The organism is Cryptocyanus atlanticus LEGE 06306, from assembly GCF_056633155.1.
In genome coordinates this window covers 1-55,901 of the sequence record NZ_JBSJOZ010000009.1, presented here as the reverse complement: position 1 = coordinate 55,901, position 55,901 = coordinate 1, and the positions used below count along the sequence as shown (strand labels likewise).

The window sequence follows — 55,901 nt, the reverse complement described above, 5'->3', positions numbered from 1 at the left end:
GAGGAGCTGACCGGCAGCATCAGCTTTTTGCGCGATCACGCTTGAGCCGAGGCCAGCTGCGCTCAGGTGAGCGTTCGGAATCCCGTCGGTCCCTGCCGCCGAGCCGGCAGTATCAACCCCTCGATCAGGGCCTGAAATCAGAGGGCCTGGTCAGAGATATCGGGTCTTGATGGCGTCGGCCCTGATCTGGCGTCGTCGTGACGGCTTCTCTGAGTAGACATCACCATCAATGGTGTCGCTGGTGATTGTGCAGCCCATTCCGATGATCGTGTTAGAGGCAATCTGAACGTTCTGCTGAATCGATGCATTCATGCCAATAAAAGTGTTGTTCCCAACGCTGACTCCCCCGGCCAGGTGGCAACCACTCAGCAGCACATTGCTCCCGATTCTACAATGATGACCAACCTTGGCATCCAATAGAATTGTGTTGTCTCCGATTGTGCAAAAAGGATGCAGCCCAGAGGCGATATCCACAAAGACATTCTCGCCATATGTTAGGTCTGGGTAGGAGATCGAGCCAGGAGAGATATAGCTAAATAGTGAATATCCCCTTAATTTTGCATTATTGAAGATTCTCTCTCGGGCCCAGTTATTCCCAACTGAAACGAACAGGCTGTAATCATTCGGCGGGAAGAATTGCTCCAGTCTTTCAAATTCTATGATGTCTATATTCTGACATGAGTTGATGGCTACTTCCCTGAACTCTTTTTCAATGCAGAATCCAACGACTTCGTGTGCAGCGTCCTGCGAGAAGACATACGAGACGAACTCGGCGAATTTTCCTGTTCCGTAGATGACGATCTTCATCTGTTACTTGGTCGCACGATTCAGACTCTACAACTGTGCGCTTGAGTTGATTCCATTGCCATTGTTGCGCAATGGTGTGGTACGGCTGACTCTCCAGCCTGGTCAAGGTCGCTCTTCAAGCCTGGCAGAAACCAGCCATCGACGCCCCCACGATCCGCGGCCTTGAAGGGGCCATTGGTGCGGCGATCGGTCTGTGCGTGATGGCTGTGGAACCCCGGGCTGCTCGCGCCCCACTGGGCGACACCAAGGGTCCCCAGTGCTGTCCGAAGATCGGTGCGGTTCGGGAGCCGATCAGGATCCCAAGAGGCCTGAGAGAGGGCTGAACCAGTCCAGCTCTCCAGAATGAAGTGGCCCAGTTGAGGGGACCTGCCTTGGCTTGCCATGCCAAACTTTCACGATCGTCCTGACCGCAGAACCATTCGAGACTGCCTGTCCCGATCAGGGAGACTGGCGACAACGGGTTGATGACTCCCTGGGAATCCATCCCTGTGCGTGTCGTTGGGTAGCGTGCCAATCCTTGGTGACGCGGACTTACTTGTTCAGCCATTGCACTCTGATTCGATCTGCCTGCCTGCCGCGCACATCAGAACCCCCATGTTTATCCTCTTTCTCCCAGGCAGCTTTCGCCATAGCAGTGAGTATCCCTGGTTAAGTGGTTGTCTGTCATCGATCGGAGACTATTATACAATTGATTATCCAATCTCATCGTCGGTCGCCAAGCTCAACTCGGAACACTACGCTCAGGACGCTCTGCTGAAGGTGCGCCGTGAGTTGATCTATGGGAGTCAGTCCGTTCCTGATTCCAAGCTCACCATCAGTTATGACGATTCCATCTGTGGCTCCTTCCTGGCGCAGGTCAGGCAGCGGCACGGAGGATCTGACTCCAATGAACAGATCCTCAGTGAGACCTTGTTGGTGGGCCATAGCCAGGGAGCCGGCCATGCGGCTGTGCTGGCGATGGATACCAGTGTGCGTGGGGCCTTGATGATCGCTGGGCCGGCGGATGCCTATCAGCAAATGCCGTCTGCCTGGACAAGTGTTACGCCGGTCACCCCAAGGAGCCGGTTCAAGATGTTCATTCATGCCGAAGATCGGCATGCTAGGATGTGTTTGTATCATTCTGCAATGCTTGGTTTGAAGGCGATTTCAATCCTGGCTGATACAACCACGCTGGAGGATGTTCTGCCCAGCCAGGTTGTCATTGACACCAGGCTGTGGCCACCCTTAAAATCACACGATTGCCTTACGATTGATTCTGCTCAATTGGATTCGTTCAACAAGGCCTACCTTGAAAAAACTGTTCATCAGTTTCAAGCCGGCATGGATTACCATGAACAGGAGCTCAGCCTGATTACCCCCTCCATGCGTTGACCCGACTGATTCCTGGCATGAAACTGCACTCAATGGTCCGATTTCTGACTCCCCACTCCACTGTCAGCAGTCCGGGTGAGGAGAGTGAATCTGATGTGGTGAAGGTGAATCCCACTGAGGATCAGCTCGTTGATGATCAACTTGAATCCCTGCTGGAGCGGGCCAACCTCACCAGTGTTGTATCTGGGCGTGAGAATAGCCCTGAACTCACCGCCTTGACAGCCATTGTCCCCGTGTCACGGACGGACAAGGAGGCACTCGATCGTGAAATGAGTGACGACGAGGATGATCCGGAACTCACACCGGAGCCAGAACCGCCATCCACTGAGCTCGTTCAGGAACCTTTTGCCGAAATGGAGTCCGAAAACGGACACTTGGCCCTCTTTAAATTCCTGTTTAACCCCATTGAAGAAGCCTCTTCTATGGAAGGGCAGGGAGGTCCTGATCAGGCCAACCTATCCCTCTCGGATGAGTTGGTTGCTGATCTGCAAAATCTGAAAGATCGGATGCAGCATCGTTATAATGTGATCAAGAGAAACTTGTTTAACGTTAACCACTATGAATGAGCCCATCTTTCTCCTGAGTCCACCCAGGTCCTTTTCTTCTGTCGTCTCATCCATTATCGGCCAACATCCTCAATTGTACTGCTTTCCTGAACTTCATCTTCTATGGAGAGATGATGTTGAGCAAGTTCTTTCTAGTAAATCAAATCTGAAGCAATCAAGATTTGCGCCCAGTGGTCTTTTGCGCGCGATTGCCCAGATTCACGAACAAGTTCAAAACAGTGCATCGTGTAGTCGCGCCTGGATGTGGCTTGCTAATCACCAGTCACTAACCAGTAAACAGCTATTTAACTATTTGTGTGAAGCCCACGCCCCCAAGACGTGTATTGAAAAATCCCCAGGAAATACCAGGTCAGTGGACCGCATGCTTCGCCTCTATAAGTATTATCCAAATGCAAAGTTTATCCATCTCACGAGAAGTGTTGTTGGGTCTTCAAAATCTTTGAAAGAGTTCTTTGAGCATCGAGATACGAATCAAGGGGAAAGGAAAAGTCTCCGCCATCCGATTGTCAAAGAAAATTATGCTTTAATGTGGTATGCGATGCATAGAAGTATACTAAAATTTAGGTCTATTGTGCCACCAGCTAACTTTCTAACCGTCAAGGGTGAATCCATTCTCTCGGAGCCGAAGGTGGTTCTTCCGCAGATCTGTCAGTGGCTTGGAGTCTCGGATGACTCAGCCAGTGTCGAGGAAATGCTGAAGCCAGAGCAGTCACCCTATGCTTTCTTCGGTCCCCGCATGGCTCCATGTGGTAATGATCCCAAATTCATTACGAATCCAGAGTTCAGACAGATGCGCAAAAAATCCTACTCGGTAGCTGATGTCAGAGCCTATCTACATGAAGGCGGACGTTCTGAATTTACTCGTTTCTATATTGATCAGCATGATGATGAGCAGACAGTCGCTGATCTCAAGTCTTGGAATCAATCGGTATTCGAACTTGTGATGGATACTGAGGCTCAGCTTGGTTACGCCTGATCCTATGGAACTACTCCCCATTCAGCTGCCAGCTCGCAGCCATGAGATCCAGCAGATCTTGGCTGCTCGTCAAGCTGGGCAGGCGTCAGGTGTATGGACCTTATTGACACGAGATTCGCTGAGGACATTGATTTATAGCTCTCCAGCTGCCACTGATCATATCTTCGTGTTGCCGCATGACTTTGTTTATCTTGGCTCACGGTCGTGCGGCGATCTCTTGTTTCTAGTTGATGATTCATCGGGACAGCCTGGCCCTATCTATGAATTGACCTATGACTCCGAAAGTGGAATTACAGCCAGTAAAACTGATTCCGTGGTTGATCAGCAAGCTTTCAAAGAATTAGTGCCCATCTGCAGACCATCAGCTCACCAAGAGACAGTGACAACGCTTCACGATTCACTATTGCTTAATGACAATGTGCTGGCAGAAACGAACCTGTCAGCAATCAATGTCCCTTACCATAGCCTTTGGGATGTTATTCAAATCAGAGCTCAATTGTCGGCAGGTGCGACCACGTTACTTGGCTGTACTGAGCGCAGTGGTTCTCTCCATCACTTCAAAGAGACTTATCCTTTCTTGTCAATTGTTGATTCAAGGCTACTGCAAGATGGTTCCGTTGCAATTATAGCCAATGATTCGTCCGTGCGGACGTTGTGTTGTGATGTGGAGTCAAGGCTGTTCGTAACTAACGCGAATAATCCTCCTAGACTTGCGCTAGGCCGCTCACTCTTCTCAGCCGACAGTACTCTGTCAGTGGCTCCTGCATCATCCCAGTTGGCCTATCCCTCTCTTGGACTGGTCCTCTCAAGTTCAGATTCAAGTGAGCCCATGAATGCCGGATCTGAATTGGCAGATATCTCGGTCTATTCTGTTGATTATCTCACGACAACGAATCTTATTTCATCAGATGCAGGATTATCATTTATTCTTGCCGATAGTTGTCGCCATAATGACCACGATCTTGTACCGATGCTGATGCATCATCTCGATTATTCTCAATCACTCGTGCTTTCTTCGAAATTGGATCGCTCAGTAATTTATCTCTTTGCCCAGTCCTCCGTTAACTGAGAGTCCATACGCTTGTCATCTTAACGCCAGACACATCAGAGGAGACACGGAGCATACCATAGGAAGCGAGTCAGTGCCGGAGAGTATTAATCCTATAGGCTTGGATCTGCCTCGGATTGATCCCGTTCGTTTCCGAATAGATGGAAATCTGACTTGGCTGATCTGATTCAATCGTTGACACAAGAATCCATGGGTTGGAATCCTCTTCTGCCCTGCTAGGCTGATCAACATTAAGGTTTGGGAGTAAGCTGCAACTCCATGCATAGTCCGTCGCTTCCGCTTGTCTCGGTCTGTATGGCCAGCTTCAACCATGCCCCCTTTGTGGCTGAAGCTGTCAACTCAGTTCTTGATCAGACATTCACTGACTTTGAACTGATCATCATCGATGATGGCTCTAGTGATGGTTCTGATCAGATCCTACTTGGTTTCCAAGATCCTCGAATCCGGCTCAGCCTTTCCTCCAGAAACCTGACGGCTTGTGTCGCGGCCAATCAGGCTGTTGAGATGGCGCGTGGCCGTTATATTGCAGCGATCAGTTCAGATGACGTCTGGGAGCCCGAAAAACTTCAACAGCAAGTTGGTCTCCTGGAAGCCAACCCAAACGTGCTGGCAACATTCTCGTGTGCGAGCATCATCGATCAAGCATCCAGGCTGATTGATGCTTCTGAGAATCCGATGGATCCAGTCGCACAGTTCTATTCAAATGTTTTCAATGTGCAGAATCGTTCTTCCCGTGAATGGTTGGAGCATTTCTTCTTGAATGGCAACTGTCTTTGCCATTCTTCCATCCTAATTCGGAGTGCATCTCTTCGTGAGATTGGGCCTTACAATACGGCCCTTTGTCAGTTGCCTGACTTTGATCTTTGGATTCGTCTCGTTCAGTCTGGCGATATCTTTATTAACTCCGAGCGTCTCGTCCGATTCAGAGTGCTTGCTGGCAACAAGAATGCCTCCGGGTTGGGAAGAAAGAAATCACGCACGATGGCTGAAAATGTCTTTGTCTATTCGCAGTTCTTTGAGATTACTGATCCAATGAACTTGGAACGCTTGATTCAAGCGATGGTCAAGTTTGATCAAGCTGGACAATCCAAAGAGTTCGGCCAAGCGGCTACTGGGGTGACCTTGGCCAAATGGTCATCTGTATGGCATCCCGTTAAGGCAGTTCGTATTGCGGCATTGAACTTCTTACGTCAAACCTGTACGCGTGAGACGGAGCCATCTTCCATTCTGGTTCTTCATTCATCAGAGCTGAATAATGATTCCTATAATATTGAGGAGTTGGATCGCGCCTCTGTCGGCGGCCAGCCCTTATGGAAGGAGGTTCAAACTCTGACTGAGGAGACGAGGCGACTTCAGCAGATTCAACACCATCTTGAGACTGAACTTGCCAAGCATCGACATGTGGCCCAACATTACCAACAACTGGCCACAGAATTGATGAATTCACGAGTGTGGCGTTTATCCGCTCCATTACGCCATGTGATTGACACGATCAAGCGTCCACGTTTTCATCGATGTGGTGCGCCCCTGCCTCAGATTCGTCATCAGATTGGTTCAGCCAAGGATCAAGAAGATTCAGAATCTTCTCGACATTCGACTTCCCCGTTCCACAGTCCATTGATGCGACAGCAGGTGGTTGGGCTGGCACGCCGTATGGCCCGTAAGGTTAGAAGTCTTTCCATGCGGTATGTTTATCCAACTTATCCAGCCCTGCACAGCCTTCTATTTTTCCAGTTTCGACGCAGACTGATTGCATTTCTTAGTCTTCCACACTCCAAGAGACTACGCTCGTTCCCAAATATCTTCTTTCGTGATCTAGAGTATTCTGCAAAGGCAGAGTATCGGCCATTGGTGAGTATCGTCGTCCCATGCTTTAATCACGAGAAATTTATTCAGCAACGACTGGATTCAATTCTTGCTCAGACCTAAACTCACTATGAATTGATCCTTTTGGATGATGCCTCCAGTGACCGAAGTGCTGAGTTTCTTCGTTCTTTCTTAGAGTCCCATCCGGACCGGACTCAGCTGATTCTTAACACGACTAATTCTGGTTCTCCCTTCTGTCAGTGGAAGCGTGGACTTACCGCAGCTCGAGGCGAACTGATCTGGATCGCGGAGACTGACGACTTTTGTGAACCGTCCTTTCTCGAGACCCTTGTTCCATCATTCTTCAACCAAGGCGTCATGTTGGCTTTTTGCCAAACGGCCTTTGTCGCATCTGATGGCGTTGATGAGGTTTGGTCCATGGCCCAGTACATTCCTGAGTTGTCGGCGCGAACCTGGACAAAATCCTTCACTTCTTCGGTAGCTTCGCTGGTATCGACTATCTGGAGTCGACGTAACTTGATTCCGAATGTGAGTGCTGCCCTGTTTCGTAAGCCCCATCAGCTTGCACTGCTTGATGATCCACAGTGGCAGTCCATGCGTGTTTGTGGAGATTGGTGGTTTTATCTTGAGATCTCGCGTGGAGGCCTTGTTGCCTATTCAGCTGCAACCGTCAATTATTATCGTCAGCACGGCAATAACAGTTCGGTTGCACTCCACCGGCAGCACTCCTATCTGCTAGAGCATCTGGTCCTAGCCGAGCAGTCGCTCAGATTGTTTCCTCTCAATGGGCAGGTCTGCACGGCCTTGCGAGCTGAACTGCGAGCTCGCTGGTGCGACCGTCAGAGTGATCCGATTCCTGTCAGCATCGAGGAGCGTATTGCCTCTCTTCAGCCCGCAGATGGGTCTGGTCGCTCCCTCAACCTCATGGTTGTGACCTACGCATTGATCCCAGGTGGTGGAGAAATCATGCCACTACGGCTTGCGAATAGTCTCAAGAAGCGTGGCCATTCTGTCAGCGTTCTGAATTGTCGCCAGCAGCCAACGGTCCCTGTTATTCGCGAAATGTTGAGATCGGATATTCCCTTGTTTGAGCTTTCTTCGCTGGAAGCGCTTTCCAGATTGATTGATGACCTCTCCATTGATGTAATCCACTCGCATCATCCTTGGGTTGACACAACGATTGCCGAGCTCCTCCAAGGTAATCCCTGTGTTGCTCATGTTATTACTTCCCATGGGATGTATGACGAGTTGGATATTCATCGTCTGAATTGTGCTGCGCGATTGTTTTCTGGCAGGATCAATCAGGCTACGTATGTGGCTGATCGAAATCGTGATGCCTTGATTGCCCTTGGTTTGAATCCTGCACAGATTCATAAGATACCAAATGCAATTGATCAGCACATAATCCAGCCACTTCCACGGCCCAAGCTCGGAATCCCCGACCATGCTTTCCTCGTCTGTATTGCCAGCCGGGCAATTCGTGAGAAGGGCTGGCAAGAAGCCTGTGAGGCTGTTCTGCTTGCTCGTCAACAAACTGAGCGCGATATTCATCTGTTGGTGATTGGTGCTGGGCGAGAGCAAGAGCGCCTAAAAACCGTCTATTCGTGTGAGCAGATCCATTTTCTGGGCTTTCGGGGTAATATACGTGATTTCTATGGTTGTGCTGATCTAGGTATCCTTCCCACTTTTTATCCTGGAGAAAGTCAACCCTTGTCTTTGATTGAATGCTTGTCGGCTGGCCGTCCATTTCTGGCTTCGGATATAGGTGAAATCAAAGAAATGCTCACTGCATCTGATGGACTTGCAGGTTTCGCCATCCCTTTGATGAACTCCACTATCCCAGTGAAAGACTTTGCTAAAGCCATCACTCTTCTTGCAGATGACCCTGATCTTCATGCCAAACTGTGTTCCCTTGCGAGAGAAGCGGCCTTGAAATTTGACGCTTCTATCATGGCTGAGTCCTTTGAATCTGTTTATGTGCAGGCCCGATATCCTCAGCTCAACGTCATGAATTCAATCGGACCTAGCTCTGAAGGACTTCGGGCTGTCCTAACCTAACCAGCTCATGACCACGGTAGATTGCTTTAATCAGGCTTGAATATCCGTCAAAGTGATGTGCGAATCAGGTTGCATGTCTTTTTAATAACCTCTGGCCTCAGATGGGGGTAAATTGGCAAGCAGAGCACACTACGTGCGGCACTCCAGGCATTCGGATACAGCATCTTTGCTGCTTCGCACCCCATAAAATGCCGATAGGGTGGTTGCTCAGGTATTAGTGGAAAGAAATAGCGCCTAGCCATGATCTTCTGTTTGCGTAAAGTCGATAAGGCAATTTCTCTGGCCTTTTCCCCATCGCGAAAGTTGATCGGAAAGTATCCGAAGCTGCTTCGATCCATTTCGCTTCCTAATGGCAACGTGATGGCATCGATATCTTTCAGTTCGGTAAGATATTGCATCGCCACTCTTCGCCTATCGGCGATGATTTCATTGATATGGTTGATTGAACAGAGGCCGACGGCTGCATGAAGCTCGCTCATCTTTGCGTTGAGTCCATCGTCACAGACGTAATCTTCTGCGGAAAATCCAAAGTTTCTGATTTGCTTGCAGCGCTGGGCGATGGCTTGGTCGTTTGTGAGGATGACTCCTCCTTCAAACGTGTTGAACAACTTAGTGGCATGAAGGCTAACTACGGAGAGATCGCCATGCCCCAGCAGCGACCCACAATGACAATCTGATTTGAAGCAATGTGCTGCATCGTAGATCAATGACAGCTGATGTTCTGTTGCTAGTTGACCAAGTGCATCCACGTCACAGGGAATCCCGTAGACGTGAGTCGGCAGGATGGCCGCCGTTCTACTTGTGATTGCTTTGCGGACTGAATCCGTTGCAATACCATAGCTATCTGGATTAATATCAACAAAAACAGGTGTGAGGCCAGCCATTAGAATGGCTTGGGATGTTGCTACAAAACTGAATGGACTTGTTATCACTTCCCCTGAGATTCCCTGCGTCTTCAGCGCAACAGTGAGGCCCAAGGTGGCATTGGCGACCAGTAGGGCATGGTTCACGCCGAGTTCTTGGGCGAGCCGCTTCTCCAGCTGCTGGCAGAGGGGCCCATTGTTGGTCAGAATCTTGGTGCTCCAGATCCTGTCCAGATAGGGATCCAGTTCTTCTCGATTGGGTAGGAATGGTTGCGTAATATGAACTGCATCGTTCAAATAGGGCAGAGTTTCCCCGTCCTGTCCATTTCCCGAGGTGGGGCGTTGATTGGCCCTCCAGATTGGCTTTTCTGCTGGCACTGGCTGTTGCGGCTCGGATGTGTTGTGCTGCATCAGGCGTGCTAGGGGTTAATCGGCCACCGCTGGAGCCGACTCGGTTGACCGCCGAGTGACGTTGCCTTTGCGTCAGCTTTGGAACTGATGATTGGATTGTTGCTGGGTGAGGTCACTGTACTACCCTGGAACAGCTGCGTTCGCTTTCGAGCTTCCTGGGGTTTAGCGAACTCTGGCTTCGGCATTAAGCCTCGTGAGACCGAAGATTGGTGATGTTGTTGGTGTGATTGTGAGAATCCGGGCGTTGGGTACCCAATCGATGGCCCTGACCTGGCAGGCTGTTGGATCAATCACCTCGGACAGCATCACCGCAAGGACATAGTCTCCTGGCTGCAGGGCCGGCCGGCAGGACCAGGTCACTGTAGCTGTGGTTCCATGAGCCTCACTCCAGTTCAGTTCTTCCAGGAATGAATCCGTATAGGCGATATCCAGGCTTTCCTTTGTTCGAATGTGAATGGCCATCCCGGTGATTGAACTGATGGCTTTCCGGTCGACCGATATCAGGATGCTCATGGCCTCGCCATGCCCGATCGTTGAACTTGTATTGTTGTCCTGGTCACGGATCGTGATTCCGAGAATTGCTCCGATCTGAGATCCTGAACGCCCCAACTGGGAGTGAACGCCCAGAATGACTTCCTCTGTTGCCGCCTCCCCAGCAGCTGACCTGCCCTGAGTGTCGGCCTTGACCTGATTCGCCTCAATAGTCATGAAGTCTCTGAAGTAAGCATTGCAGGCTTGATCGATTGAGCCGAGATAGGCGCTGCTACCCTTATTTAAATAAAGGCCAGTGGAGCAAAACATCTTCACGGCGCTCAAGTCGTGACTGACAAACAGAAGCATTGTGCCGTTGTCAATCAAGCTGCTGATCTTCCTGCTGCATTGCTGTTGAAAGATGATGTCACCCACAGACAATGCTTCGTCCACCACCAGCACGCTAGGTTCAACGTGGGCCATTACCGAAAATGCCAGCCTGACAACCATCCCGCTTGAATACGACTTAACTGGTTGATCAATGAATTCACCGATATCAGCAAACGCAAGGATATTGTCGAGCCGTTCGTCGGTCTCTCGTTGGCTGAGGCCCAACAGCGACGCATTGAGATAGACATTTTCCAGGCCGCTGAACTCCGGGTTGAAACCACTTCCCAGTTCGAGTAAAGCAGCGACTCTTCCCTGTACCGCGATCTCCCCCTCGGTTGGCCTGAGCGTGCCGCAGATCATCTGCAGAAGTGTGCTTTTCCCACTGCCGTTCCGACCAATGATCCCCAGGGTCTCCCCACGTCTGACTTCAAAGCTGATGTGTCGGAGGGCCCAGAACTCCCGATAGAACTGTTTCTTTCTTCCCAGCAGCATTTGCTTCAGCCGATCCTTCGGATCTCCGTAAACGTGATAGCATTTCCCTAGATTGTCCACCTTGATCACAACATCGTCTGCTGATGACTGCTCCCTATTCATGATTCTGCGTCCATCTATATCAGGGCCGCTCCATGGAACACTGCTGGTCCTTCCATGACCTTCTTCTGAACTCATCGCGGCTGAGTACTCCGTCACATCACGTCCGGGAAGGCTCGCTTGGACCGCTCGAAGAGCCGATGTCCAGCTTCACAGACCACCAGACCCAGGGCAGTTCCCAGGCTGAGATACAGCACGGAAGGGCTTCCCCCTTCGACAAGCACGATGCGCGTCTGCCCGATGATGGATGCCAAAGGGTTGAGGTTCAGAAAGGGGCGCCACATCACCGGAAGCGCTGTGATCGGAAAAAAGATTGGACTCAGGTACATTAACATGCTCAGAAGTACCCCCACCAATTGACCGATATCCCGCAGGAACACGCCCAGGCTTGCCAGAACCCAGCTCACTCCCAGGCAACCCAGAATCAGCGGGATCCAGACGATCGGGAGCCACAGCACTGATGCAGGAATCATTCTGAAGGCCAGTAGTTCAAACAGTCCGAGAATGATCAGGCTGGCACTGGCGTGGACCAATGCATTGCCCAGTGTGACGGGAACGAGCAGATCGAGCGGGAAGACCACTTTGGTGACATAGCTGGGATTGCTGATCACCAGCGATGGGGCTCGACTCACGCATTCAGCCACCAGATTGAAGACGATCAGACCGGTGAAAATATTGATGGCGAAGGCGATCGGTCCCAGTTCTTCCTGCCCGGACCAGCGCGCTTTGAAGACCTGGGAAAACACAAATGTGTAGACGCCAAGCATCAGTAGAGGTTGCAGAAATGTCCAACCAACACCCAGCAAGGATCCTCGATAGCGCCCCAGAACCTCCCGCTCGGTGAGTCGCCACCAGAGCTGACGATTGCGCCACAGTGATCTGTGGAATCGTACGAGCATCAGCCTCGATCGTGTGCTGACAATGTACGGGAGTGGTCAGGAGCCTTCCCCTTTTCCCCATGAACATCGACGGCACGGCCTGGCGCACGATCTGGCTCGAACCGGGTGGCCGATCGGTCGGCGTGATTGATCAGACCCGCCTCCCCCATCTCTTCGAGACCCGCACGATCACCACCGTGGCGGAGTCCGCCGAGGCCATTGCCACCATGGTCGTCCGGGGGGCGCCCCTGATCGGGGTGACCGGCGCCTACGGGCTGATGCTGGGCCTCCAGGATGATCCCTCCGACCAGGCCCTTGAGAAGGCCGTGGCCCAGCTGGCGGCCACCCGTCCCACGGCCATCAATCTCCGCTGGGCCCTCCACCGTGTCCGGCAGCGGGTTTTACCCCTGCCTCCAGCCGAGCGGGCGGCCGCCGCCCGCCTGGAAGCGGCCGCCATCGCCGACGAGGATGTCGCCATGTGCGCTGCCATCGGCAGCCATGGTCTGTCCCTGTTCCAGGCGATCGCCTCCCGCCGGCCTGCGTCCCGGCAGACCGAGCCCCTGCAGGTGCTCACCCACTGCAACGCCGGCTGGCTGGCCACGGTGGACTGGGGTACGGCCCTGGCCCCGATCTACCGGGCCCACCGTGCCGGTCTGCCGATTCACGTCTGGGTGGACGAGACCCGGCCCCGCAACCAGGGGGCCAGCCTGACCGCCTTTGAACTCGGCCGCGAGGGGGTGCCGCACACCGTCATCGTCGACAACGCCGGTGGTCATCTGATGCAGACCGGCCGGGTGGATGCCGTGATCGTGGGCACCGACCGCACCACCCGCAGCGGGGATGTCTGCAACAAGATCGGCACCTATCTCAAGGCCCTTGCCGCCCACGACAACGGCGTGCCGTTCTATGTCGCCCTGCCTGCCTCCACGATCGACTGGACGGTCGCCGATGGGGTCCGTGGGATTCCGATCGAGGCTCGATCGGCTGATGAGGTGACCGCCATCACCGGCCGAACTCCGGCTGGTGGGCTCACCAGCGTGCAGCTGACTCCGGAGGGCAGTCCCGGCTTCAACCCGGCCTTCGATGTCACCCCCGCCCGGCTGGTCACGGCCCTGATCACGGACCGTGGCATCGCCCCCGCCAGCGAAGCGGGCCTGCGCAGCCTCTACGGCGGCCCGCCCCCGACCTGATCGGCTCCCCGTAACCTCCCCCCAGCCCCATCCATCCCCGTCTGCGCTGCCGCCATGCCCGTGCTCAACCGCTGGTCGGACGCCGAGGCCGCCACCGCCGTCGCTCGCTATGCGGCCCGGGGGGTCCCCGAAGACCTGGCCCTGCGCACCTACTCGGCCCGGCTGCTCGGGGCGGATCCGGAGCTTGTTCTCCATGGCGGCGGCAACACATCGGTGAAGAGCACGGTCACGGGTCTGCTGGGGGAGTCGATCCCGGTGCTCTGCGTCAAGGGCTCCGGCTGGGACCTGGCCACGATCGAGCCGCCCGGACACCCGGCGGTGCGTCTGGAGCCCCTTCAGGCCCTGCGGGCTCTGACGGCCCTCAGCGACGCGGACATGGTGGCCGCCCAGCGCCGCAATCTGATCGATCCAGCCGCCCCCAACCCCTCGGTGGAAACACTGCTGCACGCCTTCCTTCCGCATCGCTTCGTCGACCACACCCATGCCACCGCCCTGCTCGCCCTGGCGGATCAGGGCGAGGCCGCCGCGATCTGCCGGCAGGTCTACGGCGAGCGTGTCGCCCTGGTGCCCTACGTGATGCCGGGCTTCGCGCTGGCACGGGCGGCGGCGCAGGCCTACGAGGAGGCCGAGGCGCTGGCCCGCTCCCGCGGCATGGAACTGGAGGGCATGGTGCTGCTGCAGCACGGGCTCTTCTCGTTCGGCGCCACGGCGCAACAGAGCTACAACCGCATGATCGAGCTGGTGGAGGAGGCCGAGCGGCACCTCACCCGGGGGCAGGGCGCCAGGCCTTCCCGCCCGACCCCGGCCGTGCCGGAGCCCGCCGGTGGGGCGGCGGCGCTGCTGCCGCTCCTGCGCGGAGCCGTCGCCGGGGCGGCCGGGGCCCAGGGGGCACCCCGCCGCTGGTTGCTGGACCTGCGGGCCACCCCGGTGGCCCTTGAGCTGGTGAATGATCCCCGTCTGCCCGAGCTGGCCGGTCGCGGCGTGGCCACCCCCGACCACGTGATCCGCACCAAAGCCGCTCCGCTGGTGCTGCCTGTCGACCCCGACCGCGCCGCGATCGATCAGGCCCTTGCGGCTTACATCACGGCGTATCAGGGCACCTTCGCGCGCCAGAACGCCCGCGTCGGCGGTGGCAGGATTCCCCTTGATCCTCTGCCCAGGCTGGTCGCCGTCCCCGGGCTGGGGCTGATCGGCCTGGGCCGCAGCGCCGCCGATGCGGCCGTGACCGCCGACATCGGCGAGGCCTGGGCACGAACGCTGCTGGCCGCCGAGAGCCTGGGCCGGTTCAGCCCGGTCGGCGAGGACGACTGCTTCGACATGGAGTACTGGAGCCTGGAGCAGGCCAAGCTCGGCCGGGCGGCTGAGAAGCCCCTGGCCCGCCAGGTGGCCCTGATCACCGGCGGCGGCGGTGCCATCGGCGCAGCCACCGCCCGGGCCTTCGCCGCCGAGGGGGCCGAGGTGGTGGTGCTGGATCGCGACGGCGTCGCCGCCGCGGCCGTCGCGGCAGCCTGCGGCCCCCGGGCTCTCGCCCTGGCCGTCGACGTCACCGATCGCCAGGCGCTGCGGGCGGCCTTCGGGCGGGTGGCGGCCCGATTCGGCGGTCTCGACCTCGTGGTCTCGAATGCCGGCGCCGCGTGGAGCGGGCGGATGGCCGACCTGAGCGATGCCGATCTGCGGGCCAGCTTCGAGCTCAACCTGTTCGCCCACCAGGCCGTCGCCCAGGCGGCGCTGGGGATCTTCCGCGCCCAGGACGGTGCCCCCGGCGGCCGTGGACGGCTGGGGGGGCAGCTCCTGTTCAACGTCTCGAAGCAGGCGCTGAATCCGGGACCCGGCTTCGGCGCCTACGGCATCGCCAAGGCCGCCCTGCTGGCCCTGATGCGCCAGTACGCCCTTGAGGGGGGCGGCGAGGGCATCCGCGCCAATGCCGTCAACGCCGATCGCATCCGCTCCGGCCTGCTCGATCCGGACCGGATCCGGGAGCGCGCCGCCGCCCGGGGCGTCTCGGAGGAGGCCTACCTGGCGGGCAACCTGCTGGGCCAGGAGGTGCGGGCCACCGACGTGGCCCAGGCCTTCGTCTCCCTGGCCCGCCTGGAGCGCACCACCGGAGCGGTGCTCACGGTGGATGGGGGCAACGTGGCGGCGATGGTGCGCTGAGGGCCCACCGCCGGCCAGGGCTGGGCCTTGGCTGTCCTGGGATGGCGTCAGCGGCGGCGGGGGTCAGTTCGCGGACCTGCTGCTGCGGGCCAGCCCCAGCCCCAGGCCGGCCCAGAGGAGCACCAGGGTCAGGCAGAGGGCCGTCCAGACCGGCAATCCCCAGCGACTCACGGCCAGGGGGGCCACCACCGTGATCACTCCACCGGCGAGAAAGGGCTGGAGCAGCAGCTGTTTGATCGAGAACGGCTGCAGGGCCGGGCTGCGGTCCTCGGGGTCGGCCATGCGCAGCAGGAGCAGGCCGCTGGCTGCCACCCCGGTGGCCTGGCCGAACTCGATGATCGCCCGCTCGAACCAGTCGGGGGGCAGGATCCGCGGCGCCAGGACCAGGACCACTCCCAGGTTCCAGGCCAGACCCACTCCCGCGAGAACCGACAGCGGCAGCCAGTCGTGGGCGAGGAGGGTCAGATCCAGGCAGGCGGTGGCCGCCGTAATCAGCAGATCGGCGGACACGGTGCCGAGGCAGCTCTGCACGGGGGTGGAGGCCCAGTGGGCCCGGCCGCTGCTCTCGAGGGCCAGCCGCACCAGCAGGGAGCCCACCAGGGCCAGGGGGAAGACCGGGAACGCCGCGATCACTTCGGCGACCGTGCCGCCCAGCGGAAGCATCAGCCAGCGCAGTCCATCGAGCAGGACGACGCCAAGGATCACCGCCAGTCCGGCCAGGGCCAGATTCACCAGCCAGACCGCCAGGCCCGGCTTCGGTCGCGAATCCAGCCCGCCCTCCGGCACCAGTGGCGCCACCGGCGTCAGCGGCAGCGCCGTTCCCAGGGGCATCACGGTGGCCAGCATCCCCCCCGGCGGGACGCGGACCTCCCCGGTTCCCTCCCGCGCGTCCAGCAGCCAGCCCCGCCTGCGCCCCACCACCACCACCAGCCCCCCCACCACGGTGGAGGCCAGCAGCCCCACCGTGGCCATTGCCAGCCCCAGGGCTTCCCCCCCCGCGAAGCCAAGGCTGGCGTAGCTGGGTCCCATCGCCGCCGCCGAGCCATGGCCTCCCTCGTAGGCCACCTCGATCAGACAGGCCATCAGGGGGTGCACCCCCAGCAGCGGCTGCAGCACCAGCAGCACCGCCAGCCCACCCACGAGGTACTGGCCGAAGGCCAGGGTGAGGGCCAGCAGCACTTGGGCCGAGAGCGGCTCCCACAGCCCTGCCAGCTTCGGGAGTGGCTTGGCGAGCAGCAGGGTGGCGAACACCAGGGTGAGCAGAGCCAGGGGCAGCTGGTCCCAGATGTCGATCACCGCAGCGCTCAGCAGCGGCAGCGGACCGGCGGGCGCCACCAGCAGGCCGAGGGCACCGGCCAGCAGGGCCTCCGGTATGCCCCAGTGCTTCAGTCCCAGGACTCCCCCGATGGTTCGGCCCAGCCACAGCACCAGGCTGAGGGCGATCAGGGCCGCCGTCAGTGTGCGGGCAACGGCGAGCAGCTCCGGGGTCCACAGACCCGCCAGAAGCGTGCTCATCGGATCGCCAGATGGCGGCGGAAGAACGCCTCGGTGGTTTCGAGCACCTCGACCTGAACGGCACTGCTGCGGAAGCCATGACCCTCCCCGGCGAATCGGTGCAGCTCCACCGGCACCCCGTTCTCCGCGAGGGCCAGGGCCATGCGCTCCGCCTGCTCCGGCGACACCACCGAATCCAGCTGCCCGTGGAAGAAGATCACCGGAGCGCGGATCCGACCGGCCTGCTGCAGCGGGGATCGCTCCGCGTAGAGCGCCGCAGCCTCCGGCCATGGCCCCACCAGCCGCTCGAGGTACCCCGCCTCGAAGCGGTGGGTGTCGGCGGCCATGGCGGCCAGATCCGCCACCCCGTAGCGGCAGGCACCGGCGTGGAACACCTCGGTGAAGCAGAGCGCCGCCAGGGCCGTGAAGCCGGCGGCGCTGCCCCCCTCGATCGCGACGCGCTCCCCATCGGCCCGGCCCGAGGCCACCACCGCCCGGGTGGCGGCGGCGCAGTCGGCCACATCCACGACGCCCCAACCGCCGTCGAGCCGCTCCCGGTAGGCCCGTCCGAACCCGGTCGAGCCGCCGTAATTCACATCCAGGACGCCCCAGCCCCGGCTGGTCCAGAATTGAATCGTCAGGTTGAGGCCCGTTCGTGCCATGCCGGTGGGGCCGCTGTGCCCCCGCACCAGCAGGGGTGCCCCGCCATGGCCGCCGCCCGGGGGTGGGTAGTACCACGCCTGGGTGGGCCGTCCCCCGTGGCCGGCGAACCAGAGCGGCTCCGCGCGGCTGATCGTCTCCGGCCTGAGGGCGGGAGCGAGCGGGGCCGGCGTCCCCCCGGTCGGTTCCCGGTGCCAGCGTCCACTGGCCAGCTCCAGCCGCACCAGAGCCCGGCCAGTGGTGGCGGAGGCGGCGACCGCCACCAGATCTCCGTCCTCCGCCCAGAGCCCCGCCAGCTCGTCGAAGGGGCAGTCGATCGGTTGCCAGGCCCCACGGCTGCCGGCGCCTGACCTGTCCGGCTCCTGATCGGCGGGCAGGGTGATCCGGCCCAGCCGCCAGCGCCCCTGCCGGCAGGCCGCCGCCACCAGACTCTGGCCGTCCCAGGCCGTGGTGCGAAGGCCTCCGACCCACTGGGGCACGGCGAACTCCGCCTCCATCGGCGCCAGGGGCTGCCAGATCGGGGGCTCCCCGGCGCCGGTCGCCTCGCGAGCTTCGGCCGGCAGCCGCTCCAGATTCCACCAGCCGCTGCGGTCGTTGGCCACGACCAGATCGCCATGGGGAAGCCAGAGGGGCTGGAAGACCGAGCAGGAGGGCCCTTCCCCGTCCGGGGGAGAACCGGCGAGCCAGCGGCAGCCGGTCAGGCTTCCGTCGGCCAGCAGCTGGCCCAGCCAGAGCTGGCTGCGGTCCCAGGGCATGAACGGGTGCTGCCATTCCACCCAGGCCAGCCAGCGGCCGCCGGGAGCCAGCACCGGGGATCCGCAGAAATCGGCGGGCCGATGCAGTGTCTGCGGTTCCCCTCCCCCCAGGGGCACAGCCACCAGCCGGTCGCGGCCGCCGGATTCCATCACCCCGATCCAGCGATCCCGCTGGGACTCGATCAGGCCGTCGCCGAAGGTCCGCTCGGCCGGATCGGTGAGCCGCCGAGGCGCATCCCCCCTCAGGGCCGGATCGAGCCGCCACAGGCAGCGATCACCGTCTGCGCAGGCCACCACCGCCAGGGGCTGGGATCCGGAAGCGCCCGCTCCAGCCGGACCGATCGCCAGCACCGCTCCGCCATAGCCATGCAGCCGGCTGCGCAGATTCCATTCCCCGGGGGTCAGCTCGAAGGCCTCGCCCCCGCCCCCCGGCCTGACCATCAAGGTGGTGCGCCCGCTCTGCCAGGACCGCTGCTCAAGCCAGAACCAGTGGCCCCCATGCAGCTGGGGCTCCCTGAGGTCGGGGATGCTCCCCACCGTGGCTGCGGCAGGGAGAGGGCCGACCGGCGCGCTGTCCGCCACAGGGGTCAAGACCGTTCTCCCGCCGAAGGCTCCTACAATCGTTCCTATCGTTTCAGGTGATGCCTTGGCCAGCAGCTTCGCCAAGATGGCCCGCCAGGCGGAGCAGCTCAACCGGGGTGTCCAGGTCCCCAAGCAGGCCCTCGATTCCCCTCCCCTGGCGATCCACACCCTGGGTGATCCCACGCTTCGGCAGTCCACCCGGCGGATCAGCAAGGTGGATGAATCGGTCCGTGACCTGGCCAGGAACATGCTGCGCAGCATGTATTCCGCCCGCGGCATCGGTCTGGCGGCCCCCCAGGTGGGGGTCCACAAGCAGCTGCTGGTGATTGATCTGGACCCGGAGAATCCGGCCACTCCGCCGCTGGTGCTGATCAACCCGGAGCTCAGCTCCCCCAGTGCAGCTGTCGAGACCTACGAGGAAGGGTGTCTCAGCATTCCCGGGGTCTACCTCTCGGTGGTGCGTCCGAGTGCGGTGGATGTGAGCTACCGCGACGAACAGGGCCGGCCCCGCCGCATCCGCGCCGACGGGCTTCTGGGTCGCTGCATCCAGCATGAGATGGATCACCTCCAGGGCGTGCTGTTCGTCGATCGGGTCGGAGATGAGCTGAGTCTCAACGAGGAGCTGCAGGAGCACGGGTTCCGCCGCGCCGACGTTCACCCCCTGCGCTGAGCCCCCATGCCGATGAAACCGCTCGCCGGGATGTTCCTGGCCCTGGCTTGCCTGCTCGGGATTGCCGCCACCGGCTCCGTCTTCGAACTCTCCTACGGGGAGCCGGATCTGGGTGTGCTGGCCACCCGGCTGATCCTGGCGGTCTGCCTGCCGGGCACGGCGATCAGCCTCCTGGTCGCGATTCGTCTCAACAAACCGGCCTGAGCCCCGGGCCCCGGGCCCGGATCCATCGACCCCCACGCGATCCCACTTCTACGATCGGGCGCATCCTGCGTTCTTCGCTGTGAACCGCACTCCCCTGCTGTTCCCTCCCCTGGCCGCTCTGGCTGGCCTGGTGCCCGCCCTGGCCTGGCTTACCCCCACGCCAGCCGCCGCCCAGGCCGCCCTGTTCGGGGCCAGGGAGGTGGATGAAACGCGCTTCCTGCTGGTGGCCGCACCGATCGGAGACGGTACCCGCGCCCAGCTGAACATCTACGAACAGATCAGCGATCGCCGCCCCTGCTTCGCCACCTCCGGATCGACGCCGGCACGGGTGGACCCCCTGCTGGGGGGCTTCGATTTCACGGGCATCTGCACCCGCTACCTCGATGGCAACGGCTATTCCCTGCGGGTTGGGAACACGGACCTGGGCACCGTCTACCGGCTGAGTGTGGTGCGCCAGGGCAGCGACAACATTCTGCTGGCGGCCCCATCCCGGAACCGGCCGGGTCCCGAGATGATCGTGGCCCGCACCAACGGCCACGCCGCCGGTTTTCTGCAGTTGATTCCCGAACCCGGCTGGATGCTGAAGCGGCGCCACTTCGGAGACCGGGCCCTCGGCCATGTCTATCTCTACCGACAGGAGTGGCCGGCGGGGGCCATCCCCGAGGCCAGCCCCGCCGAGCTGGCCGTGCCGCCGTCCATACCGACCGATCCCGCAGGGGCTCCAGCGGCTGGGGAGCCGGCGGTGACCGAGTCGACGCCGACCAGCGCTCTCCCTGTGCCGCTCGCTCCAGCTGGCGTAGGCGAGGCCACGCCCTGAAGGGCTGGGGGCTCCGATTGCTACATTGACGAGCTACCCAGCCCCTCTGCGTGGTTCATGACCCAGGTCACCGTCGGCGAAAACGAAGGGATTGAATCGGCCCTGCGCCGCTTCAAGCGTCAGGTGTCCAAGGCGGGCATCTTCGCGGATCTCAAGCGCCTGCGTCACCACGAAACCCCCACCGAGAAGTACAAGCGCAAGGCCCAGCAACGCCGCCGCCGCCGCTGAATCCCAGGGGGATGTGCCCCTCCGCTCAGGGCGGCAGCTCGCACTCCTGCAGGCTGTCAAAGGAGCGAAAGGTGAAGGCCTCGGCCAGATGCACGGGCTCAAGCCGTTCCGCCCCTTCGAGATCGGCAATGGTGCGGGCCACCCGCAGCAAGCGCTGGGCGGAGCGGGCGCTCAGCCTGCGCCGGCGGATGGCCTGACTCCAGAGGTCCAGTCCTGCGTCCGAAATCCGGCCCTGCTGGGGCAGGTCGCGGCCCCCCAGCCGGCCATTGGGTTGCTGATCCGGGTTCCGTGCCCGCATCCGTTCACGGGCTGCCCTCACCCGGGCCGCCACCTCGACACTGCTTTCCTCGGGGGCCTGCCGCTCTCCGACCCCGGGCACCAGAGCCTCTGCCGGCAGACGCCTTACCACCACCTGGAGATCAATCCGGTCGAGCAGGGGACCGGACAGGCGCGACCAGTAGCGCTGCCGCAGGGCCTCCGGGCAGCGGCAGGTTCGCTCCGGATCGCCGAACCAGCCACAGGGACAGGGGTTGGTGGCCGCCACCAGGGCCACCTGGCAGGGGTAGCGGCACCGATGCCGGGACCGGCTCAGCCAGATCTCCCCCTCTTCCAGCGGCTGCCGGAGCTGATCGAGCACGTCCCGGCGGAACTCGCTGAGCTCATCGAGAAAGAGCACGCCGTGGTGAGCCAGGCTCAGCTCCCCCGGCCGCGGCATGGCACCACCGCCGATCAGGGCGGCGCCGGTGCAGCTGTGGTGGGGCGCCCGGAACGGTCGGCGCTCCAGCAGGGTGCCCTGGGGGGGCAGCAGGCCCGCCACGGAGTGGACCTGGGTCAGTTCCAGGGCCTCGGGGCGGGGGAGCGGAGGCAGCAGGTCCGGCAGACGGCGGGCGAGCATGGTCTTGCCACTGCCCGGAGGGCCCACCAGAAGCAGGTGATGCTCCCCCGCTGCGGCGATCTCCAGGGCTCGTTTGCCGTGGGGCTGCCCCCTGACGTCAGCCAGATCCAGGCGCGGGGACCTGCCCTCTTCCCCGGCCATGGCCACCGGTTCGGCCGGGGGGCGGCACGGGTTCCGCACCAGCTCGATCACCTGCCGCAGCTCCCTGGCCGGCCAAATCCTCAGCCCCTCCACCAACCGGGCTTCGGCCGCGTTGGCCGCCGGAACCACCAGACCCCGGGCGCCTGCCCGCCGGGCCGCCAGCGCCAGGGCCAGCACGCCCCGCACCGGGCGCAGGCTGCCGTCGAGCCCCAGCTCCCCCGTGCTCCAGACCCCCTCCAACTGGGCGGGCGGCAGCTGGCTGGAGGCGAGCAGCAGCCCCAGGGCGATCGGCAGATCGAAGGCTGGCCCCTCCTTGCGCAGATCGGCCGGGGCCAGGCTGACGATCACCCGGGTCAGGGGCACCCGGAAGCCGCTGTTGCGCAGGGCTGCCCGCACCCGCTCCCGCGACTCGCGCCCCGCCGCATCGGCCAGCCCCACGATCTGGAGTCCCGGCAGGCCCGGGGCGATGTCCACCTCCACGGCGATCGGGCTGGCTTCGAGGCCCTGCAGGGCGGCCGTGGTGCACCGTGCCAACATCGGCGAATCGGCGGTGGACACCTTCCAGTGCCCAGCCCGTCCCACCTCCCGTCGAGCCCGGCGTCATGGCTGCCAGCGACACGATCTTCGGCCGCGTTCTGCGGGGGGAGATCCCCTGCGACCAGGTCCATGCCGATGACCTCTGCCTGGCCTTCCGCGACATCCATCCCCAGGCCCCGGTGCATGTGCTGGTGATTCCCCGGGAGCCCCTGGTGAACCTGGCCGATGCCGAGGAGCGTCATGCCCCGCTGCTGGGCCACCTGTTGCTGGTGGCGGCAAGGGTGGCCCGCCGGGAGGGGCTGGAGAGCTGGCGCACGGTGATCAATTCCGGCGCGGGCGCCGGTCAGACCGTGTTCCACCTGCATGTCCATGTGATCGGCGGCCGTCCGCTGCACTGGCCTCCTGGATGAGGGCCCCGGTCCTGGGATCCCGGCCGGGCCCGCCAACGGCGAGAATGCGCCCCATCTGCAACCCTTCATGCGCGCCCTGGCGGCCTTCCGCGACCAGCTCGGCAAGCTGCAGCGACTGGCCCAGCCTTACTTCCTGCCCCTGGAGGAGAGCAGCTCAGGGCAGTTCCTGATGCTGGTGGTGGCCCTGGTGGCCGTGGTGGTGGGCCTGACCCTGCTGCTGCTCACCGGCGTGGTGGCGGCCAGCGGTGCCCTGATCCCCGCCCTGCGGGACCGGTTCCTGCCCGGCGTGCCCCAGCAGGTCGCGGGGCTCTGGAGCGGGCCGATCGCACCGGTGATCATGGTGCTGTTCGTCGCCGGACTGGCGGCGTTCGGCTGCCTGCGGGGCAAGCTGCGCCAGGGACGCTGGCTTCCCTGGCTGCTGATGGGGGTGATCACCCTGCTGATCCTGGTGATCAACGGGATCAACGTGGGGATCAGCTTTGTCGCCCGGAACGTCGACAACGCCCTGGTCGCCTACGACCAGGATGGCTTCTGGAAGATCGTCGGCATCTATGCCTTCTGCCTGGTGCTGGCTCTGCCGATCCGGGCGATCCAGAGTTACCTGATTCCGAAGCTCGGTCTGCTCTGGCGGGAATGGCTCAGCACGCGGCTGCTCGGCCGCTATCTATCGAACAGGGCCTATTACAACCTCAATCCCAACGATGAATCCCTGGAGGAAATCGACAACCCTGACCAACGGATCTCCCAGGATACGGCGAGCTTTACCGGTACCAGTCTGAGCGTGACGGTGGAGATCATTTCTGCCCTGCTCACCTTCGTGAGCTTCATCATCGTGCTATGGAGCATCAACGGGAAGCTGGCCCTGCTGTTACTGGCCTATTCCACCGCCGGGACGGCTCTGATCATCTTCGCCAGCCGGAAGCTGGTGGCCCTGAATTACCTCCAGCTGAAGCTGGAGGCCGATTTTCGCTACGGCCTCGTTCATATCCGTGACAATGCCGAATCGATCGCTTTTTACCGGGGTGAAAAGCAGGAAGGAAAGGAGGCTGAACGGCGTCTTGGCGGGGCCATCATCAATTACGACCGGTTGATCATCTGGGAGGCGCTCATTCAGGTGATTCAGCGTTCCTATGACTACTTTTCCCGCTTTCTGCCTTGGCTGGTGATCGCGCCAATCTATTTTGCCAGGGAAGTGGATTTCGGCGTGTTCGGTCAGGCCAGCATCGCCTTCAGTCAGGTGTTGTTTTCGGTGAGTTACATCGTCAACAACATTGATCGGCTGGCGGCCTTCTCAGCCAGCATCAGCCGACTGGAGGGCTTCCAGGGAAAGATGGAGGAGATCTCCTCGGAGGCCGTCGCCGCCCAGGCCGCTTCCGCCGCCTCGGTTGCCGCCCAACTGGCCAGCACCCCGGGTGCCCTGGCCCCGCCGGCCGATTCCATCCTGGTCAGCCATGCGGATCTGGTGCCGCCTCGCAGCAACCGCTGCCTGATTCGGGACATCAGCCTGGAGGTGGGCCCCCGCCAGCGGCTGCTGGTGGTGGGCCCCAGCGGCTGTGGCAAGACCTCCTTCCTGCGCATGGTCAGCGGCCTCTGGCCGCCGGCCGCCGGCAACGTGCAGCGGCCGCCGCTGGCCGAGCTGCTGTTCATTCCCCAGAAGCCCTACATGATTCTGGGCAGCCTGCGCGAACAGCTCTGCTATCCGCTGCAGCCCGAGCGCTTCAGTGACGACCATCTGCGCAGCGTGCTTGAGGAGGTGAGATTGCCGGAGCTGGCCCATCGCTACCCCGATCTCGACATCAATCAGGACTGGCCCCGGTTGCTGTCCCTGGGAGAACAGCAACGCCTTGCCTTCGCGCGGCTGCTGCTCAATTCCCCCCGGTTCGTGGTGCTCGATGAGGCCACCAGCGCCCTTGATGTCAGCACCGAAAAGCACCTCTACCAACGGCTCACGGAGCGGGAGATGGCCTTCGTGAGCGTCGGCCACCGTCCCACCCTGGTGGCCTTCCACGACACGGTGCTCGAACTCGACGGCAAGGGGGGCTGGCGGCTGTTTCCCGCCACCGGCTATGACTTCGGCCGTGGCTAACCCGGCTGAGCCGCCCCGATTCCGTTCCAGTTCACTCCCTCGATGACCCCTCCGACCAACCCCTTGTCCCCGGCCACCAGCGCCACCACCTCCGATCCTCCCGCCTTCGGTTGGAGCGCCTACGCCGAGCGGGTCAATGGGCGGTTCGCCATGCTCGGCTTCGCGGCGGTGCTGCTGATCGAAGCCCTCAGCGGGGACAGCTTCCTCCACTGGGCGGGCCTGGTGCCCTGATCAGGGCAGGTCGATCAGATCCACCTGCCACAGTCCGCCCCGGCTGATCTGCACCGCCAGCGCCCGCCCGTCTGCGCTCAGGGACACCTGGTGGGGAACACCGGGGGGATCCAGGGGGAGTGGCTGCAGGCTCTCGCTGGAGCGTCGGTAGAGGACCAGTTCCGTCCGTCCGTCCCGCTGACGCACCACGGCCAGGCGGTCGCCGCGGGCGTCCACGGCCACGCTGAGCGGCTGGGCATCGGGACGGTTCAGTCCCGGCAGCGGCACGGGCCGAGCGCTCTCCAGATCGACGAGCACCACCCGCTCGCGGCCGTCCCGTCCAGTGATCAGGGCGAGCCAGCGTCCGGACAGGGAGGGATCACGGTTGAGGCCGGCCTGGGCCAGGCGCTGGTTGAGTGGCGGCACGGGTCGCAGCGGCGGGGGGCTGCAGCCCCCCAGCACCAGCAGAGCGGTCACCGCCGCGGTCGCCGCTCCGGGCCAGACCCTCACGGCGAGCCCCCCCCCCCGACCCGCTGTCCCGGGGTTGGATCGGGTTCCAGCCGTGCACTGAGATCGAAGATCTCCACGATTCCCTGGCCATCCCGCACCACCTGCAGGGCCACACTTCGGCCGTCGGGGGCCAGGCTCAGCCGCTGGGGATCCCTCTCTCCCGGCAGGGGGAGGGGGTGGAGCCGGCCGGTGAGCCGGTCTTCGATCACAGCGAGGCGGCGGGGGCCCTGCTGGACGATCAGGGCTAGGTAGCGGCCGTTCCAGCTCAGTGATGGAGAGCTGTGGGGCTGGCGTCGCTTCAGCTGACGCAAGGGCAGCACGGTGCCACTGCGCCGGTCCTGCAGCAGGACGGTGCTGCGCCCCCCGCGTTCCACGACGCTGGCCAGCAGCCGGCCGTCCCCGCTGAGGGCCGGATCCTGGCGGCTCCTGAGGGCTGACAATGCCGGCGGCGCCGGAGTGCTGCGCAGGCTCCCGGGCCAGGCGCATCCGGCCAGGGCGAGGGGCAGGGCCAGCAGGGGGGGCCAGGCGGGCGGGCGGCCTGACGGGTGCTGGGCTCGGCCGAGCGGCCCGGCGGGAATGATGGGGTCCGTGGTCCGGCTCAGTCGTCGAAACGGGAGCTGTTGTCTCGGCTGCCGCCGGCGGGCCTCAGGGGGGTGAAATCAGCGTCGCTGACGTTGCGGGTTTCCGGGGCGGGAGGTTCCCCGCTCGCTTCGCCCCGGCCGCGGATCGGACTGCCCTGGGGCACCCCCGGGGTGGCGGCGGGCCCGGAGGAGGCCGGGGAAGTGCCACCCGCCGGGGAGGGGGAGGCGCCGCCCCCGCTGCGCCGGCTGGAGCGGGGCATGGTGTCGCTGCTGGGCACCGGTCGGCTGCCCCGACGGGGTTCGATCCCGCTGTCCCGTTCGCGCCGGCGGGCACCGAAGGCGGGGCCGGAGCGGGACGCCGCGGTGGCGGAGGACGAAGCACCTCCGGGGGGGGAGGCGGGGGTGCCACGCGAGGGATAGGGGTCGTCGCTGGGGCCGGAGCCGCGGCTCCGGCTGGGGGGCTCCCAGTCCTCCTGGCCCCGCGGCCGACGGCTGGCCGCCCGCTCGGGGATGGCCGGGCGGTCGCTGCGGCGGGGGCGGTAGAACGCCCCCTCGTCTTCCGGTTCCTCGGTTTCCAGGGAGCGGATCCGGCGCCTCAGGGGCTGGGGTTCATCGAAGCGGTCGACCTCGGAGTCCCAGCCGGGTCGGCCACCCATGCTGGGTCTGGGCAGGGGCGGCTCGTCGTCGTCGAAGTAGGAGGAGCGCCGGGCCTGCTCGGTGGTCACCCCCCGCAGCCGCACACTCTCGTAGGCAAAGAAAACGGTGGTGCCTGCCAACAGGAACTGACCGAACTGGAGGATCGGATCGAGCCGCCAGCCCTGGAAGAAGAGAATCCCGCCGCACAGCAGGCCGACCGCGGCGAAGAAGACGTCGTAGTCGCGGGCGAGGGCCGGTTTGAAGCTCCTCATGAAGTAGAGGAAGGCACCGCCGACGGCCAGCACGATGCCGACGATGCTGGCCCAGTTCAGGCTGGCATTGACCACGTCTGAAACCCTCGTCGAACGCTGGATCGTGCCCTCCTGCGGAGAACCCGTGTGGCCAGTCTAAGGACCTGGCCAGCGAAGGCCCTGACCGGAGCGTCAGCCCGCGCGCCGGCTGCCCGCGATCAGAGCTTGCGGTCGACCTGATCGTTCTGGCTGATCAGCACCAGGGCAATGCTGATCGGAATCACCACGATCATCGCCCCGTAGACAAGGCTGCTCAGGAAATTCGAAAGGGAGGGTGTCATGGCAGGTCCGGATCCATCAGGGATCCTAGGCAGGGGGCCCCGTTTCCTACCATGGAGACTGTGGTCCTTAGAGCTTTGTGACGGCCTCCCCCGTGCTGCTGCAGTCCCTGTCGGTGGGGCTGGTCGTCCTGGGGCTGCTGCTGGCGGCCTGGACACTGCTGTTTCTGTTTCGGATCGTGCTGACCTGGTATCCCCAGGTGGACCTGGAGCGGGGGGCGATGCGGCTGATCAGCCAGCCCACGGAGCCGCTGCTGCGATGGACACGCCGGCTGGTCCGTCCGATCGGCGGCGTCGACGTGACCCCGGTGATCTGGGTCGGGCTGATCTCCCTGCTGCGGGAGCTGCTGGTGGGTCAGCAGGGGCTGCTCACCCTGGTGCTGCGCCGCAGCCAGGATCTGGTCCCGTAACGCCCTGGGCCCCTGCGCCGGGCGTTACGGGGCAGGGGCCGGCGGCAGCATGTCCTGCTCGACGAACTTCGTGTGCACGTCCCCCCGCTGGAACTCGGGTCGATCGAGCAGGGCCAGGTGGAACTCGATTGTGGTGGGGATGCCGGTGACGGCACACTCACTCAGGGCCCGCCGCATTCGTCTCAGGGCGGCGTCGCGGTCCACCCCCCAGACGATCAGCTTGCCGATCAGGGAGTCGTAGAAGGGCGGGATCTCGTAGCCGGTGTAGACGTGGCTGTCGACGCGGACCCCAGGCCCCCCGGGTGGAAGCCAGCCCGTGATCTTTCCCGGTGAGGGCCGGAAGTTCTGCTGGGGGTCTTCGGCGTTGATGCGGCATTCGATCGCATGGCCACTCAGGCGGATGCTCTCCTGGCGCAGGCTGAGGGGCTCGCCACCGGCGATGCGCAGTTGCTCGGCGATCAGGTCGATGCCCGTAACCATTTCTGTGACCGGGTGCTCCACCTGGATGCGGGTGTTCATCTCCATGAAGTAGAAGTCCCCGCCTCGATCGACCAGGAACTCCACCGTGCCGGCACCCTCATAGGAAATGCTGCGGGCCGCGGCGATCGCCGCTTCCCCCATCTGGCGGCGCAGGTCAGGATCGAGGGCCGGGCTGGGCGCCTCCTCCAGCAGTTTCTGGTGGCGGCGCTGGATCGAGCAGTCGCGTTCGCCGAGGTGAACCACATTGCCGTGGCGATCCGCCAGCACCTGCACTTCCACATGCCGGGGGCGGTCGATAAACTTCTCCATGTAGAGTCCGGGGTTGCCGAAGGCCGCGTCCGCTTCCCCCTGGGCGGCCTTGAACAGGCTTTCGAGCTGATCGGCCCTGTTCACCAGTCGCATGCCACGGCCCCCTCCGCCGGCCGTGGCCTTGATCATCACGGGGTAGCCCATCTGGGCGGCCAGAGCAGCAGCTTCCCCGGCATGCTCCAGCAGCCCCTGGCTGCCCGGGATGGTCGGTACGCCGACCCGTTGCATGGTGTCCTTCGCCGTCGCTTTGTCCCCCATGGCCCGGATTGACTCGGGGGAAGGACCCACGAAGGTGATGCCGTGGGCGGCACAGATCTCGGCGAAGCGGTCATTTTCGGCCAGGAAGCCGTAACCGGGATGGATGGCGTCAGCACCGCGGGAGATCGCCGCCGCGATGATGTTGGGGATGTTGAGATAGCTCCTGCTGCTCGGTGCTTCTCCAACACAGACCGCCTCATCGGCGAGCTGCACATGCAGGGCATTTCGGTCCACTGTGCTGTAGACCGCCACGGTGGCGATCCCCATCTCCCGGCAGGTGCGCAGGATGCGGAGGGAGATTTCGCCACGGTTGGCGATCAGCAGCTTGCCGATGGGCATCCGTGGGGGGTCCAGGCCGCTGCGGACTGTATCAGTGCTGACTCAGGCCTTCCAGCGCGGCCGGAGCCGGGCCGGGCGATGGGTATATTGACGAACCGGAGGAAGCCCCTGGGCTCCTGCGGTCCACGCGGATGTGGTGGAATTGGTAGACACGCACGTTTGAGGGGCGTGTGGCTTCGGCCTTGCGAGTTCAAGTCTCGCCATCCGCATCTCTCTTCCCCCTTGCTTGACCCCACTGCCGCAGAGCCGCACGCCGCCCTCCACAGCGATCGTGCTGGTCTGCAACGGCCCGGGCGAGCTCACGACCTGGGTGGGCCCCCTGGCCCGGCGCCTGCACCGCCAGTTGCTGCTGCGTCCCCTCGCCCCCGAGGGGGACTGCGCCCTGCGGCTGGTGCTGGTGCCCTGCCCCAACGCCACCGGGCGCGAAGCGCAGGTGGCCCGGGAGCTGGGGCTGTTCGAGCGGGTGGTGCCGGCTCACCGCTTCTGGTCAGCGCTGCTGTGGCCGGCCCGGAACGGTCCCTGGCCGCCGAAGGGAGTGGTGGTGTTCCTGGGCGGTGATCAGTTCTGGACGGTGCTGCTCTCCGCGCGGCTGGGCTACCGCCATCTCACCTATGCCGAATGGGTGGCCCGCTGGCCCCGCTGGAATGACCGCATCGCCGCCATGGGGCCCCAGGCCGCCGCGCGTCTCGCCCCGCGCTGGCGTGAGCGCTGTTCGGTGGTCGGGGATCTGATGGCGGATCTCTCCGAGTCGGCCCGGGCCGACGCCCCCCTGCCCGCAGGGGACTGGGTGGCGCTGCTGCCGGGATCGAAGCGGGCCAAGCTTCAGGTGGGGGTTCCGTTCCTGCTGGAGGTCGCCGACCGCCTGGCCCAGCTCAGGCCCGGCTGTCGCTTCCTGCTGCCGGTGGCTCCGACCACGTCGGTGCGGGAGCTGGTGGCCTACGGCAGCGCCGAGAACCCGATTGGGCGCCAGTACGGCGGGAGCACTCCCCGTCTGGTCGCGTCCGGCCAGGGGGCAGAGCCGGAGGAGCGATGGCTGGAGACGGGCGCCGGCACCCGCATCCTCCTGGTCGAGCGCCATCCCGCCCACGGTCCGCTCAGCCAGTGCGCCCTGGCGCTCACCACCGTGGGGGCGAACACCGCGGAACTGGGGGCCCTGGGGGTGCCGATGATCGTCCTGGTGCCGACCCAGCACCTGCAGGTGATGCAGGCCTGGGACGGCTGGCTCGGGCTGGTGGCCCGGCTGCCCCTGCTGCGCTGGCTGGTGGGGGTGGCCCTCACCGCCTGGCGCATGCGCCAGCGCGGCTTCCTCGCCTGGCCCAACATCTCCGCCGGCCGCCAGGTGGTGCCGGAGCGGGTGGGGGCGATCACGCCGGCCGAGATCGCTGCGGAGGCGGCCGACTGGCTGGCCCACCCCAGCCGGCTGGAGGGTCAGCGGGATGATCTGCGCAGCCTGCGGGGACAGCCCGGAGCCGTGGCGGCCCTGGCCTCCCTGGTGCAGGAGCTCCTGCCCGTCTCGTGACGGGCGGGTTGCCTAGGTTGGACCGGTCGCGTCCGCATCGCTCCCATGTCCGGCCCAGGCCCCGGAACAGCCCCCGAGTCCACCGATCCCGCGGCGAGGGAGGCCCACTGGCGCGCGATCCTCACGCCCGAGCAGTACCAGGTGACCCGTCAGGGAGGCACCGAGCGGGCGTTCAGTGGCGCCTACTGGAACCACAAACAGACGGGTCAGTACGCCTGCATCTGCTGTGGGGCCCGGTTGTTCGCCTCGAAGGCCAAATTTGATTCGGGCAGCGGCTGGCCCAGTTTCTGGGAGGGTCTGGATCCCGCCGCCATCACCACGATCGAGGATCGCAGCCACGGCATGGTGCGCACCGAAATCCGTTGTGCCAACTGCCAGGCCCACCTCGGTCACGTCTTCCACGACGGCCCGGCCCCCACCGGCCTGCGCTACTGCGTCAACTCCGCCTCGCTCGCCTTCGAACCGGAGGCCGGACCGGGTTCCTAGCTTCGAGCCGATCCACCGGAGGGCTCAGGATTCCGGCCAGGCCGGGCTCACCAGGGATCACCGAAGGTCTCGGTGCTGGGCTGGCGCGGGGTTGACTCCCCGTCGGCCCTGTCTTCGCTCTCCCGGTAGGGCTCGGGATCCACGTCCAGGGGCTCCCTCTGGTCGAGGACATCCCGGCGGCTGGCCTGGCGCGGAGGGAGGGGGGGGCGTCGCTCGGGCAGTGGTTGATCGCGCCCGGGATCGCCCCAGGAGGAGCTCTCCTCCTGCCAGGAGCGAGCCAGGGGCCTCCGCCGATCCAGGTCCGGGTCGCGGCCGTCGGCGGCGAGCGCTTCTCGGCCGCCGGAGCCGCCGCGATCGGCGGAGTCGTCATCGTCGAGGTAACGGCGCTGGCGCAGGGGTTCCTGTCGCCGACGCTCCAGTTCGACGTACTCCAGTTCCTCCTGCTCCTCCAGCAGAACCGCCCGACTGGTGGCCGGCTGGATGCGCCGCTGCTCCTGGGTTGTGCTCTGGCCGGAGGCCAGTTGGTTCTCCACCGGCACCATGGTCTGGCGGAAGCGGTCCCGTTCCTCCTGCTCCCAGCTGGGTCCGCCGATGCCCAGCTTCTCGAGCAGGCCACTGCCCAGTTGGCGCAGCTTCTCCTCGGCCCCCTCGTAGACGATGATCCGGTCGGGGCCGCTGCTGACGATCTCCTCGACCGCCAGCTCCCAGGTGCTCAGCACCCCCTCGCCCAGCAGGGGCACCCCGAGGGCCCCCAGCACCAGGGTGGTGAGTTCACCGGTTTCGATGTCGAAGCTGAAGCCCAGCACCCGACCCAGCTGCTCGCCGGATTCGCTGATCACCTGGCAGTTGATCACCTTGCTGTAGCGATCGGGGCTGAACCCCTCCGCCAGCGAATCGGCGGAATCCACCAGGATCACATCGCCCACCTGGCGGATCCGCTCCAGCGGCATCCAGCGGGGCAGGCCCGGCAGAAAGCGGGTGAGTGGGTTGTCGCGCAGGCCGAGGGCCACCACTTCGCGGCGGTCGATGTCCACCACCACCTCTCCCACCACGCCGAGGCGGCGGCCGGTGTCCCGCGTGATCACCTGGGTGCCCATCAGCTCGGAGCGCAGCCAGAGGCGGTCGCTGGGGACGGCCCCGGAGGGATCGACGGAGGGGGGGATGGAGGAGGTCAAAGGCCAGAACCCGCGAGGGCGTCGGCGAAGGGAGGGCAGTGGGGTCATTGTGACCCACCGGCCCGGGTTAGGCGGCGGCGGGCATCCCGACCACCTGGGTGTGGGCGCCCCGGGCCTGGGTGACGCCGACGGTGCGGGTGGCGGCGGCGATCATCGGTCGCCGGTGGCTCACCACCAGGAACTGGGCCTGATCGGCCTGGCTCGCGATCAGGGCCGCCAACCGCTCCACGTTCACCCCATCGAGGAAGCTGTCCACCTCGTCGAGGGCATAGAAAGGGGAAGGGCGGAAGCGTTGGAGCGCAAACAGGAAGCTGAGGGCCGTCAGGGACTTCTCGCCCCCGGACATCGACGCCAGCCGGCGCAGGGTCTTGCCCCTGGGGTGGGCCACCAGGGTGAGCCCACCCTCGAGGGGCTGGGCCTCGTTCTCGAGCTGCAGGTGGCCTTCCCCGTCGGAGAGCCCCGCGAAGATCGTGCGGAAGTGGCCGTCCACGGCGCGGAATGCCTCCAGAAAGGCGTCCTGGCGCAGGGTGGCCACGGTTTCGATGCGCAGCAACAGCTCCTCCCGCTCGCTGGAGAGCACCTCCAGGCGCCCCGCCAGCTCGGCGATGCGCTCCTCCAGCTGCTCCAGTTCCTCCAGGGCGAGCATGTTCACCGGCTCCAGGGCCTCCATGCGTCGTTGCAGGTCCTGCAGGCTGCTGCGCAGGGCCTCCAGGCCGGCCTGGCGCACCTCCTCCGGGAGGGTCGGTAGCGGGTCGGGCAGATCCCGCTCCATCGCCTCCAGGCGCAGCTGCAGGGATCGCTCCTCCTCGGCTAGGGCCTGGCGCTCCTCCCCGAGCCGTTGCAGCTCCCATTGCCGGGTCTGCGACGCCTGGCGTTCGGCGGCGAGGCGGGCCTCCGCCGTGTCGCGGGCGCGCCGGCGCTCGCCGAAGCGCTGCTGGAGTTCCCGCTGCCGGGTCTCCAGGGCGGTGCGGCGCTCCTGCTCCTCCTGGTGCTGCCGACGCCGCACGCGGTGCACTTCCGCCAGGGCCTCGACCGCGGCCAGCAGCCGGCGCTCTTCCCCCTGAAGGGCTTCAAGCTGATGGCCCAGGCGCTCGGCCGCCAGACCCCGCTCCCGCTGGTTGGCCAGGAGGCCGTCCCGGCTTCGGCGGGCGGAGGTGAGATGCTGATCGGCGGCTTCGAGCTCCTGCCGCAGCCCCTGCCAGCGGTGGCTGTCGTGCGAGGACTGGGCGCCGGCCTCCTGCAGCTCCAGCGCGGCCAGCTGCTCCAGCCGGGGCGCCAGGCCAGCCTCCAGCTCCCCCTGGCGTCGCTGATCCTTCTCCAGGCCGGCGGCGATCCTGCCCCGTTGTTCGCGCAGTTGGTCCCGCCGCTGGGCCTGGGGCGTGAGCGCCTGACGGCCCGCCCGGCGCTCGGCCTCCAGGGCGGCCAGGCGCTGCTGTCCCTCCTGCAGCAGCGGTCGGCGCTGCTCCAGCTGCCGGCCCAGATCGGCTTCCCGGCGTCGGCCGGCGGCCAGGCTCTCCCCGAGCTCCAGCAGGCGGCGCCGGTGCGGTTCGGCCTCGTCCTGCTCACTGGCGCGGCCGAAACCCAGCTGGCCGGAGCGCTGCTGCACGCTGCCGCCGGTCATGGCGCCGCTGCGCTCGAGCAGCTCCCCCTCCAGGGTCACCGAACGGCAGCGGCCCAGCTCCCGGCGGGCGCTGGCCAGGTCCTCGAAGACGAGGGTGTCGCCGAAGACATAACGAAACACCTCGCCATAGAGCGGCTCGAAGCGGATCAGCTCGACGGCCCGGCCCACCAGGCCGCTCCCACCGCCGGAGCGGCCGGCCCGGCCCCGCTCCAGGGCGGCCGTGTTCCGGCTGCCCCCGGAGCCGATCTTGTTGAGGGGAAGAAAGGTGAGGCGGCCGGCCCGCCGGGCCTTGAGCAACTCGATGGCCCGGGCAGCGACCCCGTCGTCATCCACCACCACCTGGCCGAGGCGTGCGCCGGCGGCCACCTCCAGGGCCAGCCTGCAGCGGTCGTCCACCTCCCCGAGCTGGGCCACCGGGCCGTGGATTCCCCCCAGTCCCGATTCCAGCAGCAGGCGGAGGGCGCCGGTCCCCCGACTTTCCAGAAGGGTGTCGCGGCGGCTTTCGATCCGGGCGATCTCCCGTTCCAGGCCCATCTGTTCCTGCTCCAGCCGGCTGCGGGTCCGCTGTTGCAGGGCGAGGTCCTCGGCCAGCTGCCGGGCCTGCTCCTGCCATCGCTCCAGCTCCGCCGCCGTGGCGGCGGCGGACTGATCCAGCTCCAGCAGCCGTTCCTGCTGCTGCTGGTCAGCGCCTTGATCGAGGGCCAGTTCGCCGTCCAGCTCCGCCAGCCGTTCCCGGGCCTGCCGCAACCGCTCGGCCAGCTGCTGCTGCTCGGCCTGGAGCGGGGCGATCGCCGCCTGCAGCTCCTGGCGACGCTGGCTGCGCTGTTTCTGCTCCTCCAGCCAGCTTCCCGAGCGACCAGCCACCTCTCCCAGGCGCCGCCGTGACAGCTCCACGGCGGCCTCGGCCGAACGGCAGGCCTGTTCTGCTTGCTCCAGGTCCCCCGCCGGATCGGCGTCGCCACTGAGCTCAAGACGCTCCCGCTGCAGGTCGCCATGGCGCCGCTGCAGGGCCTGGCGTTGCCCCTGCAGGGCTTCGGCCTCCTGTTGCTGCCGTTCGGCCTGCCGGGCCAGCTCCCGGCCGCTGGCGTCGAGCCCGGCCAGCTCCGCCTGAACCGCCAGCAGGCTGTCCTCACCCAGGGCCTTCACCTCCGCCTGCAGGGCCTCGAGCTCGGCGGCGGCCTGGACGAGGGCCTGCTCGCCGCTGCGGATGGCGAGCCGATCGACCTCCTCCTGGCGGGCAAGGTCATGAAGGCGTTGCCGCCGCTCGGCGAGGTGGAGGCGGCTCTGCTCGACATCGAGCACCTGCTCCTGCAGGCGGCCGAGCTGGTGCCGCTGGCGCAGCTCCTGATACGTACGGGCCTTGGCGCAGTCGCGTTCGAGTTTCTGGCGGCCCGCCAGCAATTCCTGTTCCACGATGCGGCAGCGCTCCTGCCGGTTGTGGACCTCATCGAGTTTGGCCCGGGTCTGCTCGATGCGGGAATCGAAGAGGGCGACCCCGGCCAGCTCATCGATCAGACCCCGCCGGTCGCGGGCACTCATCGAGACGATGCGGGTGACATCGCCCTGCATGACGACGTTGCTGCCCTCCGGGTCCACCCGCAGGCGGCGCAACTGGGTCTGGAGCTGCTGCAGGGTGCAGGGCACGCCATCGGCGCTGTAGCTGGTGCTGTAGGTGCCGCCGGGGGCCACCCGCAGGCGTCGGGTCACGGTCCACTCCCGCTGGCCGGGTTGGATCCAGGGGCCCTGGTCGGGTTCCTCAAGCCCGGCTTCGGCGGCGTCGGGTTGCCACGCGCCAAGGTCGAAGCGAACACTCACCACGGTTTCCGCCGCCTTGCCCTGGCGGAGCGTGGCGCTGTTGATCAGGTCGGGCAGCCGCTCGGCCCGCATGCCGCGGCTGGTGGCCAGCCCCAGGCAGAACAGCACCGCGTCCAGGATGTTGCTCTTGCCCGAGCCGTTCGGACCGGTGATCACCGTGAAGGACGGTTCCAGGCGGATCGCCATGGACCCGCCGAATGACTTGAACTGACTCAGTTCGACCTGATTGATGTGAACCAACAGGCCCGCGTGCGGCGCGAAACACGCAAAAGCTAGCGAAGCGGCTGACAATCTCAAGCCCTTCCCTACCTTGGAAGAACCGCCCCACGCAGACCAGCAGACCATGGAACCGGAAACCCAGGCCATCAGTCACGATCGGTTTCGGGAGCGTTTCGAGGCGCTCCTCCCGACGATCCAGCGGGAGTGGCCCCAGGTGGCCCGCGACACCCTGGAGGCCACGCGGGGCAGCTTCGACGACGTGGTCGCCGTGATCGCCGAGCAGACCGGCCGCACCGCCAGCGGAGTGCAGGCCCAGCTCCTGGACCTGTTCCATGTGGCCTCCGATCGGACCCGCCATCTGGCTGACCGCATCGGTCCCCTGGAGACCCAGCTTGAGCAGTTGCTCGACGAGCTCAACGCCAACTTGCGCCCGCGCATCGAGAAGCCGGTGCGCGAGCGTCCCCTGCTCGCCCTCGGTGTGGCGGCCTCGGTCGGGCTGATCGCCGGCCTGCTGCTCGGGTCCGGTCGGCGCTCGACGTGAGCGAATCCGAACAGGAGCGGAGCGTCGATCGACGCTCCCCCGGCGCCGGGATGGGCCGGGTGGCGGCCGGCCGGATGGCGGCCCTGGTCACCTCGGTGATGGACCTGCATGTGCGCATCGCCCTGCAGGAGGCCGATCGGGAAAAGCGCCGGTTGATCAGCGGCGGCCTGCTGCTGGGCGCCGGCCTCACCCTGCTGCTGCTGGCCATGGTGGCGGGACAGGTGGTGGTGGCCCTCTGGCTCCATCTGAGCCTGGGCTGGGGATGGATCCAGGCGGTGCTGGTTCTGCTGGCGGGAGATCTGCTGGTGGCCGGCTTCCTCCTGCGCATCGGCGGCCAGCTGGTGAAGGGGCCCTATCTGCCCCAGACCACGGCCGGCCTCAGCAAGACCACCCGTGCCCTGCTGGGGCGCTGACCGCCCCCCTCCATGACGCCCCGGCCCTTCCCCAGCACGCACCATCGGGAGGCCCCGGGGGGATCCGGAGCCCAGCTCGACGATGTCCGTCACCTGGACGCGGCCGGCGAACCCGGCGGACCCGGGTCTGATCTGGAGGGGCCCCAGCCGGAGGGGCGGCAGGTCGAGGACGTGACCCTGAGCGAGCTCTGGTTCCAGATGCTCATTGACCTCTACGAGCTGCCCGAAGCCCTGCCCGAAGTTCTTCCCACCCTGCCGATCCCGGATGGGATCTGGGAGACCCTGCGCCGGGGCCGGGTGCCCTCCCGCTCCAGCCTCAAGGGGCTCGGGCCCGAGTGGCGCGCGGAACTGCGGCTGCAGACAGGCTGTGCCTGCGGGTTCCGGCACCTGCAGCGGATCGGATACGAGGAGGTCTGTGATCGGGTCGGACGGCTGCAGGCTCAGGGCGAGGACGGTCCCTATCTGGGCGGCTGCCTGGTGCTGCTGCTGGCATTGGTGCTGAGCCTCCCCCCGAGCGCCCTGATGGTGGAGCAGCTCACCAATGGCTACAGCAACGCCGAGGAGGATCTGGAGCGCACGGAACGGATCCTGTTCGAGCTGATCCTGGCGCTGCTGGCCCGGCACACCCAGGAGGTGCTGCGGGCCATTGATGCGGGCGGGGAGGACCCGCTCAGCGAATGACGTACTGCAGCCAGCGGCAGTCGATGCCCCCATGGCTGATCGGGATGCGTCGGCTGGCCTTCAGGCGCAGAGCGCCGGTGAGCTCTGGATTGCCGCTCAACAGCCAGAGGGTCCAGCCGGAGCAACGCTCCTTGAGTACGGTGCCCAGGCCGGTATAGAGCGCTTCGAGATCCTCATCCTCCCCGAGACGGGCACCGTAGGGGGGATTGCAGACGATCAGTCCCGGTCCGGGCGGTGGCACCAGCTCGCGGCAGTCCCCCTGCTGCAGGTGGAGATGCTCACCCACTCCGGCACGCTCCGCGTTGCCCCGGGCCTGGTTCAGCACGACGGGGTCGTGTTCAAGCCCCAGCACCGACGGCCAGGCTCCATCGACCGGAGCCCGGGCCCGGGCCTCGATCGCCAGGTGCGCCGCGGCGGTCACCTCAAGCTCCCAGAGGCCGGGATCGAAGTCCGGCCAGCGCTGGAGTGGGACCGGTCGCGGCCGGGTGGTGCCGGGCTCCAGGCCCGGTGCCAGGCCCTGGAGCCTGCAGAGCGCCTCGATCAGCAAGGTGCCGGACCCGCAGAGGGGATCGACCAGGGGGACCCGGCCGTCCCAACCGGTCAGGGCGATCAGACCGCTGGCGAGGTTCTCCTTGAGCGGGGCCAGCCCCACGGCGGCCCGCCAGCCCCGCCGGTGCCGGCTGGCGCCGGCGCCGTCGACGCTCAGCACCCCCTGGAGGCCCCGCCCCTCCGCGCCCCGTCCCAGATGCAGGTGGAGTGACAGGTCCGGATCGACCAGATCCACCGAGGAGCGCTCGCCCCAGCAGCTGCGCTGCAGATCCACCAGGGCGTTCTTCACCTGCAGGGCGGTGAAGTGGCTGTGGCCCAGTCCGGGGGCGCTGCCGCTCACCTCCACCCGGAAGCTGCGCTGGGGCGGCAGCCAGCGCTCCCAGTCGGCTGCCCGTTGGACAGCCTCGTACAGATCCCGTGGACCCGCGCAGGGGAAACGGGCCAGTTCCCTCAGGATGCGAAAGGGAAGCCGGCTCTGCAGGTGCTGCCGGTAGAGACCGGCACGGTCGCAACGGAAGGCCACAGCCCGCCGCAGGGGCTGCACCGCCTCCGCTCCGAGGGCCGTCAGTTCGGCCGCCGCCTCCTGCTCGAGCCCGGGCGGGACCACGGCGATGCAGGCCAGGGGGGCGCTCATGGGCAGCGGGACACGACAGTCGGGTTCGGTCATGCCCACCCTGCCGGGTCGGAGCCGCCAGGCGGGGGGACTGCCATGATGGTGAGGTCCGTCTTCGGGCGGACTAGGTGGCTCACACCGGTGCTTCGGACAGCGGTTCGATTCCGCTCAGCTCCATGGCTCCTGCCCTTCGGCAGGACCCCCCGGGGCTGCAATGGTTTCGACGGGGTATGAGGAGAGTGACTGAAGCCTGCTCGGTCAGAGCAAACCCGTAACAGCGAACAACATCGTTCGTTTCTCCCGTCAGCCCGCCCCTGTGGCCGCCTGACTCCAATAGGGAGATGGGGTAGGTCAGCCTTATCACCCAAATGACCCATGGGGCCTGGAAGGGCCCCTTTTCGCTGAATCGGAGCGAGCGGGGAGCGAGTTCCGCCAGCCTCCCCCAGCCGGCGCGGCGAGCCCGGACCCGCCCCGGGCGCCGCCTGGATTGCCTGTTCCGACAGCATCGATTAGCGTTTCTTGGAGTCACAACGTTTACCCAGTTAACCAAGCCGATGCGTCTGATTTCATCCGCAAACATCATTGCCATCGTGTTGTCCACCTGTCTGGGACTGATTCTTGACACGGCGGGCCACGCGGCTCCCGGTGAGGCGAATGAGAACAGCGTTACGGATTCCGTCACGGTCTATCTGGAACAGGACAGCAACGCCGATGGCAGGGTGTCGGAGGAGGAGGTGTTGGCGGATCGCAGCGAGAAGTTCAAACAGATCGATACCAATCAGGATGACGTGATTACCCTGGAGGAGGTTCGTGCTGTTTTCCGTGCCAACCTTCCCGAGGCTGCGGCCAAGCGACTGAGTGCTCAGGGAATTGATGATCTTTCGATACTTTACTTCGACAGTCTCGACCGGAACGAGGATGATCAGATCGAACTGGTGGAATTCCAGCGGCCGGCTCGTGATCGGTTCCGCCAGATTGATGCCAACACCGATGGCTTCGCAACGCGGGGCGAAACCACCAACTTCTTCGTGAGGCTGGGCCTCTGACGGGCACTCCCCATCCCCGGCCGCTCCCCCGTCGCCGGTCCGCTCCTCCCGGGCCGCAGGCACCCTTCGGAAGGTCAGCCGTCGATGGTGACTGTCGATACGGAGGTTGAAGCCGAGAACACCTATATCTGGATCTACTAGAAAAACCCCGTAATTCATGATGCAGATCTGATCCCCGGGTCACACCCGATTCCATCCTCCTCCGACCATGAAGGAAGCCTGGATTGGAGGGCGTGCCGGCGAGCCCTGGCCATCGATTACAGATTTCCCGATTGGCTCCGGGGCCCCACCACCGCCGCCCTTGTTGTTGGTCCACTCTGAACATTCATGGAGGCCGTGTTGCGATTTCGTGACCACCTTGCGACATATCTCTCGCTGCTGGTCACTCCCGTTCCTCTCCGCCTAGACAAGCCTTACGGACCCAGAACCGATGCCGTCATGACAGTCCATACCAGTTCCACCCAGCACCAGCAGAAGCAACAGATCTCCCAGGCCGCGGCCCCGGCTCAGGCAGCGGATGGCCTTCGCTCCGATGGGGCCCTCACCAACTGGGACGTGATTGAGTGCCACGGCACCGGCGTGTGGATGTTTCTGGATCCGAAGGCGTCGGTGGGTTGAATTCACTCCCCATCACGATCCCACTGCCGCCCTGCGGGATCGATCAGGATTCGCAGGTGGTGATCACGGCATCGGTGTGCCGAAGCCACTCCAGGTGGTGAGTTCCTCCAGGCTGAGCACCCCTTCCCGCTTCTCGCCGTTGAGTTCCCAGGTGGGGTAGGCCCGGATCTGGGCGTCCTGGCAGCGCTGCCGGCCGGCCGCGTCCCGGTCGCACTCCACGTAGGGCAACCGCGCTCCCGCTTCGGTGCCGAACAGATTCTTCTGGTGGAAGCAGTGGGGGCACCACCAGGCTCCGTAGAAGATCGCCCCCACCATGTTCAGATGCTCCACCAGCGCCAGCTGCCCCTGGGTGGACGGGCTCACGGCCTCCCCCAGTCTTCCCGCCACCGGTTGGCTGGCCTGATCGAGAGCCACCGCTCGGGCTGCGGATCCAGGGCCCAGCAGACCCAGCGCCAACCCCAGCAGCAGGCTGATGCTTCGGCCCCGGGGCCGCAGGCGGGCTGGCGCGGCGCTGGCCATCGTGGAGGGAGAGCGGAAGGCCTGAGCGTAGGCGCCTTGGCCCGGGAGGGTGCCCGGCGTTCGGGCTTCCGCCCCCTGCCACCATCGCAGCCGGGGCCGGGGACTGGGACACTGGAGGGATCCGGCCTTGATCGCCCAGACCGATGACCCTGCCTCGATGAGCGCCAACGGCTATCGCGACTACTTCAAGGTGCTGGGCGTCGAGCGCGGCGCCGATGCCGACACGGTGAAGCGCACCTTTCGCAAGCTGGCCCGTCAATATCACCCGGATGTCAATCCGGGTGATGCTTCGGCCGAGGCCCGCTTCAAGGAGATCAGCGAGGCCTATGAAGTGCTCTCCGATCCCGACAAACGTCGCCGCTACGAGCAGTACGGGCAGTACTGGAGCCAGGCAGGCGGCTCCGGCGGGGCCCCCGGCTTTGATGTGGATTTCGGCCGCTACGGAAACTTCGATGATTTCATCAACGATCTGCTCGGTCGCTTCGGTGGGGCGGCGGAGGCAGGTGGCTTCTCCGGCGCTCCGTCCGGTTTCGGTTTCTCCGGCGGTTTTCCGGCAGGGTTCGGTTCCGGCTTTGCCGGACCGGCCAGCGGTGCCGGCCGGTCCGGAGTCGCCAATCTTGACGCCGACGCCACGATCAGCCTGAGCTTCGCTGAGGCCTTCCGGGGTTGTGAGCGCACCCTGGCCGTGAATGAGGAGCGCGTGCAGGTGCGCATTCCCGCCGGGGTACGGAACGGCAGTCGTCTGCGGCTGAAGGGGAAGGGCAATCTTCAGCCTGGAACCGGCCGGCGCGGTGACCTCTACCTGAACCTTCAGGTGCAGGAGCATCCGATCTGGAAGCTCGACGGTGATCAGTTGCGGGCCGAACTGCCGCTCAGCCTCGATGAGCTGGCGCTCGGCGGCGAGGTCCGCGTCGCCACCCCTGACGGGGATGCCACGGTGCAGGTGCCGGCCGGAGTGGCCCTGGGTCGGAGCCTGCGGCTGAAGGGAAAGGGGTGGCCTGGCAAGGAGGGTCGCGGCGATCTGCTGCTGAGCCTGACCCTGAGCCTGCCTGACGGCTTCAGTGCGACCGAGCGCGACCTGCTCGAGAAGCTGCGCGCCGCCCGCAGCCGTGATCCGCGCCAGGAATGGCTCAAGGCCGCCTCCCTCTGAGCGCGCCTCACCCCCTCCCCCGGCATGATCCCCGACAGCCGGGAAGTCTCCGGCTTAAGGAGCCCCGCACCGTGACCGGCTCGAAGCCCTCGACGGGGCTGGTTCTTCTGCTCGACGGCCTCTCCCTGTCAATGTTCATCGGGCCTCCCGGACGGGGGAAGAGCCCGACCCGGGGCCCTGAGCGTGCAGGGGAGTGCCGACATTGAGAATCCGCACGGCCTGTTGCAGCGCGAGCGCACATTCATCGCTGAAGGGTTCGACTGGCTGGACTGGCTCCGGGTGGGTGCAATGCACGCTCGAGCAGGAATCCCGCAGCGTCCTCGACAACGGTGAAATCACCAACCAGGGGAGGGGATGGGCTGGCCTGCATCGATTCAACCGGAAACACCGAAGCCGACCCAACGGCCCAATCATCGTGATCATCAGCTGTTTCCTCGCTCAGTTGATTCGACATTCCTGATGTCGATCTTCGGCAATTCTTTTTGAGCGTCTGAGCTTGCCAGAGCTGCGGGAGATCGAGCCCGAGCTGTTCATTCCTCAGCGGATGAAACGTGTGTTGTTGTCGGATTAAAGCCCTTCGAATTGCCTGGTTTGGTCGTTTCCAGCCAGCAATAGTTGCGATCTCTAGTCTGTGAAGATGGCCACTTTTGATCACCTATAGGGTGATAATTTAGGCCAGGATCAAGGTGATTCGAATGGTTTCCAGCTGGCCGTCAAGGTGGTAATGCGCAGGGATGTGTTCGCCAGCTTCGTGACCTGGATCCTTCCCCGGGTGACCCTGATCTTTCTTCTGCAGCAGTCCTGCAAGGCTGAACGGCCCCTGCTGAGGTACCTGACATTTCCGGACGACCACTACGCCTGCCCCTATTGGCGTTCCTGGTGCTGGTCGTGCTGTTCCTCTGGGGCTCCAATCTGGAGGCGAATGGGGGGGGAGGAGGCCCGGTCCACCGCCTTGATCCGGATCAACAGGGTGGATGCGCTTGTCCAGGGGGTGGCTCTCGCCGGCTTCGTTGGGATCAAGCTCCTTGTGTGGCTGCTGTGATCCCGGTCGATCACGGCCCGGATTCGGCCCCGGGCGGCCGGGGGTCCGGCCAGGAAGGTGGAGCCGGCCCGCGCTTTAGGATCACCCCACAGCTATTGACTGCATGGAGCTCACCTACCGTCCGCGCCGGCTGCGGCGCACCGCTTCCCTGCGTGCCATGGTGCGCGAATTTTCCCTTGATCCCGCTGATTTCATCCTGCCGCTGTTCGTGCATGAGGGGGCCAGCAACGAGCCGATCGAGGCCATGCCCGGTGCCCTCCGCTGGAGCCTGGACGGGCTGGTGGACGAAGTGGGTCGAGCCCTGGATCTGGGCATTCGTTGCGTCGTGCTGTTCCCGAAGGTGGCTGATGGCCTCAAGACCGAAGATGGCGCTGAATGTTTTAACGAAGGAGGATTGATTCCCCGGGCGATCCGTCGACTGAAGCAGGAATATCCGTCGATGACGATCATGACCGATGTGGCGCTTGATCCCTATTCCTGTGATGGGCACGATGGCATCGTCAGTCAACAGGGCGTGGTGCTCAATGATGACACCGTTGCGATTCTCTGCCGCCAGGCGGTGGCCCAGGCCAGGGCCGGTGCCGATCTGATCGGTCCGAGCGACATGATGGATGGGCGAGTCGGAGAGATCCGGGAAGCCCTCGATGGGGAGGGATTCGATCAAGTGGGCATCATCAGTTACACCGCCAAATATTCCTCCGCCTACTACGGCCCCTTTCGGGAAGCGCTCGATTCCGCTCCCCGCCCCGGCAGCGGCAAGCCGATTCCCCGCGACAAGAGCACCTACCAGATGGATCCCGCCAATGCCAGGGAGGCACTCACTGAAGCCCTGCTCGATGAGCAGGAAGGGGCCGACATTCTCATGGTCAAGCCCGGGCTCGCCTACCTCGACATCATTCATCGGCTGCGGGGGGAAACGGAGCTGCCGATCGCCGCTTACAACGTCAGTGGTGAGTACGCCATGGTCAAGGCGGCGGCGGAACGGGGCTGGATCGATGAACGGGCCGTGGTGCTGGAGACCCTGCTCTGTTTCAAGCGGGCTGGGGCCGACCTGATCCTCACCTACCACGCCTGCGAGGCGGCCCGCTGGTTGCGGCAGGGCTGAGCGCGCAGAGGTCTCCTGCCCGCGCCCTGTTCCTCGCGCCGTTCACAATGGGGCCAGAGAAGGTCCATGACCGCGATGACCATCCCGGTGACGCCAGGGGAGATCCCGCCCCGTCTGGGCCACGTGGCCGTGCGGGTACAGGATCTGGGCCGGGCCAAGGCCTTCTATCTGAGCCTGGGCCTGCGGCTCACCTGGGACGCCGAGGACTGGGCCTATCTGCAGTCGCCCGATCACGGGGACGGCATCGCCCTGCTGAGTCCCGCCTACACGGTGGCGGGGCCCCATTTCGCCTTCCACTTCCGCGACCGCGACGCGATCGAGCGGATGCATGGTCAGCTGAAGGCCGGCGGCCACCGTGTCGGACCGGTCCATGACCATCGCGACGGCACCGCGTCCTTCTATCTGCAGGACCCGGAAGGCAACTGGCTCGAGGTCCTCCACGAACCGGCCGGCGGCATCCCCTCCAACGTCGGAGCCGCTCCGATTCCCTTCCGGGGCGCACCGACTCCACCGCCGATAGCGGAGCCCATGTGAGCGACGGCGCCACCCCCGCGGCGATCGAGGCGGAAACCCTGGAGCTGCTGGAGTGGCCGCGGCTGGGGGAGCATCTGGCCAGCTTCGCCGGGACCGCGGCCGGGGCCGCCCGCTGCCGGGCCCTGCCCCTGCCCTCCGACCGGGGCGAGACCCTGAGGCTTCTGGCGGAAACCACCGAGTTGCTCGGCCTCGACGGCCAGATCGAGGGGGGGCTCTCCTTCCAGGGCGTCGGCGCCATCGCCCCCACGGTGCGGCACTGCGCCAAGGGGGGGACGGCGGCTGGCGAGGATCTGCTGGAGGTGGCCGCCATCCTGGCGGCGGCGCGGCGGCTGCGGCGTCAGATCGAGGACCCCGATCTCCGCCCGGTCTGCAGCAGCCTGCTGCGGGATCTGCGCACCCTGCCGGAGCTGGAGCAACGCCTCCGGTTCGCCCTCGAGGAGGGAGGCCGGGTGGCGGACCGCTCCAGCCGGGAGCTGGCGGACCTGCGGCGCCAGCGGCTGGAGCTGCGTCAGCAGCGGCGTGAACGGCTGCAGGAGCTGATGCGCCGCCATGGCGCCCTGCTGCAGGACAGGCTGATCTCGGAGCGCAACGGTCGGCCGGTTCTGGCGGTCAAGGCGGTGGCGCTCTCCGGGCTTCCCGGCCTGGTGCACGACAGCTCCGCCTCCGGCAGCACAGTGTTTGTCGAACCGCAGACGGTGATCGCCCTCGGCAACCGCCTGCGGGCCCTGGAGGGTCAGCAGAGGGAGCTGGAGCTGGCGGTTCTGGCTGCGCTCAGCGACGGGGTCGCCGAGGAGGCCGAAGCACTCGATCAGCTGCAGAACGTGCTCACCAGCCTCGATCTCGCCCTCGCCCGGGCCCGCTACGGCCGCTGGCTGGGGGCGGTCCGCCCCGAGCTGGCGGAGCGGTCAGATGGCCCCTTCCTGCTGCAGGATCTGCGCCATCCCCTGCTGCTCTGGCAGGAGCGGCGTGGGGGCGGCCCGCCGGTGGTGCCGGTGAGCATCACGGTCGGTAGCAGCCTGCGGGTGGTGGCGATCACCGGCCCCAACACCGGCGGCAAGACAGTGACCCTCAAGAGCGTGGGGCTGGCTGTCCTGATGGCCCGCGCCGGCCTCTTCCTGCCCTGCGGCGGCACGCCCAGCCTGCCCTGGTGTGCCCGGGTGCTCGCCGACATCGGGGATGAGCAGTCCCTCCAGCAGAACCTCTCCACCTTCAGTGGCCATGTGCGGCGCATCGCCCGGATCCTGGCGGCCCTGCCCGAGGGGGAGACGCCCCCGGAGCCACCGCCCCAGGCCACCCTGGTGCTGTTGGACGAGGTGGGGGCCGGCACCGACCCCGCCGAAGGCACCGCCCTGGCCATCGCCCTGCTGCGCCATCTGGCCGAGCGGGCCCGGCTGACGATCGCCACCACCCATTTCGGAGAGCTGAAGGCCCTCAAGTACGGGGACGACCGTTTCGAGAACGCCTCCGTGGCCTTCGATGCCGACAGCCTGTCTCCCACCTATCACCTGCAGTGGGGCATCCCGGGGCGCAGCAACGCCCTGGCGATCGCGACCCGGCTGGGGCTTGAGCCGGGCGTGATTCGGGCCGCCACGGACCTGCTCGCCCCCCGGGGGGATGGAGAGCTGAACCAGGTGATCCGCGGTCTGGAGGAGCAGCGACGCCGCCAGCAGGAGGCGGCCGAGGAGGCGGCGGCCCTGCTGGCCCGTACCGAGCTGCTGCACGAGGAGCTGCTGGAGCGCTGGCGGCAGCAGCAGAGCCAGTCGGCGGAACTGCAGGAGCAGAGGCGGCGTCAGCTGGAGCAGTCGATCCGCGACGGCCAGCAGGAGGTGCGCCGCATCATCCACCGGCTTCGGCAGGGGGTACAGGGGGGAGAGAGCGCCCGGCAGGCGGGGCAACGACTCAAGGCGCTGGAGGTGGAGCACCGGCCCAGGCCCGAGCGCCGCCAGCGCAACGGCTGGAGGCCGTCAGTGGGGGAGCGCATCCGCCTCCTTTCCCTGGGCAAGGCGGCCGAAGTGCTCGCCATCAGCCCCGACGGCCGGGAGATCAGCCTGCGCTGTGGCGTGCTTCGCCTCACCGCGGGCCTTGAGGCCATCGAAAGCCTGCAGGGGGAGAAGCCGCTCCCCCCCGACCCGGCGCGGCCCGCGATTCAGGTGCGTGCCGGCGGGGCCCGCCTGGGGGCGATGGGACCTCAGGTGCGCACCGATCGCAACACGGTGGATGTGCGGGGTCTGCGGGTCCACGAGGCCGAGGCGCTGGTGGAGGAGCAACTCCGCAACGCCCGCGGACCCCTGTGGGTGATCCACGGCATCGGCACCGGCAAGCTGAAGCGGGGCCTGCGCCAGTGGTTGGCCGGTGTCCCCTGGGTGGAGCGGGTCAGCGATGCCGAGCAGGGGGACGGCGGGCAGGGCTGCAGCGTGATCTGGCCGAAGTGATCCCTGGAGCCCGGCCGAGCCCGGAGACGCTCAGCCCAGCTCGGGCAGCACCACCCGGGCCGGGTCCTCCTTAAGCGGCGCCGGCTCGGCCAGGGCGTTGCCGCCGTCATCGAAGAACTGCCAGCCGAGCGGATCGATCTCCAGATGAACCGTCTGGCCGGCCACCACCCGCTGGTCAGGAGCAGCCCGCATCTGGATCAGGTGGTCCCCATCGCAGAGACGGCAGCCGATCAGCACTTCATTGCCGAGGGCTTCCACATGGGTGACCTCCGCCGGCAGGTTGCGGTTGGTGGCCGGAGCCAGCCTCAGGTGCTCCGGCCGCAGCCCGGCGGTGAGGGAGCCGGCGCCCCTGTCGGCGTCGGGGCGGGCGTGGGCGGCCAGGGCCAGGGCTTTCGGCCCCTCAACCAGGAACCGCCGGCTGCCCAGCTGAATCTGATCGCCTCCCACCTGCAGGACGGGCAGCAGGTTCATCGGTGGGCTGCCGATGAACTGGGCCACAAACAGGTTGGCCGGATGGGCGTAGAGCTCCATGGGGGACCCCAGCTGCTGCAGCCGCCCCTGGTTCAGCACGGCGATCCGATGGCCCATCGTCATCGCCTCCACCTGGTCGTGGGTGACATAAAGCGTGGTGACGCCGAGCTGCCGCTGCAGCGCCACGATCTGGGCCCGGGTGCCGGTGCGCAGCTTGGCGTCGAGATTGCTGAGCGGCTCATCCATCAGAAACACCGCCGGCTGGCGGGCGATGGCGCGGCCGAGGGCCACCCGTTGCTTCTGGCCGCCGGAGAGCTCCTTCGGCAGCCGGTCCAGCAGGGCTGAGAGTTCGAGCTGATCGGCCACTGAGCGCACCGTCGCCTCGATCCGCTCCTCCCGGGGCGAACGGAGCTGAAAGGGGGCGGGACAGCGTCGGCTGAGCCGGTGCAGGGCATCCTGCAGCTGCTGCGGCGCGCTGCGGGCCCGGCTGCGGCGCAGGCCGAAGGCGATGTTGTCGCCGACGCTCAGGTGGGGATAGAGGGCATAGCTCTGGAAGACCATCGCCACGTTGCGCTGGGCCGGCCGGAGCCTGGTGACGACCCGATTCCCCACGACCACCTCTCCGCTGCTGGGGGATTCCAGGCCGGCCAGGATGCGCAGCAGGGTGCTCTTGCCGCAACCCGAGGGTCCGACCAACACGAGGAACTCACCGTCGCCCACCGCCAGGTCGAGCTGGCGCAACACCTCCACCGCCGGGCTCCCCCGGCGGGGCGGAAAGGTCTTGCTGACCTGTTCGAAGCGAACCTCTGCCAAGTTCGGGCCTCTGACGGGCCGATCCTAGGGTTGGCTCTCCTTCCGGCCCGGGCCCCGCCGTTCTCCCTTGCAGTTCATTGATCAAGCCCGCATCGCGGTCCGTGGGGGCCGAGGCGGTGACGGCATCATGGCGTTCCGCCGCGAGAAATACGTGCCGGCCGGCGGTCCCTCCGGCGGCGACGGCGGCCATGGTGGGGCGGTCTGGCTCGAGGCCGATCCCAACCTGCAGACCTTGCTGGATTTCAAGTTCAAGCGACTGTTCGAGGCGCCGGACGGTCGGCGCGGCGGTCCGAACCGCTGCACCGGCGCCAGCGGAGAGGATCTGGTCATCCGGGTGCCCTGTGGCACCGAGGTGCGGGTTCAGGAGAGCGAGGAACTGCTGGGCGATCTGACCGATCCGGGCGATCGACTGCGGGTGGCCTCCGGCGGGCGGGGCGGACTCGGCAACGCCCACTACCTCAGCAACCGCAACCGGGCGCCCGAGAAGTTCACCGAGGGCCGGGAGGGAAGCGAGCTCCAGCTGCAGCTCGAACTCAAGCTGCTGGCGGAGGTGGGGATCATCGGTCTGCCCAACGCCGGCAAGAGCACCCTGATCAGCGCGCTCTCGGCGGCGCGGCCCAAGATTGCCGACTACCCCTTCACCACCCTGGTGCCCAACCTGGGCGTGGTGCGCCGACCCAGCGGCGATGGCACCGTGTTCGCCGATATCCCCGGCCTGATCGCCGGGGCGGCCCAGGGGGCAGGACTGGGCCACGATTTCCTGCGACACATCGAGCGGACCCGGCTGCTGGTCCATCTCATCGACGCCTCCTGCGAGGACGTGGTGGCGGACCTGCAGGTGGTGGAGCGGGAACTTTCCTCCTACGGCCACGGGCTGGATCAGCGCCCCAGGCTGGTGGCCCTGAGCAAGGTGGAACTGCTGGATTCGGAGGAGATCGACCGCAGACAGCTCAGGCTCCAGCAGGCCTGGAACAGACCAGTGCTGCTGCTCTCCGCGGTCACTCGCCGGGGTCTCAACGAACTGCTGGCCGCCGTCTGGGGGGAGCTCGGCCTCAGCTGAGCCTCCGGTGCCAAGCGGCACCCCCCGGCCCGGTGGACGGGATCGCGGCTCAACCGCCGGGGCTCAGTCGTCGTAGACCCGGCACTCGGGGGCTTCGGGGTTGAGGTCGCAATAGACCTCGAGTGAATTGGGGTCGTGCTGATCTTCGGGATGGTGCGACTTGTACTCCTCGAGAGACCTGAGCTCCGCTTCGAGGTGGCGCACCTTGGCCTCGTTTCCGATGGCCTTGGCCGATTCGATCTCGGTCTGATCCTTGAGGATGTGCTCGTCGATGGAGTTCATGAGAAGGCCGGCCGTCGGCGACCGGATCATGTGGGTTCCACCCTACGGGTCAGCGCCGGGGGCGGCCGGGGAATGTGCTCCCCCGCTGATCAAGCGGCCAGCTCGCTGAGTTCGAGCCAGCGTTCTTCCCCCCGGGCGATGCGCTCAAGCACGGCCGCCAGTTCTGCGGTGAGCGTTTCCAAACGACCGTAGTCCTGGTTGGCGCCGCCGGTGAGTTCCTGCTCGAGCGCGGCCCGCCGCTCCTCCCAGCGTGGCAGCTCCAGCTCCAGGGCCGCCAGTTCGCGTCCTTCTCGAAAACTCAGCCGTCGGGGCTTCTCCGGGGCCGCCCGAGCTGGCCCGGGGGGAGGGGCCCCGCCCTTGCCGGAGCGCGCGCCGGAGCCGCCGGCCTGCGCTCCCCCGGGGGCCGCGGTGGCGGCGGTCCGCTCCAGATAGGCGCTGTAGTTGCCCTCGAAGCGCTTCAGCTGTCCGTCCTCGAAGCTGAACAGGCGGTCCACGGTGCGATCGAGGAAGTAGCGGTCGTGGGAGACCACGACGACGCAGCCGCGGAAGTCCTCCAGGAAGTCTTCGAGCACCGTCAGGGTCTGGACGTCCAGGTCATTGGTGGGCTCATCCAGCAGCAGCACGTTGGGGGAGCCGATCAGCAGGCGGCAGAGGTGGAGGCGGCGCCGTTCTCCGCCCGAGAGCCGGGAGACCGGGCCGTGCTGCTGGGCGGGGGGGAAGAGGAAGCGCTCCAGCAGCTGGGAGGCGCTCAGCTGGGTCCCGGCCAGCTCGATCAGACTCGCTTCCTCCTGCACAACGTCGATGAGCTTGCGCTCCAGCCCCGCGCCACCGCCGAGCACCTCGGAGTGCTGGTCGAAGTAGGCCACTTTCACGGTGCCTCCCAGCTCGAGCCGGCCGGCTTCGGGCCTCTGCCGGCCGGCGATCAGATCGAGCAGAGTGGATTTGCCGGCGCCGTTGGGGCCGATGATCCCGACCCGGTCCTCGGGGCTGAAGTCATAGCTGAAGTTCCGCAGCAGGGGTGTTCCCCCGCCCTCCCGGCCGGGGGGGGGCCACACCGACAGATCCTCCGCCGTGATCGCCCGCCGGCCCAGGCGCCGGCTGCCGCTGGCCAGGCTGATGCGCTCCTTCCCCCGCCGGACAGGAGCGTCCCGCATGGCCTCGATCCGCTGGATCCGTGCCTTCTGCTTCGTGCTGCGGGCCTGGGGGCCGCGGCTCAGCCACTCCAGTTCCCGTCGCAGGGCCCCCTTGAATTTCGCGGCGCTGGCCGCCTCCGACGCCTCCTCCTCAGCCTTGGCGCGGAGGTAGGCGGCGTAGTTGCCCGGGGTGCTCCGGGTCACCCCCCGGTCCACCTCCACGATGCGGTGGGCCACCCGGTCGAGCACGTAGCGGTCGTGGGTGACCAGCACCAGGGCGCCGCGGAACCGATCGAGATGGCCCTGGAGCCATTCGATGCAGAGGGCGTCGAGGTGGTTGGTGGGTTCATCGAGCAGGAGCACATCGGGCTCGGCCACCAGGGCAGAGGCCAGGGCCAGCCGTTTGCGGTAGCCGCCGGAGAGGTCCCCCACCCGCCGGTGCACATCCTGGATGCCCAGCCGCTGGAGCACCTCGCGGCACTGCTGCTCCAGGCCCCAGGCCTTGGCCTGGTCCATGCGTCCCTGCAGATCGCTGAACGCCCCCTGCAGGGCCGGATCCTGGGGCGTCGCGGCCAGCTGTTCACTGAGTTCGGCGAAACGCCGCAGCAGCACCATCTTCTCGCCGCTGCCGAGGAACACCTGCTCCAGCACGGTGCGTTCCGGATCCAGCTGGGGCTCCTGGTCCACCATCACCACGTTCAACCGGGATGAGCAGCGCCGCTGGCCCCGTCCGGGCGGCTCGCTGCCGGCCAGCACCTTGAGCAGGGTGGATTTGCCGGCGCCGTTCGGACCGATCAGCCCCAGGCGCTCCCGCTCCCCCACGTGGAGGGTGAGGTCGTCGAAGAGGGTGCGCAGGCCGAAGTCCTTGCTCACCCCCACCAGGCTGATCAGACTCACGCGTCGGAGGGGTGCCTCTGGCGCTCCAGGTAAGCAAAGACGCTCTTGTCGCCCACGTCGGCGGCGGCCGGCATCGGGAACTTGCGCAGGGTCAGGACCAGCAGCAGGGCCGCCTGGATCGCCAGCAGGGAGAAGGCGGTGCTGTCGTCCAGCAGACCGGCCAGCCGCCCCAGCAGGGTGATTGGCAGCAGCAGGGTCACTCCGATCGCCTCCGGACGCTGGAAGCAGAAGAACTCCTTGAAGCCGATGCCGGCCAGGGCGGCGAAGAACGGCCCGATCGCCCAGATCCAGCGGGAGTCCTGGGCCAGGCCCTTCACCATCGCGTCGGGGCCGAGCCGGAGAGCCGCCGTCACTGCCCCGGCACAGCCCAGCAGCCAGAACAGCTGCAGGGCCCGGTGCAGGGGCCGCAGGTAGATGTGGATCCAGTGCAGGGCCAGGCCCAGTCCGACCCCCATCACCAGGAGCCAGGGCCAGAGCAGCCGGCTGCCCCAGGCCGCCCACTGGGCCAGCAGCGCCACTTCCGCCACCGCCACCGTCAGCAGGGCCAGGCGATAGCCCAACACCTCCCGCCGATCGGTGTCGGTGATCGTGAAGGGTCCATAGACGCCCTCAAAGACGGGATCGGTCATGGGGCCGGAGCGGGGGGAAGGTCTCCCACCAGTGTGGCCAGATCGGGGCCGGCAGGAACGATCCCGGAGGGATGGAGGGGAAAGAGGGCACCGAAGTAATCGGTCCGCCAGGCGCTCGGCACGCAGGTGGCCCCCACGCCGGGCAGGCCATGGAAGCGGGACCGCCAGCGCCAGAGGGCCGGAAACTGCCAGAGCGGCCGGCGGCTGCAGCCGAACAGGGGGGCATAGACGAGCTCCAGCCGGATCAGGGTCGGGAAGAGCACCACATCGGCCAGGGTCAGCCGCTGGCCGCAGAGCCAGGGTCCCGTCTTGCTCAGGCTCGCTTCGAGCTCCTCGAGGCAGGCGAACAGGGCGGCTTCGGCCCGGTCGTAGGCCGCCTGGTTGCGCGCGAAGCCACAGCGATAGACGCCGTCATTGACCGAGCCCTGCAGCCGCTCCCGCCAGTGGCCGATGGGACCGGAGAGCTCCTGGGGCTCCAGGTCCGGGGCGCCGGCGGGGGCCGGCCAGCGGTTGAGCAGCTCGATCAGCCGCGCGCTCTCGTTGACGAGGATCCGCCGACCGGTGCGGTCGTAGAGGGCCGGCACGGTGGCCCGGGCGGCGGGGTCGGCGCCGCTGCGGCGGTAGAGCTCGATCAGGGAGCGGACTCCCTCGAAGGGCTCGGGGAAACGCCAGCGTCCGGCCTTGGGGTCCGGCTCGACCATCACCAACTCGATGGAGGCGCCCAGCCCCCGCAGACTCCAGACCAGCCAGGCGCGGTGTGCCCAGGGACAGCTGCGCCCCACGATCAGCCCATGGGAGCCGGCCACCGCCGCACGGGCCGGTGTGGCGGGGGTGGCGGCGAAGGCGCTGGTGGGGCGGCGGTAATTGCCCTCGCCGTCGGCGGGCCCCAGCCCGCCCATCAACTGGTGCCACTGGCAGTGCCAGGCAGCGCGGACGGCGGCCACGACGGCGGGAGGGATGGCCATGACGGGGGGGCACGCGGTCCATCGACTCTGGCCCTGGCCAGCCCCAGGCTGCGCCAGGGTGGGGAGGCGGAGCACCACGATCGAGGCACGGGGCCATGGGCGCGGCGAAGGTCCTGGTGGTGGCGGGAACCCACGGCAACGAGCGCAATGCGCCCTGGCTGATGGAGCACTGGCGCCACCACCCCACCGCCCTCGAGTGCCGTGGCCTGGCGGTGGCCCTGGAGTTCGGCAATCCGGACGCCCTGGCGGCCGGTGTGCGGTATCTGGAGCGCGATCTCAATCGCTCCTTCCAGCCGGCCCTGCTCGAGGGGCCGGATCCGGCTCCGCGGGAGGTGGTGCGAGCCCGGGAGCTGGTCGCCAGCCATGGTCCCGCCGGCGCCCAGCCCTGTGCGGTGGTGATCGACCTGCACAGCACCACGGCGGCCATGGGCAACGCCCTGGTGGTGTACGGGCGGCGGCCGACCGATCTGGCCCTCGCCGCCGGCATCCAGGCCCGCCTCGGCCTGCCGGTGTATCTGCATGAGGCCGATCTGGCCCAGACAGGCTTCCTGATCGAGCGCTGGCCCTGCGGGGTGGTGATCGAGGTGGGTCCGGTGCCGCAGGGGGTGGTCAGCGCCACCATCTGCCGTCAGACCCAGCTGGCCCTCGAGGCCGCCCTGGAGGTGCTCGCGGCCGGCCGGGATGGCGGCCTCCGCCTGCCCAACGCCCTGACGGTGCACCGCCATCTCGGCAGTCTGGATCTGCCACGCCGGAGCGATGGCCAGCCCCACGCCTGCGTGCATCCGATGCGGCATCACCGGGACTGGCAGCCGATCCGCCCGGGCGACCCGCTCTTCCTCGGGGCGTCGGGCGAGACGATCGGCCTGGCGGGCGAAGCGCTGGAACCGCTCTGGCCCGTGTTCATCAACGAGGCAGCCTATGGCGAGAAGGGCATCGCCCTCAGCCTGACCCGGCGGGAACGCTGGCCCTGCCGGAGTGAGTGGGGGACTTCCCTCACGGCGCTCTGCGCCGGCCTGGCTCAGGGCAGGGCGGTGGGGGGGGCGGCCTCAGCGGCGCTGGGCTGACGCGGCTCGCCGTTGTACAACACCTTCACGATGGCGCGACCATCCGGAGAGACTTCGATCTCGGTTTCCCGGTCGGGGGGCAGACCGAGCACCTGCCAGCCGGGGGGGCCCCCCAGGAAACGGAAGATGTAACCCTGGGCATCTCCCTGAATCAGGCAATCGCCGCCGCCGCGGTTGTGCATGCACAGGGCGGCCCGGTAGACCCCCAGACCCCCATTGAGCCGCTCGGCGTACATGCGGGCCAGGTTGGTGGCCCGCTGGCGGGTGAAGGGAAACTGCTCGAAACTGCTGGGGGGAACGGCCGGGTCGGACTGGGCCAGCACGGGGCCGGCTGTCAGCAGTGCGAGCGTGGTGGAGAGGGCAAACAGGGGGCGCATGACTCTCGGGAGCGGACATTCACCTTGCCGCCCTGGATGTGGCGCCGGGTCGCCGCCGTGTCCAGATCAGCCACAGGCCCAGGTGCCCTGCTCCCGGGTGCAGGGAAGATCGCTGGTGGTGCCGTCGGCCCAGTAGATCCGCAGCCTGTCGTCCTCGCTGCCCATCCGGAAGGTGAGGGACTTCACCACCCCCGCCGGAGGCTTGCCCTTGGAATCGGCGGGGTCGATGCGACCGGGGCTGGCGAGCCGTTGTTCGATCTGTTGGAGTCGCTGCTCAATCTGGTCCAGTTTCTCGCCTCGCTCCGTGCCGACGTCCTGGGCCGGGCAGCCCGCCAGGGCCATCGCCAGAAGCGGCAGGCCGAGCAGGGCTGCGGATCGGCTGTGGGGGAAACGCAACGGCATTGCCGCGGATGGGCTTGGGTGGCCCTGCACTCCTAGCAACGGGTCTACGCGTTGACCAGGCGTTCGCTCCAGTAGACGACCGCTCCGAGCAATTCAAGCTGGAGACGGCGGGCCCGGGCGTGATGGACGGGAACGGTCTCCATGGAACGGGAGCCATCCAGATCCCAGCAGATCAAGACCATGGCGGCAGGGATCAGAAAAGACGAAGAAAACCTTAAGTCGGTTCGGGAGTCTGGCGGCCCCGGCGTGGTCGGTCCCACACACCACCCGGGCCGCCCACCACCCGCAGCAATCCTTAAGCCCCGCA

The 55,901-nt window shown here is 65.7% G+C and carries 53 protein-coding genes and 1 tRNA gene (1 of these 54 running past the window's edge); 31 read left to right on the top strand and 23 right to left on the bottom strand.

The features are described from left to right. Positions 1–45, top strand: the 3' end of a protein-coding gene (locus tag ACWJI7_RS10415; protein ID WP_479937735.1) for a SufS family cysteine desulfurase. 1,281 nt of this gene lie to the left of the window's left edge; only the last 45 of its 1,326 coding nucleotides appear in the window; its start codon lies beyond the left edge, outside the window; the stop codon is at positions 43–45. Between the two features lie 105 nt (positions 46–150). Here ACWJI7_RS10415 and ACWJI7_RS10410 read toward each other — a convergent pair whose 3' ends face one another. Beyond that, positions 151–807, bottom strand: coding sequence for an acetyltransferase (locus tag ACWJI7_RS10410; RefSeq protein ID WP_479937733.1), 657 nt, complete (start codon positions 805–807; stop codon positions 151–153). A gap of 594 nt (positions 808–1,401) precedes the next feature. Here ACWJI7_RS10410 and ACWJI7_RS10405 point away from each other — a divergent pair. The 6 genes from ACWJI7_RS10405 (at position 1,402) to ACWJI7_RS10380 (ending at position 8,674) form a co-directional block, all read left to right on the top strand. Beyond that, positions 1,402–2,178, top strand: coding sequence for a hypothetical protein (locus ACWJI7_RS10405; protein WP_479937731.1), 777 nt, complete (start codon positions 1,402–1,404; stop codon positions 2,176–2,178). Between the two features lie 17 nt (positions 2,179–2,195). Next, positions 2,196–2,744, top strand: coding sequence for a hypothetical protein (locus ACWJI7_RS10400; RefSeq protein WP_479937730.1), 549 nt, complete (start codon positions 2,196–2,198; stop codon positions 2,742–2,744). After that, positions 2,737–3,720: a sulfotransferase family protein gene (locus ACWJI7_RS10395; RefSeq protein ID WP_479937728.1), complete on the top strand. Its 984-nt coding sequence runs from the start codon at positions 2,737–2,739 to the stop codon at positions 3,718–3,720. The genes ACWJI7_RS10400 and ACWJI7_RS10395 overlap by 8 nt, the downstream gene beginning before the upstream one ends. Before the next feature lie 4 nt (positions 3,721–3,724). Further along, a complete protein-coding gene (locus ACWJI7_RS10390) occupies positions 3,725–4,789 on the top strand; it encodes a hypothetical protein (protein ID WP_479937726.1) in 1,065 nt (354 codons plus the stop codon). A 294-nt stretch (positions 4,790–5,083) separates the two neighbouring features. Continuing rightward, the gene (locus ACWJI7_RS10385; RefSeq protein ID WP_479937724.1) at positions 5,084–6,718 is read left to right on the top strand and encodes a glycosyltransferase; all 1,635 of its coding nucleotides are present in this window, start codon (positions 5,084–5,086) and stop codon (positions 6,716–6,718) included. A 12-nt stretch (positions 6,719–6,730) separates the two neighbouring features. Beyond that, positions 6,731–8,674 (top strand): glycosyltransferase, encoded by a 1,944-nt coding sequence (locus ACWJI7_RS10380; RefSeq protein WP_479937722.1) that lies wholly within the window; start codon positions 6,731–6,733, stop codon positions 8,672–8,674. Between the two features lie 47 nt (positions 8,675–8,721). Here the strand turns inward: ACWJI7_RS10380 and ACWJI7_RS10375 are convergent, their stop codons facing one another. From ACWJI7_RS10375 to ACWJI7_RS10365, 3 genes are all read right to left on the bottom strand, one after another. Further along, entirely contained in the window at positions 8,722–9,948 is a 1,227-nt protein-coding gene (locus ACWJI7_RS10375; RefSeq protein WP_479937720.1) for a DegT/DnrJ/EryC1/StrS family aminotransferase, read from the bottom strand. Positions 9,949–10,110: 162 nt separating this feature from the next. After that, entirely contained in the window at positions 10,111–11,403 is a 1,293-nt protein-coding gene (locus tag ACWJI7_RS10370; protein ID WP_479937718.1) for an ABC transporter ATP-binding protein, read from the bottom strand. A 92-nt stretch (positions 11,404–11,495) separates the two neighbouring features. Further along, complete coding sequence (locus tag ACWJI7_RS10365; RefSeq protein WP_479937716.1) at positions 11,496–12,299, bottom strand: ABC transporter permease; 804 nt, start codon at positions 12,297–12,299, stop codon at positions 11,496–11,498. 59 nt (positions 12,300–12,358) lie between these two features. On the opposite strand from ACWJI7_RS10365, the gene mtnA reads away from it, so the two are divergent. Both mtnA and ACWJI7_RS10355 read left to right on the top strand, forming a co-directional pair. Continuing rightward, positions 12,359–13,468 carry an S-methyl-5-thioribose-1-phosphate isomerase gene (gene mtnA, locus ACWJI7_RS10360; RefSeq protein ID WP_479937714.1) on the top strand — a complete coding sequence of 370 codons (1,110 nt, stop codon included), beginning with the start codon at positions 12,359–12,361 and terminating at the stop codon, positions 13,466–13,468. Positions 13,469–13,522: 54 nt separating this feature from the next. Beyond that, entirely contained in the window at positions 13,523–15,622 is a 2,100-nt protein-coding gene (locus tag ACWJI7_RS10355) for a bifunctional aldolase/short-chain dehydrogenase (protein WP_479937712.1), read from the top strand. A 63-nt stretch (positions 15,623–15,685) separates the two neighbouring features. Here ACWJI7_RS10355 and ACWJI7_RS10350 read toward each other — a convergent pair whose 3' ends face one another. Both ACWJI7_RS10350 and ACWJI7_RS10345 read right to left on the bottom strand, forming a co-directional pair. Further along, a complete protein-coding gene (locus tag ACWJI7_RS10350; protein ID WP_479937710.1) occupies positions 15,686–17,137 on the bottom strand; it encodes a sodium/glutamate symporter in 1,452 nt (483 codons plus the stop codon). Then, positions 17,134–19,068: a S9 family peptidase gene (locus ACWJI7_RS10345; RefSeq protein WP_479937709.1), complete on the bottom strand. Its 1,935-nt coding sequence runs from the start codon at positions 19,066–19,068 to the stop codon at positions 17,134–17,136. The genes ACWJI7_RS10350 and ACWJI7_RS10345 overlap by 4 nt, the downstream gene beginning before the upstream one ends. 109 nt (positions 19,069–19,177) lie before the next feature. Here ACWJI7_RS10345 and def point away from each other — a divergent pair, with 109 nt between their 5' ends. From def to rpsU, 4 genes are all read left to right on the top strand, one after another. Further along, a complete protein-coding gene (gene def, locus ACWJI7_RS10340) occupies positions 19,178–19,783 on the top strand; it encodes a peptide deformylase (protein WP_479937707.1) in 606 nt (201 codons plus the stop codon). Positions 19,784–19,789: 6 nt separating this feature from the next. Beyond that, positions 19,790–19,987: a hypothetical protein gene (locus ACWJI7_RS10335; RefSeq protein ID WP_479937705.1), complete on the top strand. Its 198-nt coding sequence runs from the start codon at positions 19,790–19,792 to the stop codon at positions 19,985–19,987. Between the two features lie 79 nt (positions 19,988–20,066). Continuing rightward, positions 20,067–20,804, top strand: a complete 738-nt coding sequence (locus ACWJI7_RS10330) for a DUF3747 domain-containing protein (protein ID WP_479937704.1) — start codon at positions 20,067–20,069, stop codon at positions 20,802–20,804. 57 nt (positions 20,805–20,861) lie between these two features. After that, entirely contained in the window at positions 20,862–21,032 is a 171-nt protein-coding gene (rpsU, locus tag ACWJI7_RS10325; protein WP_006172073.1) for a 30S ribosomal protein S21, read from the top strand. Positions 21,033–21,057: 25 nt separating this feature from the next. Here the strand turns inward: rpsU and ACWJI7_RS10320 are convergent, their stop codons facing one another. Further along, the gene (locus ACWJI7_RS10320) at positions 21,058–22,605 is read right to left on the bottom strand and encodes a YifB family Mg chelatase-like AAA ATPase (RefSeq protein WP_479937702.1); all 1,548 of its coding nucleotides are present in this window, start codon (positions 22,603–22,605) and stop codon (positions 21,058–21,060) included. Positions 22,606–22,670: 65 nt separating this feature from the next. Here ACWJI7_RS10320 and ACWJI7_RS10315 point away from each other — a divergent pair, with 65 nt between their 5' ends. The 3 genes from ACWJI7_RS10315 (at position 22,671) to ACWJI7_RS10305 (ending at position 25,332) form a co-directional block, all read left to right on the top strand. After that, on the top strand, positions 22,671–23,015 hold the full coding sequence (locus tag ACWJI7_RS10315) for a histidine triad nucleotide-binding protein (protein ID WP_479937700.1): 345 nt from the start codon (positions 22,671–22,673) through the stop codon (positions 23,013–23,015). Positions 23,016–23,082: 67 nt separating this feature from the next. Next, on the top strand, positions 23,083–25,101 hold the full coding sequence (locus ACWJI7_RS10310; protein WP_479937698.1) for an ABC transporter ATP-binding protein/permease: 2,019 nt from the start codon (positions 23,083–23,085) through the stop codon (positions 25,099–25,101). 42 nt (positions 25,102–25,143) lie between these two features. Continuing rightward, entirely contained in the window at positions 25,144–25,332 is a 189-nt protein-coding gene (locus tag ACWJI7_RS10305) for a chlorophyll a/b-binding protein (protein WP_479937696.1), read from the top strand. Here ACWJI7_RS10305 and ACWJI7_RS10300 read toward each other — a convergent pair whose 3' ends face one another. The 4 genes from ACWJI7_RS10300 to psbX form a co-directional block, all read right to left on the bottom strand. Then, entirely contained in the window at positions 25,333–25,788 is a 456-nt protein-coding gene (locus tag ACWJI7_RS10300; RefSeq protein WP_479937695.1) for a TolB family protein, read from the bottom strand. A 29-nt stretch (positions 25,789–25,817) separates the two neighbouring features. Continuing rightward, entirely contained in the window at positions 25,818–26,315 is a 498-nt protein-coding gene (locus ACWJI7_RS10295) for a TolB family protein (protein ID WP_479937827.1), read from the bottom strand. Positions 26,316–26,419: 104 nt separating this feature from the next. Then, positions 26,420–27,385 carry a Ycf66 family protein gene (locus tag ACWJI7_RS10290; RefSeq protein ID WP_479937694.1) on the bottom strand — a complete coding sequence of 322 codons (966 nt, stop codon included), beginning with the start codon at positions 27,383–27,385 and terminating at the stop codon, positions 26,420–26,422. 122 nt (positions 27,386–27,507) lie between these two features. Then, positions 27,508–27,630, bottom strand: a complete 123-nt coding sequence (gene psbX / locus ACWJI7_RS10285) for a photosystem II reaction center X protein (RefSeq protein WP_006172065.1) — start codon at positions 27,628–27,630, stop codon at positions 27,508–27,510. Between the two features lie 77 nt (positions 27,631–27,707). On the opposite strand from psbX, the gene ACWJI7_RS10280 reads away from it, so the two are divergent. After that, positions 27,708–28,037: a YggT family protein gene (locus tag ACWJI7_RS10280; protein WP_479937692.1), complete on the top strand. Its 330-nt coding sequence runs from the start codon at positions 27,708–27,710 to the stop codon at positions 28,035–28,037. 24 nt (positions 28,038–28,061) lie between these two features. Here the strand turns inward: ACWJI7_RS10280 and accC are convergent, their stop codons facing one another. Beyond that, the gene (gene accC / locus ACWJI7_RS10275) at positions 28,062–29,423 is read right to left on the bottom strand and encodes an acetyl-CoA carboxylase biotin carboxylase subunit (protein ID WP_479937691.1); all 1,362 of its coding nucleotides are present in this window, start codon (positions 29,421–29,423) and stop codon (positions 28,062–28,064) included. Positions 29,424–29,550: 127 nt separating this feature from the next. On the opposite strand from accC, the gene ACWJI7_RS10270 reads away from it, so the two are divergent. From ACWJI7_RS10270 to msrB, 3 genes are all read left to right on the top strand, one after another. Next, positions 29,551–29,632 (top strand) — tRNA-Leu (locus ACWJI7_RS10270). Positions 29,633–29,649: 17 nt separating this feature from the next. Further along, on the top strand, positions 29,650–30,942 hold the full coding sequence (locus ACWJI7_RS10265) for a glycosyltransferase family protein (RefSeq protein WP_479937690.1): 1,293 nt from the start codon (positions 29,650–29,652) through the stop codon (positions 30,940–30,942). 45 nt (positions 30,943–30,987) lie between these two features. Beyond that, a complete protein-coding gene (msrB, locus tag ACWJI7_RS10260; RefSeq protein WP_479937688.1) occupies positions 30,988–31,428 on the top strand; it encodes a peptide-methionine (R)-S-oxide reductase MsrB in 441 nt (146 codons plus the stop codon). A 47-nt stretch (positions 31,429–31,475) separates the two neighbouring features. Here the strand turns inward: msrB and ACWJI7_RS10255 are convergent, their stop codons facing one another. Beyond that, entirely contained in the window at positions 31,476–32,603 is a 1,128-nt protein-coding gene (locus ACWJI7_RS10255; protein ID WP_479937686.1) for a PRC-barrel domain-containing protein, read from the bottom strand. Positions 32,604–32,670: 67 nt separating this feature from the next. Next, positions 32,671–36,279, bottom strand: a complete 3,609-nt coding sequence (gene smc / locus ACWJI7_RS10250) for a chromosome segregation protein SMC (protein WP_479937684.1) — start codon at positions 36,277–36,279, stop codon at positions 32,671–32,673. Between the two features lie 103 nt (positions 36,280–36,382). Between smc and ACWJI7_RS10245 the strand changes: the two genes are divergently transcribed. From ACWJI7_RS10245 to ACWJI7_RS10235, 3 genes are read left to right on the top strand one after another with little or no spacing between them, the layout of a single operon-like run. Next, positions 36,383–36,799, top strand: coding sequence for a hypothetical protein (locus ACWJI7_RS10245; protein ID WP_479937682.1), 417 nt, complete (start codon positions 36,383–36,385; stop codon positions 36,797–36,799). 50 nt (positions 36,800–36,849) lie between these two features. Then, positions 36,850–37,212, top strand: a complete 363-nt coding sequence (locus tag ACWJI7_RS10240) for a phage holin family protein (protein ID WP_479937825.1) — start codon at positions 36,850–36,852, stop codon at positions 37,210–37,212. 12 nt (positions 37,213–37,224) lie between these two features. Continuing rightward, entirely contained in the window at positions 37,225–37,893 is a 669-nt protein-coding gene (locus ACWJI7_RS10235) for a hypothetical protein (RefSeq protein WP_479937681.1), read from the top strand. Here the strand turns inward: ACWJI7_RS10235 and ACWJI7_RS10230 are convergent. After that, the gene (locus ACWJI7_RS10230; RefSeq protein WP_479937680.1) at positions 37,883–39,109 is read right to left on the bottom strand and encodes a THUMP domain-containing class I SAM-dependent RNA methyltransferase; all 1,227 of its coding nucleotides are present in this window, start codon (positions 39,107–39,109) and stop codon (positions 37,883–37,885) included. The genes ACWJI7_RS10235 and ACWJI7_RS10230 overlap by 11 nt on opposite strands. Positions 39,110–39,609: 500 nt before the next feature. Between ACWJI7_RS10230 and ACWJI7_RS10225 the strand changes: the two genes are divergently transcribed. Together ACWJI7_RS10225 and ACWJI7_RS10220 are read left to right on the top strand one after the other, a co-directional pair. Then, the gene (locus tag ACWJI7_RS10225) at positions 39,610–40,101 is read left to right on the top strand and encodes an EF-hand domain-containing protein (RefSeq protein WP_479937679.1); all 492 of its coding nucleotides are present in this window, start codon (positions 39,610–39,612) and stop codon (positions 40,099–40,101) included. A gap of 438 nt (positions 40,102–40,539) precedes the next feature. Beyond that, positions 40,540–40,719 carry a hypothetical protein gene (locus ACWJI7_RS10220; RefSeq protein ID WP_479937677.1) on the top strand — a complete coding sequence of 60 codons (180 nt, stop codon included), beginning with the start codon at positions 40,540–40,542 and terminating at the stop codon, positions 40,717–40,719. Between the two features lie 63 nt (positions 40,720–40,782). Here the strand turns inward: ACWJI7_RS10220 and ACWJI7_RS10215 are convergent, their stop codons facing one another. After that, a complete protein-coding gene (locus tag ACWJI7_RS10215) occupies positions 40,783–41,238 on the bottom strand; it encodes a thioredoxin domain-containing protein (RefSeq protein WP_479937676.1) in 456 nt (151 codons plus the stop codon). A 157-nt stretch (positions 41,239–41,395) separates the two neighbouring features. Between ACWJI7_RS10215 and ACWJI7_RS10210 the strand changes: the two genes are divergently transcribed. The 4 genes from ACWJI7_RS10210 (at position 41,396) to ACWJI7_RS10195 (ending at position 47,501) form a co-directional block, all read left to right on the top strand. Further along, entirely contained in the window at positions 41,396–42,388 is a 993-nt protein-coding gene (locus tag ACWJI7_RS10210; protein ID WP_479937823.1) for a DnaJ C-terminal domain-containing protein, read from the top strand. Positions 42,389–43,533: 1,145 nt separating this feature from the next. Further along, positions 43,534–44,535, top strand: coding sequence for a porphobilinogen synthase (gene hemB, locus ACWJI7_RS10205; RefSeq protein ID WP_479937675.1), 1,002 nt, complete (start codon positions 43,534–43,536; stop codon positions 44,533–44,535). A gap of 66 nt (positions 44,536–44,601) precedes the next feature. After that, complete coding sequence (locus ACWJI7_RS10200; RefSeq protein ID WP_479937673.1) at positions 44,602–45,069, top strand: VOC family protein; 468 nt, start codon at positions 44,602–44,604, stop codon at positions 45,067–45,069. Further along, a complete protein-coding gene (locus ACWJI7_RS10195) occupies positions 45,066–47,501 on the top strand; it encodes an endonuclease MutS2 (RefSeq protein ID WP_479937672.1) in 2,436 nt (811 codons plus the stop codon). The genes ACWJI7_RS10200 and ACWJI7_RS10195 overlap by 4 nt, the downstream gene beginning before the upstream one ends. Before the next feature lie 30 nt (positions 47,502–47,531). Here ACWJI7_RS10195 and ACWJI7_RS10190 read toward each other — a convergent pair whose 3' ends face one another. Beyond that, on the bottom strand, positions 47,532–48,785 hold the full coding sequence (locus ACWJI7_RS10190; protein WP_479937671.1) for an ABC transporter ATP-binding protein: 1,254 nt from the start codon (positions 48,783–48,785) through the stop codon (positions 47,532–47,534). Between the two features lie 67 nt (positions 48,786–48,852). Between ACWJI7_RS10190 and cgtA the strand changes: the two genes are divergently transcribed. Continuing rightward, positions 48,853–49,845, top strand: a complete 993-nt coding sequence (gene cgtA / locus ACWJI7_RS10185) for an Obg family GTPase CgtA (protein ID WP_479937669.1) — start codon at positions 48,853–48,855, stop codon at positions 49,843–49,845. Between the two features lie 63 nt (positions 49,846–49,908). Here cgtA and ACWJI7_RS10180 read toward each other — a convergent pair whose 3' ends face one another. The 4 genes from ACWJI7_RS10180 to ACWJI7_RS10165 all read right to left on the bottom strand — a co-directional run bounded on the left by ACWJI7_RS10180 (position 49,909) and on the right by ACWJI7_RS10165 (position 53,751). Continuing rightward, the gene (locus ACWJI7_RS10180; protein WP_479937668.1) at positions 49,909–50,127 is read right to left on the bottom strand and encodes a CP12 domain-containing protein; all 219 of its coding nucleotides are present in this window, start codon (positions 50,125–50,127) and stop codon (positions 49,909–49,911) included. 89 nt (positions 50,128–50,216) lie between these two features. After that, positions 50,217–52,157: an ABC-F family ATP-binding cassette domain-containing protein gene (locus tag ACWJI7_RS10175; protein WP_479937667.1), complete on the bottom strand. Its 1,941-nt coding sequence runs from the start codon at positions 52,155–52,157 to the stop codon at positions 50,217–50,219. Beyond that, a complete protein-coding gene (locus ACWJI7_RS10170) occupies positions 52,154–52,786 on the bottom strand; it encodes a DUF2301 domain-containing membrane protein (RefSeq protein WP_479937666.1) in 633 nt (210 codons plus the stop codon). Before ACWJI7_RS10170 ends, ACWJI7_RS10175 begins: the two co-directional genes overlap by 4 nt. Further along, positions 52,783–53,751, bottom strand: coding sequence for a glutathione S-transferase C-terminal domain-containing protein (locus ACWJI7_RS10165; RefSeq protein ID WP_479937665.1), 969 nt, complete (start codon positions 53,749–53,751; stop codon positions 52,783–52,785). The genes ACWJI7_RS10170 and ACWJI7_RS10165 overlap by 4 nt, the downstream gene beginning before the upstream one ends. 95 nt (positions 53,752–53,846) lie before the next feature. On the opposite strand from ACWJI7_RS10165, the gene ACWJI7_RS10160 reads away from it, so the two are divergent. Beyond that, positions 53,847–54,815, top strand: a complete 969-nt coding sequence (locus ACWJI7_RS10160) for an aspartoacylase (RefSeq protein WP_479937664.1) — start codon at positions 53,847–53,849, stop codon at positions 54,813–54,815. On the opposite strand, the gene ACWJI7_RS10155 is transcribed toward ACWJI7_RS10160, so the two are convergent. Then, positions 54,770–55,192, bottom strand: coding sequence for a hypothetical protein (locus ACWJI7_RS10155; protein WP_479937663.1), 423 nt, complete (start codon positions 55,190–55,192; stop codon positions 54,770–54,772). The two genes, ACWJI7_RS10160 and ACWJI7_RS10155, sit on opposite strands and share 46 nt — an antisense overlap. A gap of 66 nt (positions 55,193–55,258) precedes the next feature. Continuing rightward, a complete protein-coding gene (locus ACWJI7_RS10150; protein ID WP_479937662.1) occupies positions 55,259–55,594 on the bottom strand; it encodes a hypothetical protein in 336 nt (111 codons plus the stop codon). Positions 55,595–55,901: the final 307 nt, after the last annotated feature.

Excerpts from the sequence above, each read along its gene's own strand:
- ACWJI7_RS10410 (WP_479937733.1), bottom strand. The coding sequence starts at position 807 with ATGAAGATCGTCATCTACGGAACAGGAAAATTCGCCGAGTTCGTCTCG.
- ACWJI7_RS10405 (WP_479937731.1), top strand. The coding sequence starts at position 1,402 with ATGTTTATCCTCTTTCTCCCAGGCAGCTTTCGCCATAGCAGTGAGTAT.
- ACWJI7_RS10400 (WP_479937730.1), top strand. The coding sequence starts at position 2,196 with ATGAAACTGCACTCAATGGTCCGATTTCTGACTCCCCACTCCACTGTC.
- ACWJI7_RS10395 (WP_479937728.1), top strand. The coding sequence starts at position 2,737 with ATGAATGAGCCCATCTTTCTCCTGAGTCCACCCAGGTCCTTTTCTTCT.
- ACWJI7_RS10390 (WP_479937726.1), top strand. The coding sequence starts at position 3,725 with ATGGAACTACTCCCCATTCAGCTGCCAGCTCGCAGCCATGAGATCCAG.
- ACWJI7_RS10385 (WP_479937724.1), top strand. The coding sequence starts at position 5,084 with ATGGCCAGCTTCAACCATGCCCCCTTTGTGGCTGAAGCTGTCAACTCA.
- ACWJI7_RS10375 (WP_479937720.1), bottom strand. The coding sequence starts at position 9,948 with ATGCAGCACAACACATCCGAGCCGCAACAGCCAGTGCCAGCAGAAAAG.
- ACWJI7_RS10370 (WP_479937718.1), bottom strand. The coding sequence starts at position 11,403 with ATGAATAGGGAGCAGTCATCAGCAGACGATGTTGTGATCAAGGTGGAC.
- ACWJI7_RS10365 (WP_479937716.1), bottom strand. The coding sequence starts at position 12,299 with ATGCTCGTACGATTCCACAGATCACTGTGGCGCAATCGTCAGCTCTGG.
- mtnA (WP_479937714.1), top strand. The coding sequence starts at position 12,359 with ATGAACATCGACGGCACGGCCTGGCGCACGATCTGGCTCGAACCGGGT.
- ACWJI7_RS10355 (WP_479937712.1), top strand. The coding sequence starts at position 13,523 with ATGCCCGTGCTCAACCGCTGGTCGGACGCCGAGGCCGCCACCGCCGTC.
- ACWJI7_RS10350 (WP_479937710.1), bottom strand. The coding sequence starts at position 17,137 with ATGAGCACGCTTCTGGCGGGTCTGTGGACCCCGGAGCTGCTCGCCGTT.
- ACWJI7_RS10335 (WP_479937705.1), top strand. The coding sequence starts at position 19,790 with ATGCCGATGAAACCGCTCGCCGGGATGTTCCTGGCCCTGGCTTGCCTG.
- rpsU (WP_006172073.1), top strand. The coding sequence starts at position 20,862 with ATGACCCAGGTCACCGTCGGCGAAAACGAAGGGATTGAATCGGCCCTG.
- ACWJI7_RS10320 (WP_479937702.1), bottom strand. The coding sequence starts at position 22,605 with ATGTTGGCACGGTGCACCACGGCCGCCCTGCAGGGCCTCGAAGCCAGC.
- ACWJI7_RS10315 (WP_479937700.1), top strand. The coding sequence starts at position 22,671 with ATGGCTGCCAGCGACACGATCTTCGGCCGCGTTCTGCGGGGGGAGATC.
- ACWJI7_RS10310 (WP_479937698.1), top strand. The coding sequence starts at position 23,083 with ATGCGCGCCCTGGCGGCCTTCCGCGACCAGCTCGGCAAGCTGCAGCGA.
- ACWJI7_RS10305 (WP_479937696.1), top strand. The coding sequence starts at position 25,144 with ATGACCCCTCCGACCAACCCCTTGTCCCCGGCCACCAGCGCCACCACC.
- psbX (WP_006172065.1), bottom strand. The coding sequence starts at position 27,630 with ATGACACCCTCCCTTTCGAATTTCCTGAGCAGCCTTGTCTACGGGGCG.
- accC (WP_479937691.1), bottom strand. The coding sequence starts at position 29,423 with ATGCCCATCGGCAAGCTGCTGATCGCCAACCGTGGCGAAATCTCCCTC.
- msrB (WP_479937688.1), top strand. The coding sequence starts at position 30,988 with ATGTCCGGCCCAGGCCCCGGAACAGCCCCCGAGTCCACCGATCCCGCG.
- ACWJI7_RS10245 (WP_479937682.1), top strand. The coding sequence starts at position 36,383 with ATGGAACCGGAAACCCAGGCCATCAGTCACGATCGGTTTCGGGAGCGT.
- ACWJI7_RS10240 (WP_479937825.1), top strand. The coding sequence starts at position 36,850 with ATGGGCCGGGTGGCGGCCGGCCGGATGGCGGCCCTGGTCACCTCGGTG.
- ACWJI7_RS10235 (WP_479937681.1), top strand. The coding sequence starts at position 37,225 with ATGACGCCCCGGCCCTTCCCCAGCACGCACCATCGGGAGGCCCCGGGG.
- ACWJI7_RS10230 (WP_479937680.1), bottom strand. The coding sequence starts at position 39,109 with ATGACCGAACCCGACTGTCGTGTCCCGCTGCCCATGAGCGCCCCCCTG.
- ACWJI7_RS10225 (WP_479937679.1), top strand. The coding sequence starts at position 39,610 with ATGCGTCTGATTTCATCCGCAAACATCATTGCCATCGTGTTGTCCACC.
- ACWJI7_RS10220 (WP_479937677.1), top strand. The coding sequence starts at position 40,540 with ATGACAGTCCATACCAGTTCCACCCAGCACCAGCAGAAGCAACAGATC.
- ACWJI7_RS10215 (WP_479937676.1), bottom strand. The coding sequence starts at position 41,238 with ATGGCCAGCGCCGCGCCAGCCCGCCTGCGGCCCCGGGGCCGAAGCATC.
- ACWJI7_RS10210 (WP_479937823.1), top strand. The coding sequence starts at position 41,396 with ATGAGCGCCAACGGCTATCGCGACTACTTCAAGGTGCTGGGCGTCGAG.
- hemB (WP_479937675.1), top strand. The coding sequence starts at position 43,534 with ATGGAGCTCACCTACCGTCCGCGCCGGCTGCGGCGCACCGCTTCCCTG.
- ACWJI7_RS10200 (WP_479937673.1), top strand. The coding sequence starts at position 44,602 with ATGACCGCGATGACCATCCCGGTGACGCCAGGGGAGATCCCGCCCCGT.
- ACWJI7_RS10180 (WP_479937668.1), bottom strand. The coding sequence starts at position 50,127 with ATGAACTCCATCGACGAGCACATCCTCAAGGATCAGACCGAGATCGAA.
- ACWJI7_RS10170 (WP_479937666.1), bottom strand. The coding sequence starts at position 52,786 with ATGACCGATCCCGTCTTTGAGGGCGTCTATGGACCCTTCACGATCACC.
- ACWJI7_RS10165 (WP_479937665.1), bottom strand. The coding sequence starts at position 53,751 with ATGGCCATCCCTCCCGCCGTCGTGGCCGCCGTCCGCGCTGCCTGGCAC.
- ACWJI7_RS10160 (WP_479937664.1), top strand. The coding sequence starts at position 53,847 with ATGGGCGCGGCGAAGGTCCTGGTGGTGGCGGGAACCCACGGCAACGAG.
- ACWJI7_RS10155 (WP_479937663.1), bottom strand. The coding sequence starts at position 55,192 with ATGCGCCCCCTGTTTGCCCTCTCCACCACGCTCGCACTGCTGACAGCC.
- ACWJI7_RS10150 (WP_479937662.1), bottom strand. The coding sequence starts at position 55,594 with ATGCCGTTGCGTTTCCCCCACAGCCGATCCGCAGCCCTGCTCGGCCTG.